The 40,681-nt window shown below is 60.7% G+C and carries 33 protein-coding genes and 1 tRNA gene; 16 read left to right on the forward strand and 18 right to left on the reverse strand.

Going from position 1 to position 40,681, the window contains the following annotated elements; all coding sequences use genetic code 11:
• The 3 genes from LKD23_RS08505 to LKD23_RS08515 form a co-directional block, all read right to left on the reverse strand.
• On the reverse strand, positions 1–845 hold an 845-nt coding region (locus LKD23_RS08505; protein WP_227621269.1), incomplete at its 3' end, for a plasmid recombination protein.
• A gap of 274 nt (positions 846–1,119) precedes the next feature.
• Positions 1,120–4,428: a DEAD/DEAH box helicase family protein gene (locus LKD23_RS08510; RefSeq protein WP_227621270.1), complete on the reverse strand. Its 3,309-nt coding sequence runs from the start codon at positions 4,426–4,428 to the stop codon at positions 1,120–1,122.
• Positions 4,429–4,481: 53 nt separating this feature from the next.
• Positions 4,482–6,371, reverse strand: coding sequence for an Eco57I restriction-modification methylase domain-containing protein (locus tag LKD23_RS08515; protein ID WP_227621271.1), 1,890 nt, complete (start codon positions 6,369–6,371; stop codon positions 4,482–4,484).
• Positions 6,372–6,549: 178 nt separating this feature from the next.
• Between LKD23_RS08515 and LKD23_RS08520 the strand changes: the two genes are divergently transcribed.
• The 3 genes from LKD23_RS08520 (at position 6,550) to LKD23_RS08530 (ending at position 7,674) form a co-directional block, all read left to right on the forward strand.
• Complete coding sequence (locus tag LKD23_RS08520; protein WP_227621272.1) at positions 6,550–6,852, forward strand: helix-turn-helix domain-containing protein; 303 nt, start codon at positions 6,550–6,552, stop codon at positions 6,850–6,852.
• A 112-nt stretch (positions 6,853–6,964) separates the two neighbouring features.
• Positions 6,965–7,156 carry a type II toxin-antitoxin system HicA family toxin gene (locus LKD23_RS08525; RefSeq protein ID WP_112114942.1) on the forward strand — a complete coding sequence of 64 codons (192 nt, stop codon included), beginning with the start codon at positions 6,965–6,967 and terminating at the stop codon, positions 7,154–7,156.
• A 140-nt stretch (positions 7,157–7,296) separates the two neighbouring features.
• The gene (locus LKD23_RS08530; protein ID WP_015538062.1) at positions 7,297–7,674 is read left to right on the forward strand and encodes a type II toxin-antitoxin system HicB family antitoxin; all 378 of its coding nucleotides are present in this window, start codon (positions 7,297–7,299) and stop codon (positions 7,672–7,674) included.
• Positions 7,675–7,787: 113 nt separating this feature from the next.
• Here LKD23_RS08530 and LKD23_RS08535 read toward each other — a convergent pair whose 3' ends face one another.
• The 6 genes from LKD23_RS08535 to LKD23_RS08560 all read right to left on the reverse strand — a co-directional run bounded on the left by LKD23_RS08535 (position 7,788) and on the right by LKD23_RS08560 (position 14,742).
• The gene (locus LKD23_RS08535) at positions 7,788–8,666 is read right to left on the reverse strand and encodes an HAD family hydrolase (RefSeq protein ID WP_227621273.1); all 879 of its coding nucleotides are present in this window, start codon (positions 8,664–8,666) and stop codon (positions 7,788–7,790) included.
• Between the two features lie 298 nt (positions 8,667–8,964).
• Positions 8,965–10,605, reverse strand: a complete 1,641-nt coding sequence (groL, locus tag LKD23_RS08540; protein WP_227621274.1) for a chaperonin GroEL — start codon at positions 10,603–10,605, stop codon at positions 8,965–8,967.
• Between the two features lie 54 nt (positions 10,606–10,659).
• Positions 10,660–10,944: a co-chaperone GroES gene (locus tag LKD23_RS08545; protein ID WP_015563875.1), complete on the reverse strand. Its 285-nt coding sequence runs from the start codon at positions 10,942–10,944 to the stop codon at positions 10,660–10,662.
• A 212-nt stretch (positions 10,945–11,156) separates the two neighbouring features.
• Positions 11,157–12,137 (reverse strand): diacylglycerol/lipid kinase family protein, encoded by a 981-nt coding sequence (locus tag LKD23_RS08550; RefSeq protein WP_227621275.1) that lies wholly within the window; start codon positions 12,135–12,137, stop codon positions 11,157–11,159.
• 68 nt (positions 12,138–12,205) lie between these two features.
• Entirely contained in the window at positions 12,206–14,509 is a 2,304-nt protein-coding gene (locus LKD23_RS08555) for an ATP-dependent Clp protease ATP-binding subunit (protein WP_227621276.1), read from the reverse strand.
• Between the two features lie 159 nt (positions 14,510–14,668).
• Positions 14,669–14,742: transfer RNA gene (locus tag LKD23_RS08560), tRNA-Gln, on the reverse strand.
• Between the two features lie 280 nt (positions 14,743–15,022).
• Between LKD23_RS08560 and LKD23_RS08565 the strand changes: the two genes are divergently transcribed.
• The 6 genes from LKD23_RS08565 to LKD23_RS08590 all read left to right on the forward strand — a co-directional run bounded on the left by LKD23_RS08565 (position 15,023) and on the right by LKD23_RS08590 (position 20,071).
• Positions 15,023–15,307 carry a DUF2508 domain-containing protein gene (locus LKD23_RS08565; RefSeq protein WP_227621277.1) on the forward strand — a complete coding sequence of 95 codons (285 nt, stop codon included), beginning with the start codon at positions 15,023–15,025 and terminating at the stop codon, positions 15,305–15,307.
• A gap of 114 nt (positions 15,308–15,421) precedes the next feature.
• Complete coding sequence (scfA, locus tag LKD23_RS08570) at positions 15,422–15,568, forward strand: six-cysteine ranthipeptide SCIFF (RefSeq protein WP_227621278.1); 147 nt, start codon at positions 15,422–15,424, stop codon at positions 15,566–15,568.
• Positions 15,569–15,637: 69 nt separating this feature from the next.
• On the forward strand, positions 15,638–17,089 hold the full coding sequence (scfB, locus tag LKD23_RS08575) for a thioether cross-link-forming SCIFF peptide maturase (protein ID WP_227621279.1): 1,452 nt from the start codon (positions 15,638–15,640) through the stop codon (positions 17,087–17,089).
• A 6-nt stretch (positions 17,090–17,095) separates the two neighbouring features.
• Positions 17,096–18,508, forward strand: coding sequence for an Orn/Lys/Arg family decarboxylase (locus tag LKD23_RS08580; RefSeq protein WP_227621280.1), 1,413 nt, complete (start codon positions 17,096–17,098; stop codon positions 18,506–18,508).
• 290 nt (positions 18,509–18,798) lie between these two features.
• Entirely contained in the window at positions 18,799–19,929 is a 1,131-nt protein-coding gene (locus LKD23_RS08585) for a sodium ion-translocating decarboxylase subunit beta (RefSeq protein WP_227621281.1), read from the forward strand.
• A 13-nt stretch (positions 19,930–19,942) separates the two neighbouring features.
• Entirely contained in the window at positions 19,943–20,071 is a 129-nt protein-coding gene (locus LKD23_RS08590; protein WP_227621282.1) for an oxaloacetate decarboxylase, read from the forward strand.
• 76 nt (positions 20,072–20,147) lie between these two features.
• Here the strand turns inward: LKD23_RS08590 and glpK are convergent, their stop codons facing one another.
• The 4 genes from glpK to LKD23_RS08610 form a co-directional block, all read right to left on the reverse strand.
• Positions 20,148–21,647, reverse strand: coding sequence for a glycerol kinase GlpK (gene glpK, locus LKD23_RS08595; RefSeq protein ID WP_227621283.1), 1,500 nt, complete (start codon positions 21,645–21,647; stop codon positions 20,148–20,150).
• A gap of 37 nt (positions 21,648–21,684) precedes the next feature.
• Complete coding sequence (locus tag LKD23_RS08600) at positions 21,685–22,476, reverse strand: MBL fold metallo-hydrolase (RefSeq protein ID WP_227621284.1); 792 nt, start codon at positions 22,474–22,476, stop codon at positions 21,685–21,687.
• 114 nt (positions 22,477–22,590) lie between these two features.
• The gene (gene murA, locus LKD23_RS08605; protein ID WP_227621285.1) at positions 22,591–23,874 is read right to left on the reverse strand and encodes a UDP-N-acetylglucosamine 1-carboxyvinyltransferase; all 1,284 of its coding nucleotides are present in this window, start codon (positions 23,872–23,874) and stop codon (positions 22,591–22,593) included.
• A gap of 251 nt (positions 23,875–24,125) precedes the next feature.
• Entirely contained in the window at positions 24,126–26,132 is a 2,007-nt protein-coding gene (locus LKD23_RS08610) for a fructose-1,6-bisphosphatase (RefSeq protein WP_227621286.1), read from the reverse strand.
• A 133-nt stretch (positions 26,133–26,265) separates the two neighbouring features.
• On the opposite strand from LKD23_RS08610, the gene LKD23_RS08615 reads away from it, so the two are divergent.
• The 7 genes from LKD23_RS08615 (at position 26,266) to LKD23_RS08645 (ending at position 34,909) form a co-directional block, all read left to right on the forward strand.
• Positions 26,266–27,186 carry a radical SAM protein gene (locus LKD23_RS08615; protein ID WP_227621287.1) on the forward strand — a complete coding sequence of 307 codons (921 nt, stop codon included), beginning with the start codon at positions 26,266–26,268 and terminating at the stop codon, positions 27,184–27,186.
• A gap of 210 nt (positions 27,187–27,396) precedes the next feature.
• Complete coding sequence (locus LKD23_RS08620; RefSeq protein ID WP_227621288.1) at positions 27,397–28,485, forward strand: sugar kinase; 1,089 nt, start codon at positions 27,397–27,399, stop codon at positions 28,483–28,485.
• 696 nt (positions 28,486–29,181) lie between these two features.
• Positions 29,182–30,651, forward strand: coding sequence for an aminotransferase class I/II-fold pyridoxal phosphate-dependent enzyme (locus LKD23_RS08625; protein ID WP_227621289.1), 1,470 nt, complete (start codon positions 29,182–29,184; stop codon positions 30,649–30,651).
• Positions 30,652–30,661: 10 nt separating this feature from the next.
• Positions 30,662–31,522 carry a polyamine aminopropyltransferase gene (speE, locus tag LKD23_RS08630; RefSeq protein ID WP_227621290.1) on the forward strand — a complete coding sequence of 287 codons (861 nt, stop codon included), beginning with the start codon at positions 30,662–30,664 and terminating at the stop codon, positions 31,520–31,522.
• Positions 31,519–32,397: an agmatinase gene (gene speB, locus LKD23_RS08635; RefSeq protein ID WP_227621291.1), complete on the forward strand. Its 879-nt coding sequence runs from the start codon at positions 31,519–31,521 to the stop codon at positions 32,395–32,397. The genes speE and speB overlap by 4 nt, the downstream gene beginning before the upstream one ends.
• Positions 32,398–32,435: 38 nt before the next feature.
• Positions 32,436–33,695 (forward strand): saccharopine dehydrogenase family protein, encoded by a 1,260-nt coding sequence (locus LKD23_RS08640; RefSeq protein ID WP_227621292.1) that lies wholly within the window; start codon positions 32,436–32,438, stop codon positions 33,693–33,695.
• Positions 33,695–34,909, forward strand: coding sequence for a carboxynorspermidine decarboxylase (locus tag LKD23_RS08645; protein WP_227621293.1), 1,215 nt, complete (start codon positions 33,695–33,697; stop codon positions 34,907–34,909). The genes LKD23_RS08640 and LKD23_RS08645 overlap by 1 nt, the downstream gene beginning before the upstream one ends.
• A gap of 40 nt (positions 34,910–34,949) precedes the next feature.
• On the opposite strand, the gene LKD23_RS08650 is transcribed toward LKD23_RS08645, so the two are convergent.
• The 5 genes from LKD23_RS08650 to LKD23_RS08670 form a co-directional block, all read right to left on the reverse strand.
• On the reverse strand, positions 34,950–36,338 hold the full coding sequence (locus tag LKD23_RS08650; protein WP_227621294.1) for an alanine/glycine:cation symporter family protein: 1,389 nt from the start codon (positions 36,336–36,338) through the stop codon (positions 34,950–34,952).
• 273 nt (positions 36,339–36,611) lie between these two features.
• A complete protein-coding gene (locus tag LKD23_RS08655; protein WP_227621295.1) occupies positions 36,612–37,406 on the reverse strand; it encodes an ABC transporter ATP-binding protein in 795 nt (264 codons plus the stop codon).
• Positions 37,399–38,346, reverse strand: coding sequence for an ABC transporter permease (locus LKD23_RS08660; RefSeq protein WP_227621296.1), 948 nt, complete (start codon positions 38,344–38,346; stop codon positions 37,399–37,401). Before LKD23_RS08660 ends, LKD23_RS08655 begins: the two co-directional genes overlap by 8 nt.
• 145 nt (positions 38,347–38,491) lie before the next feature.
• Positions 38,492–39,520, reverse strand: coding sequence for an ABC transporter substrate-binding protein (locus LKD23_RS08665; protein WP_227621297.1), 1,029 nt, complete (start codon positions 39,518–39,520; stop codon positions 38,492–38,494).
• A 169-nt stretch (positions 39,521–39,689) separates the two neighbouring features.
• Complete coding sequence (locus tag LKD23_RS08670; protein WP_227621298.1) at positions 39,690–40,415, reverse strand: YkgJ family cysteine cluster protein; 726 nt, start codon at positions 40,413–40,415, stop codon at positions 39,690–39,692.
• Positions 40,416–40,681: the final 266 nt, after the last annotated feature.

Below are 40,681 nucleotides of genomic sequence, written 5' to 3' on the forward strand. Positions count from 1 at the left end.
CCGTACTCCGCTTCTTCCTCTAATTCCAGCCCATGCCTTTTTGCAATCTCGAACAGCATTTTCCGACAGGCGGCATCAAAGGTAATCTTGCGGTTGTTGCGGCGGCTGAGGGGCTTGTCCGGGTCGGGCAGGTTGAAGCCTAACGCTTCCAACGCCTTTTCCTGCTGGGGAGCCACCTCACCATATTTGTTCTCGCAGTCGAACACATGACGCTCATGGATGTGGGGTGTGCTTTCGTCCAGATGCAATGCCCAGTCCAGCACATGAACATGTTCGCCAAACTTGGTCTTGAACGCCTCGATGAACTCCGTGACGATGTTCAGCAAGTCCTCCGCCGAAGCGTGTTCATCCAGCGTTCCAAGTTGGTAGATGGTCTCTTCCGGGCAGGTCTTGCGGCTGGACAGCAGGTCGGGAATGGATCGGTTGCGCTCTGTGTGCCGGATCTTGGCGTTGCGCTCGTTTTGGCTTTCGACAAAGGCAGTGTAGTGGGTTTCATAGAATTGCCGTTCCACCTCCGAGAAAGTCGCCGCCAGATCATCCGGGTCGGGTGGAGCGAGAGCCGAACGAAAGCCGTGGAAGCAGTCCCAGTAGATGTTGCCCTTGGCTCGTTCCGGGTCGATGTGCTCACTGTTGGCAAGGTTGAAACTGCGGTCATTGTGCTTGGGGTTGTAAGTGCCGTGTGCTCCGGCTCGTCCGTTGTGTCGTGTCAGTTTCAGATAGACATCACTCCATTTCAACATCTTGGCGGGGTGGGTGCGCAGCAGCTTTGCTGCTGAATCTGCCGCCTGCGGTGCGCCAGATAATACCCAGTAGGATATGACGCACAGCGTCATATCACTGGGCAAGGCGTTCCCCCTTGACTCCCTTCAAAGGGCTGCGGTCTCGCCTGTCGGCTCGGTCGGTGCTTCAAAATACCTGCGGCCTTTTGAGGTCGCCACTGGCGACCCGCACCTCTGCACTCTTGCTCCGGGCAAGCTGTCCTGGAATGGACAGCTCGTCCGGCTCCGATGTAACGAGAACTGACAAATTCGTCCGTTTTCGTAATCGTATAGCACAAAAAAGGCGGCCATCTGCACCCATGCAGACAGCCGCCTTTGGTTTTATGCCGTATTCTATTGGTCAATCTCTGAAGATCTTATCCAGTTCCCTTTCCATGGTGCCCGCCTTGGCAAATTCCAGCGTATCCGCCTGACGGATGTGGTGGGCGGTGATGCCGTGATCCTTTGCAAAGCCCAGAATGTAGCTGATGGCAATGCGGTAGATGATCTCGGTAGGGGCAAGCCCATAGACCTGCTTGGCAAAGATATGTTCCAGCCGGGCGTTATCGTCCGGGAAGGCTTGCCGCATCTTCTCGCTGCGGTAAAGACGCTTGACGATTTCCGTAATGTACAGGCCGGACTTCATGTAGGGATCCAGGAAGGTCTTGCCGGGGTCATCGAAGCAGCCGGGGTTTTCCTGTTCCAGCAAGTCCACCATCTTTTTCACCACCCACTTGGGGGTAAAGATCTGGTTGGTTTTCTGAGGCGGGATGTAATCGAAGATGTCCTCGGTGCGGCTCTCGTCAAAGTAATCCGCCAGTTTGACCTTCAGGTTCAGAAACTCCTTCACCGAATCGTCAAACACCACCGGGTCGAACAGGTGGCCTGCAAAGTGCTCCTCCTGTCCGGTGGCTTGGTTGATGTACGGCCCGCCGTCCCGCAAAAAGCGGAACTGTTCCAGCGTAATGCTGGTGACCTCCTGAAAGACCTTGTCCGGGATGATCTGGTCAAAATTTGCCAGTGTTACGGTCTCGTCGCCGTAGGCCATGAGGAAGGACGGGATGGTGCGGGAAAATCCCCGGAGATGGTCACGGACGGTGTCCTCGTAGCCCTTTTTCTCCTGCTCCTTCTGGTTGGTCTCCACAGTGCGCACGATGGTCTGCTGCATTTCCTGCGCTGTCTGCTGGATGGTGGTTTGCAGGGTCTCCATCAGGGCGGCGGTGCTCTGCTGCTGCTTTGCATCAAACTCCCGGTTCACCTGCTGGCGCTGCTGGGCGGTGGTGCAGCTTTGCAGCTGCTGGGTGCGCTGGGTCTCCAGCTGGCTCTGGTCGATGCGGTAGTTGTCCACCACCTTGTTCACCGCCACGTCCATCTTGGCTTTGGCGGTGCTCTCGAACCGCTTCTGGTCGGACAGCTTCAGGTCCCGGCCATACTCCTGCTTTGCCTGCTCCACCATGGGGGTGATGATCTCCTTGGTGATGCTCTTTTTCAGGGGTTCCAGATGCTCTTCTTTGGCAGGAGCCGGGGCATCGGTCATGTCTTGCAGGGCGGTGTCCAGCGCGGGGGTGCTTTCGTAGATCTTTGCCCCGAACACATCCGCCGCCTTGCCGATGACGTAGCCCTCGTCCAAATCCACCTCGCCCTTGTCGTTCAGGGAGAGGTCTGCGCCGGTGTCCGGGGTGATCTGGATGGGCTTTGCCTTGGCTTCGCTGATGGGCTGGAAGTTTTGCAGAATGTCCAGCACCTCCTGCGGGGCACTGAACACGTTGGAAATGTTCTGGAACAGGAAGTTGCTCTGGAAGCCCATCCGCACCACTTCCTTGGACTTGATCTTCCGGGGGATGCTGAGGACTTTTTCTGCATCCAGCGGGATCATCTCCCCTTCCTCATCCTCGCCGATGACCGGGAAGAAGTTGAGCAGATTCTGGATGTGCGCCTTGCGCTCCTCGGTGTTGCCCTTGCCGCTGGCGGTGTCCTGAGAAAGTTCGTTGGCGAACTGCTCGTAGATCAGCAGGGTGCGTGCAGGGTCAAAATCGAACACATAGGCGTTCTCTTTACGACGGAAGGTGCCGTTTTCGTGGAAAAGGCAGGGGTTCTGGGCACGGAACGCCGCCTGCATATACAGCGCCGGGCTTTTCAGGTTGGAGAGCATCAGCACCGCCGACCACTCCGGGATGGTGACACCGGTAGTCAGCTGCCCCACCGACAGGGTGATGGTCTTTTCGTGGTGAGCGATGGCGGCTTTTACCCGGTCAAAGCTCTTCTGGTTCTCGTCCGTGTCGTCCAGCTTGCCGTCACCGGCGGCTAGGATCACCTCATAGTCCCGGAATACCGGGTGCGCCTGCAGCTTTTTCGCCAGCGCTCTGGCACTGTCCACCCGGTTCAGCAGCCAGAAGGTGTGCTTCAGCTCGGCACGCAGTTCCGGGGTGGAAAACGGAAATTTGTTCTGGGTAGTCATGGCATCCAGAAAGCGGTCCACCTCGGCGTCGTGCTCAAAGCTGCCGCTGGGCTTTACCTTAAAGAACTCGTTCAAATCAAAGGCAAATTCCTGCGTTTCGCCGTCGATCTCCACCCCCTGCTGGATCTCGTCTCGGATGATCTCGGACATCTGGTAGGTGTAGAGGTTGAGCATGGGGAGGTTTGCGTAGGGGTTCTGCTGCCCCGGTGCGCCCTGCCAGTTCCGCTTGGCGGCCTGCTCGTCGGCGTAGGTCCAGTTGAAGATGGCATCCCCGGCAAACTTGTCGTTCGCCAGCGCCTTGAAGGGCGTGCCGGACAGGTGCAGCGTGAAGCGGCGGCGGATGCGGTCAAAGGCAAGGTCGGTCTTGTAGGTGTCCACGCCCTCGTGGGCTTCGTCGATGACCAGCACATCCCAGTTCAGCTCGGTCAGGTGGCGCAGCTTGTCGTACTCGCCGCCGAAATACTTGGAGCCTTTCATGTCCTGCAGGCTGACGAACTCAATGCGCTTATACAGTTTCTCGCCCTGTGCGGCGGCATCCAGATAGCCCTGCTCGTCCAGCACATGGGGCTGCCCGGCAAGGGCATCCACATGGCTGACAAACAGATAGCCGGACTCCCTGCCCAGAAAGCGCACATAGTCGCTGTACCAGCTGTTGGCGATGGCAGGGCGGTTGGTGACGATGAGCACCGTCTGCGCATCGACCTGCTTGCAGAAATCGTAGACGGAAAGGGTCTTGCCAAAGCGGGGCTTGGCGTTCCAGAGGTATTCCCCGCCGGGGTGGCTCTGGTAATAGGTCTTGGTGTCATGGACAGCCCTTGCCTGTTCTTCCCGCAGGGTGTAGGCGATGGCGGCATCCAGCTGCACCCGGCCCCGGTTCATGCGGAAATCCTGAAAATACCGCCGGGACTGCTGCCCATCCAGATGGAACCACTCGTTTTTGCGGTCGTTCTCCACGTTCAGCTTGCGGAGGTAGGCGTGGAAATCGTGGTCGGTGAACACCTCACCGCTGCCGTCATCATAGACGGCATTGCCCCGCCACTCCTCATGGAACAGCACATCGGCGGTGTGGGTCTGCTGTTTCAGACGTTTGTCCACCGACTGCTCGGTGTAGCCGATCTTCGTCCAGCCGTTGTGCCGGGCAATTTCCGGGGTGGTATAGGCGTAGATCATGGGCACCACCTGCCGGGCAGTGCGCAGGGTTATGCCAGCCATTATGCCATCTCCTTTATAATGCTTTGTATGAATGCCACTTCATCAGAAGTTAGTTAATACTTTGAAAAAAGTTCTTCATCTGTCCACGCTCTTGAAAAATCCTGAACAGGAGCAAAACCAAACATACCTTTGCTGATATGCTGTGTCATCGCCAAAATCGAAATCAAAAAACGCACAAATCGTGTTTTCAGGTATCTCATATAGTTATCTGCTTCAGCTTCTGTGTCAAATGCTCCTGCAACGAGATACGTTTCTGAACAAACTACTTTCGGCGGCTGCTTTTCCATTGTCGAGAGAATGCGGTATTGTCCGTTCTTATCGGGCTGTCCTGCGTGTTCTGCGGTCAAATATGAAATAATGATTTTATAGCGGTCTATATTTTCTATACCCGTAGAAATCAAACTTCTTTTATATGGGCCTATCCCACCATTAAATCTCAGTTGAATATCTCCTGCTTTGAGCGGTTTCACATTTGTAGCAAGACCAAACGGCTTTCGGCTGGAAACTATCGTATCAAGCGTCTGCTCTCCTTTCAGACGCACCTTCTTAACTATCTCGGCAGCGATTGGATAACGAATAAATGTCGAAAACTCATTCAAATCACGGTATTCGGATGTCTTAACCCCATCTCGGTAATTTATGTAGTAGCATTTTCCATCATGTGACTTAGCCCACACAAAATAGCATACACCACCAGCAACATCCACATTCGGAAAAACATCCAGCGAGTTAGGATAGTCAACGAGTACCGCCATTCGTTTGTCGTTTAACATCTGCTCTCGAAATTTATCCAACCCTTTACCACCAGAATACCATTTTGCTGGAATAATAAAAGACATTGCCGTTGGATTCAATGTCTTTGTTTCCTCAATGAATTTGTTATATACCGGTGTTGCGCTTGCGCCTGAACCTCCATCAACTTCCTGATACGGCGGGTTTCCGATGACATAATCAAACTTCATGCTGGTACTCCCTTCCTGAATGGTTTCAAAGTTCTGGGTCGTTCCATGGCTGCCCTTGCGCCAGTTTTTCACTTTACAGGATACCGTGGGCGGCTGCGGCTCTGCCGCCCCGAACATGGAAAAGAGGTCAAGCTGTTCTGTCTCCGGCTGGGGCTTGCCGCCGGGCACAGAGAGGTGCAGACCGTCCATCTGCCACAGGTTCCAGCTGATGATGGTGGCGATAGGCTGTAACTCTTCTTTTGTGGGTTTGCGCTGCCAGCGGGCTTGCAAGTGCTCTGCATAGGTCAGCAGCAGGTTGACCCGCGCCAACAAAAGATTATCACCCTGATACTCGTAGCCGTAGGTGGACTGCACCGCATGGGTGGCATATTTGCGCCACTCGTCCTCTGTGGCGGCGTTCTCGCTTACCACCCGCAGCTTGCGGTCCAGAATGCCAATGCGCCGAGCTACCGGGATCATCTCGCCGGTAGCGGCATCGTACCGGGACGCCAGAAAGGGGGCTTCGCCGCAGGTCACCTCCAAGCGGCGGCTCTGCACATACTGCACCCATGCCGGGGTCCTGCCCTTGCAAGCCGGGAACTGCACCGGCGTTTCCACCGTCTGCCAGCCTTGGGGCAGCTCCACCGTAAACTGCCCGGCGGTCTCTCCTGCCCCCAGCCCACGGAACCAGTCGGCGTCCAGTGCGTTGTTCATCTTGTTGCAGACCCATGCGGGGCTGAACACCTCGCCTTTTTTGCGGGTGCGCTGCTGCTGGGTGTCGGTCTGCTTCATCATCCGGGGCAGCACCACCTCGTAGTGGGTCAGCCCGAGCTGCTGGGTGGTGATCTGGGATCTATCCGTGACAGGTTCGTACATCACCGTTTGCAGCTCTTCCGGCGGGTCGGTGGCCCAGATGATGTTTTTGCCGGTGGATTTATCTTTTAGTAGCGTATCCAGCACCGCCTGCACTTCCGGTGCGTGAAAGTCGATCAGTTGTTCCAACGGGGATTCCCTCGCTTTGCCTTAGCGTTGCGGCGGAAGTGTCAGTATTCTTATCACTTTCGCACTATTATGATAATAATATTATCACTTTTAAGCAAAACTGACAACGGGATTATCGGTTTTTGTCAAAAGCGACAATATTATTTATACTGATAGCAAAGAAAGGCAGGGAATTAGGATGATTGGCGAACGGCTCGCGGAGTTACGCAAATTAAACGGTGAAACGCAAGAAGATTTAGCAAAAGCATTTCATGTTTCAGTGCCTACCGTCCGCACATGGGAACGCGACAAAGCATCTCCCAGCCATGAAGTATTGATTGCACTCTGCAAGCGTTATGGCACCTCCGCCGACTACCTGCTGGGTCTGACCGACATCGACCCCTCGGACGAGGTTCGCAAACAGCGCCAGCGCCTGACCGAAGAAGAACAGAACGAGATGCACCGCTACGAAGAATATTTGCTCTGGAAACGCAAAAAATAAGCCGCCCAGCGAGACCGTAAGGTCGCTGGGCGGCTGTTTTTGCCTCTTGACAAATACGTAAAATACGTATACAATAAAACTGTAATCCTGAAAGAAAGGAGGGGCACCCGCCATGCCGATGACTCCCAAGCAAATGATTCGCTTGCTGGAGCAGAACGGCTTTGTTTTAGTCAGTGCAAATGGGTCACACTACAAGTACCATAACCCAACTACCAACAAAACCACTGTCGTTCCATTTCACGCAAAGGATCTGAAGCCCGGTACCGAGAAAAACATTCTCAAATTAGCCGGACTCAAAAAGTAAGAATATGATGATTGTAGACTTCATATTCTGAAACTGCGAAGCACTGCATAGACTATTCTACAATTTCCAACCAATAATGTAGGCCTGTTAAATGAAGGTACATTGATTGTTTGTTGAATTATAAAAGGTGAGGTCACATTATGAATGCTATTTTCTATCCTGCAATTTTTCACCCGGAAGAAACCGGGTACTCTGTTGAGATTCCCGATATTGAGGGCTGCTTCACCCAAGGCGATACCATGGACGAAGCTGTCCGCATGGCACAGGATGCCATCGGCCTTATGCTGGAAGATTGCAAAGTCTGCCCGGAGCCTTCTGTCCCTTCTGCGCTTCACGTTGACCCGGAAGATTTTGTAGTGATGGTGCCTTTCGATATGGAAGAGTACGAAAAGCGGTACAGACCCGTAAAGAAAACCCTTTCCATTCCCGGCTGGCTCAACGATGCCGCCGAATCGGCACACATCAACTTTTCCGGCGTCCTTCAGGATGCGCTGAAAGAGAAACTCCATCTGGCGTAAGTATAGGCATAAGCATAACAACAGCCGCACAGCAGTTGACTATTCTGGTCATGCTGTGCGGCTGTTGCCATCTCTGTTCAGAATGAATAAGTTCGCTATATGCTTATACTTTTTTATTCTTTTCTCGCTTCAGCAAGATTCTCAAAATATTGCGATTCCAACACCTCGTAAGCCGCAGTCTTATCAATAATTGCCTTTACCAATTGGTCTAATTCGCCATTTTCCGAGTAATCTGCTGGTGCAAAATGCTTGATTCGATTATCCCGAATCATCTTCAAAACTTTTTTCTTGTCCTTTGTATCTGGATTATAAACGCCAATAGAATGTCCTCCGGAAGAATTCACTAGTTTCATACAGGGAATATCCGTATCACTGTCGCCAATATAAACAATATTGCGGAATGGAACTCGCATTTGATCCGGCGGGAAGTATTCATTTACTGCCGAGTCATTGATATCCAATGTTCCTTTCTCAATGCGGAAGAGGAACTGGGTCTTGCTGGTGTAATTGATTACCTGTGCAGGCCATACGGCAACACCACGTTCATTATAATAAAATGAGCTTGCATAAATTTTTTCAAACGCCCCGTTCTTAGCAATAGACGTTCCTTCAATCATTTCCTTTAACCCTGAGGAAATAATATAATGTTCTACTATAACACCATGTGCCTTTCCATAGGCACGAATACGCTCAAACCACTCCTCCACACCATTAAAAAGCTTTACCTTTGCTCCATATTCGGCGAGTTTCTTTTTTGTAAAAACAAAATTACCTTCTGCTTCCTCTTTCATCGTATACATATATGCCAGATTAGTATCCATGTCATTGTCCGCTGCCAAATCATTGGATTTTTCCCAAAATTCATTGATGTTATAGCCAACGGACTGAATATATCCCTGCGCCTGCATATCGTCAGGCGATAAAGTTTTGTCGAAATCGTAACAGATTGCTAAAACGGGGAATTTCTCCTTATGTCTACGTTCGTATTCCATAACATCGCCTCCAAACGATAATTTCTGTTAAAATTTTACATCATCTTTTATATATTGTCAATATTTTTAGTGCGAGTGTTGTAATCATTTCTTTTGTTTTCAGCCAAGCAGTAAAAATTTCTCTTTCAGCAAATTCACAAATCCCTAGACACAAAAAATCGGCACCCGCTTTTCAGCGAGTGCCGATTTTGTTACCCTATAGTGCGCTTTGATTTTTGGCGTAAGTGGCGTAAGTTTGGCGTAAATCCGCTTTTGCGCGCTCCAAAAATCAAGGATTCATGCGGTTTTTAGGCAGTTATTAGTACATGCCGCCCATGCCGCCCATATCGCCGCCGGCAGCAGGAGCAGCCGGGGGTTCGGGCAGGTCGGCCACGAGGCTCTCGGTGGTCAGCACCATCTCAGCGACGGAAGCTGCGTTCTCCAGAGCGGAGCGGGTGACCTTGGTGGGGTCAACGATGCCTGCGGCGATCATATCCTCCACGTAGACCTCATTCTGGGCGTCGAAGCCGTAGTTGGGCTTGTTGGCAGAGACGATCTTGTCGATGATGACGCTGCCCTCGAGGCCGGCGTTCTTGGCGATCTGGCGCAGAGGAGCCTCCAGAGCCTTCAGGACAATCTTTGCGCCGGTGCGCTCGTCGCCTTCCAGCGTGTCGCACAGCTCACGGACTGCAGGGATGGCGTTGATGGGGGCAGTGCCGCCGCCAGCGACGACGCCCTCCTGAACAGCCGCCTTGGTGGCGTTCAGAGCGTCCTCGATGCGGAGCTTCTTGTCCTTCATCTCGACCTCAGTGGCAGCGCCAACCTTGATGACGGCCACGCCGCCCGCCAGCTTTGCCAGACGCTCCTGCAGCTTCTCGCGGTCGAAGTCGCTGGTAGCAGCCTCGATCTGGTTGCGGATCTGTGCGATGCGGGATGCGATGGCGTCCTTGTCGCCTGCGCCGCCCACGATGGTGGTGTTCTCCTTGGTGACCTTGACCTGACGGGCGTGGCCCAGCATATCGACGGTAACGTCCTTCAGCTCGTAGCCGAGGTCAGCAGACACGACGGTGCCGCCGGTCAGGATGGCGATGTCCTGCAGCATCTCCTTGCGGCGGTCGCCGAAGCCGGGGGCCTTGACGGCGCAGACGTTCAGGGTGCCGCGCAGGCGGTTGACGATCAGGGTGGACAGAGCCTCGCCCTCGATGTCCTCTGCCACGATCAGCAGCTTCATGCCGTTCTGCATCACCTGCTCCAGCAGGGGGACGAGATCCTGAATGACGCTGATCTTCTTATCGGTGATGAGGATGGCGGCATTGTCCAGCACAGCCTCCATCTTGTCGGTATCCGTGACCATATAGGGGGTCAGGTAGCCGCGGTCGAACTGCATACCTTCGACGATCTCGTTGTAGGTCTCAGCCGTGGTCTTGTTCTCCTCGATGGTGATGACGCCGTCGGAGGTGACCTTCTCCATGGCCTCTGCGATGAGGCGGCCGATCTCGGGATCACCGGCAGAAATGGTGCCGACGCGGGCGATGTCGTTGGAGTCCTTGACCTTCTGGCTGTGGGCCTTGATGGTCTCGACAGCCTTGGTGACAGCCTTGCTCATGCCGCGGCGGATGTCCATCGGGTTTGCACCGGCGGTGACATTCTTCATGCCCTCGGTGACCATTGCCTGTGCCAGAACGGTAGCGGTGGTGGTGCCGTCGCCTGCGGCGTCGTTGGTCTTGGTAGCGACCTCACGCACCAGCTGTGCGCCCATGTTCTCGAACTCGTCCTTCAGCTCGATCTCCTTGGCGATGGTGACACCATCGTTGGTGATGACGGGGGCGCCGAACTTCTTGCTCAGCACCACGTTGCGGCCCTTGGGGCCGAGGGTGATCTTAACGGTATCTGCCAGAGTGTCGATGCCGGCACACAGTGCCTTGCGGGCTTCCTCGCCCTGCTTGATCTGCTTAGCCATATTCTTATCGCTCCTTTATAAAAGCTTGATGATCCAGTGATGAGGGAAAGACGCTTACTCCACGATGGCCAGGATGTCGGCCTGACGCACGATAGTGCACTCTTCGCCGTCCACCTTGACCTCGGTGCCAGAGTATTTGCTGGTGAGCACCTTATCGCCCACCTTGACGGTCATCTTGACTTCCTTGCCGTCCACGACACCGCCGGGGCCGACGGCCACGACCTGTGCCACCTGCGGCTTCTCCTTGGCGCTGCCGGTCAGGATGAGGCCGCCCTTGGTGGTCTCCTCGACCTCAACAGTCTTGATAACAACACGGTCTGCAAGAGGAATGATCTTCATCGTTCTTGCCCTCCTATTATAAAAAATAAAAGTGAAACTTTTTTATAGCCCGGGGCTTCTCCCCTCCGGGTGTTTAGCACTCCATTTCCCTGAGTGCTAAGTGTATTGTACTCATCTCAGACAGAAAAATCAAGGGTTTTTGCAAATTTCTTTGTTAATATTTTATGACAGCAAAAAAGCGCCCCCGGCAGGGCGCTTCGCAGTCTCTCCTTTTATACGCTGGCACGCTGAGCCATGAACCGCTCGTAGGCGGGCTTCGGCAGCAGGACGTGCCCCGCCAGCGGCCTGAGCCGGGCGGTGATGGCCTCGCAGGGGGCGCACTCGCCGTCCGCCGTCGCCACGATGGGGCCTCGCCCATCCGTAGGGCGCAGGGAGACGCACTTGGCCCGGCGGTAGAGGAAGTAGGGCTTCGCCTGCTCGGTCAGCGCACCGTCCCGGAAGTGCTTCCCGCCCTTGTACATCCCCAGCAGCCGGGCGATGGTCAGTCGGCCCACCCTGCGGATGATAAAGACGTCCAGCCAGCCGTCGTCGGGCCGGGCCTCCGGCGCGGCATAGAAGCCGCCGCCGTAGGTGCGGCCATTGCAGACCGCGCACATCAGGCAGTCCACCGTCAGCTCCTCGCCGTCGATGGTGAACGCCACCTTCCGGCCGATGTGGCCGCAGAGCTGCCGGACGATGGAGAGGGCGTAGGCCATCTCGCCGCCGCAGAAGGGGATGCGCCGGAACTGGGGGATGCCGTAGGCCACCTGTGCGTCCAGCCCGGCGGCGCAGATGGTGGCCGAGAGGCCGAGGTCGGTCTCCATCAGGTCGATGTCCACCGCCCCGCCCGCGAATTGCGCGTCAAGGTCGCTGAACTCCTCCCTCGTGCCGTAGGTGCGGAGGAAATCGTTGCCGCTGCCGAAGGGCAGACACCCCACGGCGGCAAGGGCGCACCCATTGGCACCCGTCAGCGCCTCATTGAAGGTGCCGTCGCCGCCCGCCGTCCAGATGCGCACCGGCTCGCCCTCGGCCTCGGCGGTGCGCGCCGCCTCCGCAGCCAGCGCACGGGCATGGCCCGCGTACTGGGTCACGACGACCTGCAGCTTCTCCGGCGGGATGCCTGCCCGTCCGGCGGCGGCATGGATGGCCGGGGTCAGCCCGGTGGTGCAGTCCCGCTTGCCAGCGGTGGGGTTGAGCAAAAACAGATAGCGCATTCGGCTTCCTCCTCTGGTGATTCCTGCCCTCTATCATAGCGGAAAACCAGAACAGATGCAAGAGCTTTTCACCCGACGCCCGCCGTCTGCGTCTCCTCCACCACGATGGTGCCGTCGGCGGTGCAGTCTGCCGTCCAGCGCTGGCCGAGGCTCACGCTGCCGGAGGCGATCTGGTCGGCGAAGGCCTGCTCCACGGCACGGTCCACCTGTCGGCGCAGCTCCCGCGCCCCGTAGGGCGAGCGGGCCTTTGCGGCCAGCGCCGGGCCGACCCGGGCCGTGTGGGTGAGCTGATAGCCGCTGCGGGCCGCACGCTCTTCCAGCTGGCCCAGCAGCTTTTCGGCGATGGAGCAGAGGCTCTGCTCCTCCAGCGGGCGGAAGACGATCAGCTCATCCAGCCGCCCCACCAGCTCGGGCCGGAACCACTTTTTCGCCTCGGCGACGGCGGCCTCCGACTGCTTTTCAAAGGCAGCCTCGCTGCCCGCCCCAAAGCCCAGCGGTGCGCTCTGCCCCGCGAGGAACCGTGCCCCGAGGTTGGACGTCAGCAGGACGATGGTGTTCCGGAAATCGGCCTTCCGGCCCATGGAGTCGGTGAGCTGGCCGTCCTCCAGCATCTGCAGCAGGATGTTCTGGATGTCGGGGTGGGCCTTTTCGATCTCGTCGAAAAGGACGACGCTGTAGGGGCGGCGGCGGACGGCCTCGGTGAGCTGACCGCCCTCGTCGTGGCCCAGATAGCCCGGAGGCGCACCCAGCAGACGGGCCACCGTGTGCTGCTCCTGATACTCTGACATATCGAACTTGAGCAGGGCTTTCCCGCTGCCGAACCAGCTCTCGGCCAGCGCCTTTGCCAGCGCCGTCTTGCCCACGCCGGTCGGCCCGAGGAAGAGCAGCGCCCCGATGGGCCTGCCCGGCTCGCCCAGCCCTGTGCGGCTGCGCCGGATGGCTCCGGCCACCGCAGCCACGGCCCGGCTTTGCCCCACCACCTCGGCGTTCAGCCGCTCCTCGAGGCGGGCCAGACGCTCCCGCTCCTTTTCGCCCACCCGCTCGGCGGGCACGCCGCTGGCCTGTGCCACCACCCGGGCGATCTCCTTCCGGCTCAGGACGGGGTCCTTCTCCCCCTCCCGCTCGGCCCGGATGCGCACCGCTGCGCAGGCCTCGTCCACAAGGTCGATGGCCTTGTCCGGCAGGCAGCGCCCCGGCAGGTACCGCACCGAAAGCTCCACCGCCTCCCGCAGGGCCTCATTGGGCAGGCGGACGCCGTGGTAGCGCTCGTAGCGGGGGGCCAGCCCTTCCAGAATCTCCACCGCCTGCTTCGGGGTCGGCTCTTCGATCTGCACCCGCCCAAAGCGGCGCTCGAGGGCGGCGTCCTTCTGGATGTGGGTGCGGAACTCCTGATTCGTCGTCGCGCCGATGAGCTGCAGCTCGCCCCGGGCCAGCACCGGCTTTAAGATGCTGGCCGCGTCGATGGCCCCCTCTGCCGCACCTGCGCCCACGATGGTGTGGAACTCATCCACAAAGAGGATGGCGCTGCCGTCCCGGACAAGCTCTTCCAGCAGGTTCTTGAACCGCTCCTCGAAGTCGCCCCGGTACTTGGTGCCCGCCACGAGGCTGGCCATATCCAGCGCCAACAGCCGACGGCCCTGCAGCATCCGGGGCACCTGCTTGTCGGCGATGCGCTGGGCCAGACCCTCGGCCAGCGCGGTCTTGCCCACGCCCGGCTCACCCACGAGGCAGGGGTTATTTTTCTGGCGGCGGCATAGTATCTCTACCATCCGGTCCAGCTCCTTTTCCCGGCAGAACACCGGGTCCAGCTCACCGTCCGCCGCCCGGCGGGTCAGGTCGCGGCAGTATTTGTCGCTGGCCCGGCTCCCCCGCGGCAGAGGCGGGGACGTCCGGGGCTGGATGGGCAGGATGAACTGCCCCGAAAGCTGGCGGCACTCCCGCACCGCCTCGGTGAGCTGGACGCCCATCGAAGCCAGCATGACCCCGGCGGCGCAGTCGGCGTCTTCCAGCATGGCGCAGAGCAGGTGTTCCGGCTCGGCCCGGCTCAGGTGGGCGTTCTGTGCCCCGATGACGGCGTAGTCCATCGCCCGGCGCAGGTCTGCCGCCATGTCGCCCCGAGCCAGCCGGAGGGCCGTGCCGCTCCGCCCGGCGGAGAGCTGTCGCCGCACCTCCAGCTCCGAGATGTTCTTCCCGGCCAGAAAGCGGGCCGCCGGGCCGCCGTCCGATTGCAGCATCGCCCACAGCAGATGGCCGGTGTCCGCCTTTTTGCAGCCCAGCCCTCCGGCCAGCTCCACCGCCTTGTCCAGCAGCTGCCCTGCCTCCCGGGAAAAGCCCTTGTACCGTCCTTTGCCGAATGCATCCCAAATGCTCATTTGCGTGGCTCCTATCTTCTGCGTGGCTCCTGTCTTCTGTATTGCCCTGTTGCATCAAAGAACAGTATAGCCCCGCCCGCCGGAAAAAAATCAGAAGTTTGTGTCACACCGGCCCCAAAGCAAAACAAAAAAGCCATCTGAGCGAATCAGATGGCTTCTTGGTTGGGGATGAGAGAATCGAACTCCCACAAGTAGAGTCAGAGTCTACCGCACTACCACTATGCAAATCCCCATTATTCGGTTTTGTTTCGCGGCGTTGAGCCGGTCAACGTGTGCTATTATACCCGCCTCCGGGCGCTTTGTCAAGCGGAAATCTGAAAAAATTTGCGGATTTTTGGAAACAGACGCACTTCCGAGATAATTTTTCGTCCTTTGCACCCGGAGGCGGCGGTCTCTTTTTGTGCCGACCAGAATCCAGCATTTTCCGCGTCCTCTGCACCATATAATAAAGTAAACTATGTTATTCTGCCATTTTTATTTTATGGTACACAAACTTCAAAAGGAGGACGCCTTATGCTGCAAGCCCACCCCAAGACCGCCCAGACGCTGCTTTCGCCCCGTATCCCCCGCGACAGCGAGCACGAGCGCTACGACCCCGAGCTGGAGGAAGAACTGAAAGAGTGCCTGTTCTGCCTGCGGCGGAACGCGATGATGTTCGACCTCGAGGTGGACTCCGACCTCATCGAACAGCGCATCTACGAGCGGCAGGCCCTTTTGTGCCGCTACCGCTACCTGCTGGCCCGCGCCCGGGAGCTGGGGCTGCACACCATCCTGAAAAAGTATCAGCCTCTGGGCTAAAAAACGCCGCGCGGAATCTTGACAGAATCCCAACATCGTGTTATCATACATAAAGATAACACTGTATACAGAGCGCTGTATGCAAAACTTTGGAGCTTAGAGAGGTTTTCAATTATGGAACGTATTAAGACTATCGCTACTCGTGACCTGACCAAGAGCGTCGTGACCGGCGGCTGCGGCGAGTGCCAGACTTCCTGCCAGTCTGCCTGCAAGACCTCCTGCGGCGTCGCAAACCAGCAGTGCGAGAACAGCAATAAGTAATCATTGCAGACCCTATGCCGCCTTTGCAGGGCGGCATTTTTTTATGGCAACAATAGATTGGAGAATGAAATGGTACACCAGTATCAACTGAACGGATATAACATCGTGCTGGACACCTGCAGCGGCTCGGTGCACGTCGTGGACGACGTGGCCTACGACGCCATTGCGATGTACAAAGAGCACTCTGCCGACGAGATCGTGGCCGCTCTGCTGGCCAAGTACGGCTCCCGCCCCGACGTCACCGAGGCCGACCTGCGCCAGTGCCTCGAGGATGTGGCCTCTCTGGAGTCCGCAGGCAAGCTGTGGGCACCCGACGTCTACGAGAACATGGCCTTCGACTTCAAGAACCGCCAGACGGTGGTGAAGGCCCTCTGCCTCCACGTCGCCCACACCTGCAACCTCAACTGCTCCTACTGCTTCGCCTCGCAGGGCCGCTATCAGGGCGACCGCGCCCTGATGAGCTTCGAGGTGGGCAAGCGGGCCATGGACTTCCTCATCGAGAACTCCGGCACCCGCCGCAACCTCGAGGTCGATTTCTTCGGCGGCGAGCCGCTGATGAACTTCGACATGGTGAAAAAGCTGGTGGCCTACTGCCGCGAGCAGGAGAAAATTCATAATAAGAACTTCCGCTTCACCATGACCACCAACGGCGTACTCATCGACGACGACGTCATCGACTTCTGCAACAAGGAGTGCCACAATGTCGTCCTGAGCCTCGACGGCCGCAAGGAGGTCCACGACCGCTTCCGCAAGGACTACGCCGGCCATGGCAGCTATGACGCCATCGTCCCGAAATTTCAGGAGTTCGTGAAGAAGCGCGGCGACAAGAACTACTATATGCGCGGCACCTACACCCACTACAACACCGACTTCACCAACGACATCTTCCACATGGCCGACCTCGGCTTCACCGAGCTGAGCATGGAGCCGGTGGTCTCGAAGCCCACCGACCCCAGCGCCCTCACCGCCGAGGACCTGCCCATCCTGAAGGAGCAGTACGAGATCCTGGCCAAAGAGATGATCAAGCGCGACCGCGAGGGCCGGGGCTTCACCTTCTACCACTACATGATCGACCTCACCGGCGGCCCCTGCATCTACAAGCGCATCTCCGGCTGCGGCTCCGGCACCGAGTACATGGCCGTTACCCCGTGGGGCGACCTCTACCCCTGCCACCAGTTCGTCGGCGACCCCAAGTACCTGATGGGCGACATTTGGAAGGGCGTCACCAACACCGCCGTGCGGGATGAGTTCAAGCACTGCAACGCCTACGCCCGCCCGGAGTGCAAGGACTGCTGGGCCAAGCTCTACTGCTCCGGCGGCTGCGCGGCCAACGCCTACCACGCCACCGGCAGCATCACCGGCGTCTACGAGTACGGCTGTGAGCTGTTCAAAAAGCGCATCGAGTGCGCCATCATGATCAAGGTCGCCGAAAATCAGGAGCTTGCCGCGCAGGGCATCGAGGTGCCCATCGAGCTGGGCACCACCTGCAACGCCTGCGCAGACGGCGAAGCCTGCGAATAAGCGCCTATGGACACTCCCATCGTTGATTTTGTCCGCCGCTACGCCCAGCAGCGCACCACCCGGATGCATATGCCGGGCCACAAGGGCCGCGGCCCGCTGGGCTGTGAGGCGCTGGACATCACCGAAATTGCGGGCGCGGACGAGCTGTACGAGGCCGAAGGCATCATCGCCCGGAGCGAGGCCAACGCCGCGCAGCTCTTCGGCACCGCCCGCACCTGTTACAGCACCGAGGGCAGCAGCCAGTGCATCCGGGCCATGCTCCACCTTGCGCTCCAGATGCAGCCTGCGGGGGCATCCCGCCCCGTCCTGCTGGCGGCGCGGAACGCCCACAAGGCCCTGCTCTACGCAGCCGCCCTGCTGGACTTCGACATCCAGTGGCTCTGGCCCGCGCCGGACGCCGCCGGGGCGCTCTGCACCTGCCCTGTGGAGCCGGAGGCCCTCGCCTGCGCATTGGACGGGCTGACCGCCGAGGGCCGTACCCCCTTCGGCGTCTACCTCACCAGCCCGGACTATCTGGGCTTCGTGCAGGACATCGCCGGGCTGGCGGCGGTATGCCACGCCCACGGCGTCCCCCTTCTGGTGGACAACGCCCACGGGGCCTACCTCCACTTTCTGAAGGAGGGCAGCCGCCACCCCATCCAGCTGGGTGCCGACCTCTGCTGTGACTCGGCCCACAAGACCCTGCCCGTCCTCACCGGCGGGGCCTATCTCCACCTCGGGCCGTCGGTGCAGGCCGACGAAGCTGCTGTACGCAATGCGCTGGCCCTCTTCGGCTCCACCAGCCCGTCCTACCTCATCTTACAGTCGCTGGACGCCGCCAATGCGCGGCTGGCAGACGACTTCCGGGAGAAGCTGGCCCTCTGCCGCTGGCGTCTGGGGATGCTCTGCCGGGAGCTGGATGCCTTCCGGCCCGGGCTGGCCCTCCCCCTCACCGGGGCGCACCGTGAGCCGCTCAAGCTGACGCTGGACGCCGCCGTGCTGGGCCTCTCGGGCCAGCAGCTGGCGCAGGCTCTGCGGGAGCAGGGCGTGGAGTGCGAGTATGCCGACCCCCGCTATCTGGTGCTGATGCCCTCCCCCGAGAGTTCCGCCGAGGACTTCGCCCGTCTCCAGAAAGCGCTCCACGCTCTCTGTGCCGAAGCATCTTCCGCTGCGCCCGCTTCGGACAGCGACGCCGCCGCCTTTGCGGCTCTGGCTGAGGCGCTTCAGGCGCAGCCCCGCCCCGCCGCCATCCGGGAGGCCGTCCTCGCCCCACAGGAGATGGTGCCCGCTGCCGAGGCTGTGGGCCGCATCTGCGCCGCACCGGCGGTCTCCTGTCCGCCCGCTGTCCCCATCGTGGTCAGCGGCGAGATCATCCCGGCGCAGGCTCTCCCCCTCTTTGCCCGCTATGGCATCGGGCGGGTGGCCGTCGTAAAAGATTGACTCCAAAAGGCCGGGCGGCTGTCTGCCCGGCCTTTTGTGTCCCCCAAGTGTTAAAAATCGGCTAAGAACCCCGCATTTTCCTTGACAATCCTCTCCGGTTCTGGTTTAATAGTCTGGATAAAAGGGAGTAAAGGGCATCCCGCCTTATGGGGGTGCTGCATGACAGCGTCAGCACGGCAGAAATGCCCGATGTCATGCGTTCGCTTGAGACTTTTGTCACAGTATCTGGTGCTGTGGCTGAAGTCTCTTTTTTTCGTCATTGCACCGCAAATTTCAAAGGAGGCAATGACATGGAATTCTGGAATGCATTCGCCAGTCTGTTCTCTAATTTCGGGAACCTGACATGGCAGATGGTGGTGATGTGGGGCATCGGCGCGCTCCTCATCTACCTTGCCATCGCAAAAAAAATGGAGCCGAGCCTGCTTCTTCCGATGGGCTTCGGCGCCATCCTCGTCAACCTGCCCTTGTCGGGCGCAATCACACAGGGCGACACCGTCGGCCCCATCTCGGCTCTGTTTGAGGCAGGAATGTCCAACGAGCTGTTTCCCCTGCTGCTCTTCATCGGCATCGGCGCGATGATCGACTTCGGCCCGCTGCTGGAAAAGCCGTGGCTGATGCTCTTCGGCGCGGCAGCACAGTTCGGTATCTTCTTCACCCTCTTCCTCGCAGGCTTCTTCTTCGATTTGAAGGACGCAGCCTCCATCGCCGTCATCGGTGCAGCAGACGGCCCCACGGCCATCTTTGTGGCAAACACCCTCAACTCCCAGTACCTCGGCGCCATCATGGTGGCGGCCTACAGCTACATGGCGCTGGTCCCCATCGTCCAGCCGCCGGTCATCAAGCTGCTGACCACCCAGAAGGAGCGCCGCATCCGGATGGCCTACCAGAAGGGCAGCGTCAGCCAGCTGACCAAGATCCTCTTCCCCATCGTCGTGACCATCATCGCAGGGCTCGTGGCCCCGGCCAGCGTGGCACTGGTGGGCTTCTTGATGTTCGGCAACCTGCTGCGGGAGTGCGGTGTGCTGAACGCCCTGAGCGAGACGGCCCAGAACATCCTCGCCAACCTCATCACCATCGTGCTGGGCCTGACCGTGGCCGGGCAGATGACGGCAGACAAGTTCGTCCGGCCCGACACCCTGCTCATCCTTGCGCTGGGCCTCGTGGCCTTCGTCTTTGACACCGCCGGCGGCGTCCTCTTCGCCAAGCTGATCAACCTCTTCCTCCCGGCAGACAAGAAGCTCAACCCCATGATCGGCGCAGCGGGCATCTCGGCCTTCCCCATGAGCGGCCGCGTCGTCAACCGCATGGGCCTCGAGGAGGACAACCAGAATTTCCTGCTGATGTACTCCATCAGCGTCAACGTCTCGGGCCAGATCGCCTCCGTCATCGCAGGCGGACTGATCCTGACCCTGATGAGCTAAAGGAGGGACTGAAATGCTTCATCTTACTTCTTGGATGACCACCCTGCCCATCATGGTCATCGGAATGCTGGGCATCGTGCTCGTCATCGGCGTCATCGTTCTGGCCGTGATGCTGCTGAACCGGCTGACCGGGCGGAAATGACCCCCCATCCCTGATGCGATAATACAAAAAGCCTCCGGCTGCACCCAGTGTGCAGAGCCGGAGGCTTTTTTCGTTCTTACTCTTCTTCGTCCTTCGCCCAGTGGTAAGCGCAGCGGACGGCCTTGTTCCAGCCCTTGATCCGCTTCGCCCGCTCCTCCTCGGAGATGGCCGGCTGGAACACGCGGTCCACCGACCAGTTGCGGGTGATGTCCTCGGTGGACTGCCAGTAGCCCACGGCAAGGCCCGCCAGATAAGCCGCGCCCAGCGCCGTCGTCTCCACGCAGCAGGGCCGCTTGACCTCGAGGTCGCTGAGGTCGGCCATCGTCTGCATGAGGTAGTCGTTGGCCGACGCGCCGCCGTCCACCCGGAGGGACTTCATGGCGATGCCGGAGTCCGCCGCCATGGCGTGGAGGACATCGTTGACCTGATAGCAGATGCTGTCCAGCGTGGCCCGGATGATGTGGTACTTGTTGCAGCCCCGGGTAAGGCCCACGATGGTGCCCCGGGCGTACTGGTCCCAGTGGGGCGCGCCGAGGCCGGTGAAGGCCGGCACGACGTAACAGCCGTTGGTGTCCCGGACCTTCCGGGCCATGTACTCCGAGTCCCGGGCCTCTTCCAGCAGGCGCAGCTCATCGCGGAGCCACTGGATGGCTGCACCGGCCACGAAGATCGAGCCTTCCAGCGCGTAATCCACCCTGCCGTCGAGGCCCCACGCGATGGTGGTCACGAGGCCGTTCCGGGAGGTGACGGGTGTCTCGCCGGTGTTCATGAGCAGAAATCCGCCGGTGCCGAAGGTGTTCTTGGCTTCGCCGGAGGCAAAGCAGGTCTGGCCGAAGAGGGCCGCCTGCTGGTCGCCCGCCGCACCGGCGATCTTGATCTCGCCGCCGAAGTGCATCGGGTCGGCGTACTCGTAAAAGCCGCTGGACGGCATCGGCTTGGGGAGCATCTGCTTGGGGATGTTCAGCTCCTGCAAGATTTCGTCGTCCCATTCCAGCGTGTGGATGTTGAACATCATGGTGCGGCTGGCGTTGGAGTAGTCGGTGATGTGCGCCTTTCCGCAGGTCAGCTTCCAGATGAGCCACGTTTCCACGGTGCCGAAGAGCAGCTGGCCCGCCTCGGCCTTTTCCCGTGCACCGGGGACGTTATCGAGGATCCACTTGAGCTTGGTCGCCGAGAAATAGGCGTCGAGGATGAGTCCGGTCTTGGCCCGGAACTTTTCCGTCAGCCCTCTGGCCTTCAGCTCGTCGCAGTATTCGCTGGTGCGGCGGCACTGCCAGACGATGGCGTGGCAGATCGGTTCGCCCGTCTCCTTATCCCAGACGATGGTCGTCTCCCGCTGGTTGGTGATGCCGATGGCGGCGATGTCCTCCGCCCGGGCACCGATCTTGTTCATGGCCGAGAGGGCCACGCCCAGCTGGGTGGCCCAGATCTCGTTGGCATCGTGCTCCACCCAGCCCGGCTTCGGGTAATACTGGGCAAACTCCTTCTGCGCGACGCTGCAGATCTCGCCTGCCTTATTGAACAGGATGCAGCGGTTGGAGGTGGTTCCGGCGTCCAGCGCCATGATGTACGACATAGGCTCTTTTCTCCTTTTCCTGCTCTTGGTTTCTGGTTCAGAACGCCAGCGCGGGGCTGACCTCGTTCCGCCGCTGGGTCTGGACGATGCACTCCCTGTCCGGCACGACGCCCGCCGCACCGAGGGTGGAAAAAACGGTCTGCAAGGCCAGCGCGGGGGTGTTGTTCTCCTGCGAGAGGTGGCAGAGCGCGAACTTCTTGCAGCCCCCCTGAATGAGTTCCAGCAGCTTGGCTGCGCACTCGTCGTTGGAGAGGTGCCCTCTCACCGACTCGATGCGGGCGCGCAGATAGTAGGGGTACGGCCCGCTGCGGAGCATATGCAGGTCGTAGTTGCTCTCCAGCGCCACGAGGTCGCAGTCCGAGAGGGCTTCATGTACGACGGGGGTCAGCACACCGAGGTCGGTGGCGATGGTCATGGTCTTTTCGTCGGGGGTATGGATGCGGTAGCCCACGCAGGGCACATCGTGGCTGGTGGGGAAGGCTTTGACCCCGAATCCCCCGATCTCTGCTTCCCGGCCCTGCGTCAGGGCCGTCATATCGCAGGATGGGGGGACGACATGGTTCTCCTCCAGAAACCCCAGCGTCTCCTCCGCACCGTACACCGGCAGCGGATGCTTTTTCAGGAAGGTGGAAAGCCCCTTCACATGGTCGCTGTGCTCGTGGGTGACAAGGATGCCGTCGCAGTCGGCGGGGTCCAGCTCCACCGCCTTGAGAGCCGCGCCGGTGGTCCGGACGCCCTTGCCCATATCCACGATGAGATACCGCTGCCCGCAGCGCACCACGCTGCTGTTGCCGGACGAACCGGAGTAAAGCGAGATAAATTCAGACATGATAAACCTCAACAAACAAAACCTCTCCGTCTGCTTTACGTCCGTTGATGCAGCGTCTCCCCCTTGTTCGGGGAGGCGGCATCGCGCAAACGATGACGGAGAGGTTTTTCTCAATTACATAGCCTGTTCCAGTGCAGCGGGCACCCGCTCCACCTTCTCGATGTCTGCGCCAAGGCCGCGCAGCTTCTCGACGATGTTCTCATAGCCGCGCTCGATGTGGCCGATTTCCTCGATCTCGCTGGTGCCGTCGGCCATCAGGGCCGCGACCACCATCGCTGCACCGGCACGCAGGTCGGAGGCGCGCAGCGGGGCGGGAGAAAGCTTCTCGACGCCCTCAAACACGGCCACCTGACCGTCCACCTGCACGTTCGCGCCCATCTTGCGCAGCTCGTCCACATAGCGGAAACGGTTGTCCCAGACGCTCTCGGTGACGGTGGAAGTCCCCTTCGCCACGCTGAGCAGGACGCCCATCAGGGGCTGCATATCGGTGGGGAAGCCCGGGTGGGGCATGGTGTTGATCTTGAGGGGCAGGATGTCGCCGGTGCGGCGGACCCGCACAGCATCGTCAAATTCCTCCACCTCGACCCCCGCACGGCGGAGCTTTGCGGTGATCGGCTCGAGGTGCTTGGGGGTGACGTTCTTCACCAGCACATCGCCGGCGGTGGCTGCGGCGGCCACCATATAGCTGCCGGCCTCGATCTGGTCGGGGATGATGCTGTAGGTGCAGCCGTGCATCCGCTCGACACCGCGCACCTTGATGACGTCGGTGCCTGCGCCGCGCACGTCTGCGCCGCACATATTCAGGAAGTTGGCCAGATCGACGACATGAGGCTCCTTGGCGCAGTTCTCGAGGATGGTCTGGCCCTTTGCCATCACGGCAGAGAGCATCCCGTTCATGGTCGCGCCGACGCTCACCTTATCAAAGAAGATGTGTGCGCCGTTCAGCTCCTCGGCGTGGACGGTGATCATGCCGTAGTCCACGCTGTCGTCTGCGCCCAGCGCGCTGAACACCTTGAGGTGCTGGTCGATGGGGCGGGGGCCGAGGTTGCAGCCGCCGGGCATGGCCACCTGTGCCTTGCCGAACCGGGACAGCAGCGCACCGAGGAAATAATAGCTGGCGCGCATCTGGCGGGACAGGTCATCCGGGACGTTGGTGCCGGTCAGGTGGGTGGTGTCGATCTCGTAGGTGTTCTTGTTCAGCATCCGCACCTTCGCGCCCAGCACGCTCAGGATCTTCAGGCTCACCGCCACATCGCTGATGTCCGGCAGATTCTCGATGACGCAGACGTCTGCCGCCAGGATCGTAGCGGGCAGGATGCCCACAGCCGCATTCTTCGCGCCGGAGATGATGACTTCGCCGTGCAGGGGCTTACCGCCCGTAATAACAAACTTTTCCAATTTTATGATCTCCTTGTCACAAGCCCGCTCCCCGCAGGCCCCAAAGATGAATTATTCAAGGTGCTTATTCCTTCTCGCTGTACAAAGCTCACAACCAATCGGTATACTTACAGCTATCTTATTATACACAACTTCCAGCAAAAAGCAAAGCCCCAATGCACGCTCCTCGATTATTTTCTGTTTTGCCCAGTTTCTTTTCGAATATCCTCCGATTTTGTCTCTTTTTAAGGAAAATTTTACAAAAGCGCCGCTCACCACACGCTGTCGTCGCAGTGGGTCTCCTTGATCCAGCCCAGCTGATAGGCCCGGACCAGCTGCTTGAGGTCGTGGACCTTCTCCCGCAGCACCTCGCCCTCGTCCGTCTCCTCCACGAGGATGCGGTGGTTCTCCGTCTCGAGGATGTTCTTCTGGGAAAGGATGTCGAGGTTCTCATTCACGGCCTTTTCGGCGCTCTCGAAAGGCTGGTGGGTACGCAGGGACATGGTGCGGCTGGAATAGACCAGCGTGTAGCCCGCAATGCCGGTCTTCTCGTGGTAGGCACGGCAGAAGCCGCCGTCGATGACCACGAGGCGTCCGCCGCCCTTGATGGGGCTTTCGCCCTTCTTCTCCTGCACGGGGACATGGCCGTTGACGATGTGGCTGGTGCCGGGCAGTCCGAACTCCGCGAGGATGCTGCGGCAGACGGCCTCCTCGTTGTACCATGTATAATAAGGGTCCTTCACCTCGGTGTGGGTCGAAGGGTCGGAGACGTACAGCCGCTCGAAGGTGGTCATGGCGCTGCGGCCGTACAGGGGCGAGAGCTTGCCGCACCACAGATACCACAGGAAATCCTGTCCGCTCTGGCGGGCGGCGCTGCCCTCGGGGGCGAAATAGCCCCGGCGGGCGCGCTCGTCGCAGTAGTCCATGAGGGCGCGGCCCGAGTAGGCATGGCCCTCGAACCGCTCCACGGCGAACGTCCCCTTCTTGGTCATGGGCACCGCGCCGTGGTAGAGCAGGTTGCCGTTCTCGATGTGGTAGACGCTGCCCTTGGCATAGAGGAACTCGACGTGCTGCTGCAATTTCTCACTCTGACGGAAGGACTGCACCAGCTTCTGGAGCACCACCTTCTCATCGCTGTTGAGGGCGGTGGGGTCGGCAGGGTCTACCGTGGGGAAGGAGGTGTCCCGCAGGGGGTACTCCCTGCCTCCCACCACGACGGTGCCCTTCTCCCAGTCGATGCGGCGCAAATAGTCGCGGTCCGCCATCTTGAAGTCGGGGTTGCGGTCGATGACCTGACACTCCAGCTTGAGCATCAGGATGGTGATGGCCTTGTGCATGACGGCGCAGCGGTGGAGCATCCCGGGGGTGTAGGGGCCGCGGGCGGCGTCGGTGTGGGGCATCCAGATGGTCAGGTCATCCTCGCCGTAGAACTGCTCCGCCATCCGCTGCAGATGGCGGAGGTTGATGCCGTAGCAGTCCTCCACCATGCCGTGATTGTGGTAGGAGAGGGTCGTTTTCAGGACGGTGCAGATGCAGATGGGGCTGCCCGCCGCAGCGCCCATCCAGACCACATCGTGGTTGCCCCACTGGATGTCCACATCGTGGTGGCGCATCAGCAGGTCGAGGATGACGTCCGGCCGGGGGCCGCGGTCGAACAGGTCGCCCACGATGTGGAGCTTGTCCACCGCCAGCCGCTTGATCAGCTCGCAGAGGCGGACGATGAACTTATCGGCGCGGCCATTTTCGATGATGCTGCCGACGATCTGGCCGTAGTAGAGGTCCTTGTCGTGGTCCTCGAAGTGGGCGTGGAGCAGCTCATCCAGAATGTAGCCGCAGCTGGAGGGCAGGCAGGCCCGGACGTGCTCCCGGGTGTGTTTGGAGGAGACGAGACGGCAGATGTTGATGAGGCGGAGCAGGGTCTCGCTGTACCACTGTTCCAGCGCCTCCTCGTCGGCGCAGCGCTGCTTGAGCTGGGGCAGCTTCTCGTTCGGGTAATAAATGAGGGTCGCCAGCTCGGCGCGGGTATCCTCCGGCACCGCATCCCCCAGCACGATGTCCACCTTCTCCCGGATGACGCCGGAGGCGGAGTTCAGGATATGTACGAACGCCTCGTTCTCGCCGTGCAGGTCACTCATGAAGTGTTCGGTGCCCTTGGGCAGCTTGAGCAGCGCCTGCGTGCTGATGATCTCGCTGGCAGCCGCTGCCTGCGAGGGATAGTCCCGGGCCAGAAGGCTCAGATATTTCAGGTTGTCCCGGATCTCTTCGTTTTCTGTGCGCATGGTTTCCTCCAGATCATGTAGTATTCTTGCATGACATGCAATATTCATTCTTAGTATACCACTTTCGGGGGCAAAAATGATATAATAGCCCCGGATAATTTATTATGATTCTTTCTCATAGGAGTTGGACGATATGCCTAAAATTCTTTCCGTGACGCCTCCGGCCTCCTGCACCCTCTGCCCCCGCCGCTGCCGCGCCGACCGCGCAGCCGGGCAGGTGGGCTTCTGCGGGGCGGGCCGTACCCTGAAAGCCGCCCGCGCGGCCCTGCATTTCTGGGAGGAGCCGTGCATCAGCGGCACCCGGGGCAGCGGCACGGTGTTTTTCTCGGGCTGCACCCTCAAGTGCTGCTTCTGCCAGAATTACCCCATCAGCGCCGAGGGGCTGGGCAGGGAGATCACGCCCGAGCATCTGGCCGAGATCTTTCTCGATCTGCAGCGGCAGGGCGCACACAACATCAACCTCGTCACCCCCGGCCAGTGGCGGCCATGGATCATCGCCGCGCTGGACCTCGCCCGGGCCGGGGGGCTGCATCTGCCCATCGTCTGCAACACCGGCGGCTACGAGACGGTGGAGAGCGTGGAGGCGTGGCGCGGTTCCATCGACATCTGGCTGGCCGACCTGAAATACGTATCCTCTTCCCTCTCCGCCGAGCTTTCCGCTGCGCCGGACTACTTCGCACAGGCCAAGCCCGCCATCGAGGCCATGATGGCGCAGGCGGGCCGCCCGGTGTTCGACGGCGAGGGCATCTTGCAGAAAGGCGTCATCCTCCGCCATCTGGCCCTGCCCGGCCACATCGACGACAGCTTCGCCGTCCTCGACCAGATGGCCGCGTGGAATCAGGCCGACCCCGGCTGCTTCATCCCCAGCGTCATGAGCCAGTACACCCCCTTCTACAAGGCCGCAGACCACGGCATCGGGCGGCGCATCACCACCTACGAGTACCGCCGGGTGGTCAACCGGGCCATGGACTTGGGGCTGACGGACGGCTATATGCAGCAGAAGAGCAGCGCCCGGGAGGAGTATACCCCGAGTTTTGACCTGACGGGCATTTGATTTCGTCATGATACACAAAAATCCCGCCAAATTTTCTCTCGCGGTGTCTTTCTTTTCCTTGCAAAACGCTCCCAAAAGCACTATAATGGATACAACGATGTGCGTCATTCAGGGTCTGGCTGCCCTGCTGAGCGCCAAACGTCCCCCGCCTCGAAATGGTATAGGCGAGGCCGGGGGCCAATGCCCGAGAAGAGCAACAGGAGGATCGTTATGGAACATTTCAACCCCATTCTGGGCCATGAGACCACCGGACAAAAGTTTATCACCTGCGGCGAGATCATGCTGCGTCTGACCCCGCCGAACTACGAAAAGCTCCGCATGGCGTCGAATTTTGAAGCCAGCTACGGCGGCAGTGAGGCCAACATCGCCCTTGCGCTGGCAAACCTCGGCGTGGACAGCACCTTCTTCAGCGTCGTGCCGAACAACAGCCTCGGCAAGAGCGCCGTGCGCTGGCTGCGCTCCAACGACGTCCACTGCACCCCCATGATCCTCACCGAGCCGAATGAGACTCCCTCCAACCGTCTGGGTACTTACTACCTCGAGACCGGCTACGGCATCCGCCCCTCCAAGGTCATCTACGACCGCAAGCACAGCGCCATCACCGAGTACGATTTCTCTCAGGTCGATCTGGACGCCCTGCTGGAGGGCTTCGACTGGCTGCACCTGAGCGGTATCACCCCGGCTCTGGCCCCCAACTGCCGCGGCCTCATCATCGACATGCTCAAGGTCGCCAAGAAGAAGGGCCTGACCGTCAGCTTCGACGGCAACTTCCGCTCCACCCTCTGGACGTGGGACGAGGCCCGCGATTTCTGTACCGAGTGCCTGCCCTATGTGGACGTGCTGCTGGGCATTGAGCCGTACCACCTCTGGAAGGACGAGAACGACCACTCCAAGGGCGACTGGAAGGACGGCGTGCCCCTGCAGCCCAGCTATGAGCAGCAGGACGAGATCTTCCAGCACTTCATCGAGCGCTACCCCAACCTCACCTGCATCGCCCGCCACGTCCGCTACGCCCACAGCGGCAGCGAGAACAGCCTGAAGGCCTTTATGTGGTACGATGGCCACACCTTCGAGAGCAAGCTGTTCACCTTCAACATCCTCGACCGGGTGGGCGGCGGCGACGCCTTTGCCAGCGGCCTCATCTACGCCATGCTCCACGACTACAAGGCCATGGACATGATCAACTTTGCGGTGGCCAGCAGCGCCATCAAGCACACCATCCACGGCGATGCCAACATCACCGACGATGTCAGCACCATCCGCAACCTCATGAACATGAACTACGACATCAAGCGCTGACGCCCCGGCGCAGGATGGCTGCAAAACGGCTCTGGTACGCCCAAAAAGCGTATCAGGGCCGTTTTTTGCTGCATCAGCACTCCCTACCGGGATGTGATAAGTATGACTTATCCGAAATATTTCCCGGCTCTTCCTGCCAGAACATTGACAAATCTTTTTCTCCATGATAAAATACAGACGATTTTGAGAGACGAAGCGTGTCGAAGTCTTTTGAAAGCAATTAACCTTGGACCGCCCATGGGGGCTAGGTGCACCGGAAGAGCCGACTTTTCCGCTGCGCCCTAAGGCCATACGGACAGCCGGGTCCACTGCCGACCGGCGGCGTGAGCCGCCATTATTGATTGAGTTACTGCGCTCCCGCACATCACTGCGTCGGAGCGCCTGCCGCAGAGTCTATCCTGTGGCTAAGCTCTATATTTTATAAGTTGGTTCCTTTACAACCATGAAATTGCGCAAAAAGCGTGCGCAGACTTGTGAAACGGTCAATAAGAGTAGTAAAAGTGTAATTGCTATATAGACTCTCGTCATCCCGTCCTTTTGAATCCTGCTGTGATACTGCTCCGGTGTTCTGCCCGGGGAATTTATCCGCGCATTCAAACGGTTTTTCAAAGCGCAAGTCTGCACTCCGCGTGCAGGGCTTGCGCTTTTTTGTTTGTCCGCATGGGGGTAACAGGAATCAGGGACGGAGGAAAAAACATGAGTGAGAACCGTACAAGGTTCCGGCTGGACCAGCGCCGCGCACCCATCTACGAGGCGCTGGAACAGTTCCGGCAGATGCGGGTGGTGCCCTTCGACGTGCCCGGCCACAAGCGCGGGCGGGGCAACCCCGAGCTGACGGCCTTTCTGGGCCAGCAGTGCGTGGGCGTGGACGTCAACAGCATGAAACCGCTGGACAATCTCTGCCACCCGGTATCGGTCATCCGGGAGGCGGAGGAGCTGGCCGCCGACGCTTTCGGCGCGGCCCACGCCTTCCTGATGGTGGGCGGCACCACCAGCTCGGTGCAGAGCATGGTGCTGACAGTCTGCAAGCGGGGCGATGAAATCATCCTGCCCCGCAACGTCCACCGCAGCGTGCTGAACGCTCTGGTGCTCTGCGGCGCGGTGCCGGTCTACGTCAACCCCGAGGTGGACAAGCGCCTCGGCATCTCGCTGGGCATGAAGCGGGAGCAGGTGGAAAAGGCCATCAAAGAGCATCCGAATGCCGTGGCTGTGCTGGTGAACAACCCCACCTACTACGGCATCTGCTCCGACCTGCGCGCCATCGTCAAGATGGCCCACGACGCCGGGATGCTCTGCCTCGCCGACGAGGCCCACGGCACCCACTTCTACTTCGGCGGCGGCAGCCTGCCTGTCTCTGCCATGGCGGCGGGCGCGGACATGGCCTCCGTCTCGATGCACAAGAGCGGCGGCAGCCTGACCCAGTCGAGCCTGCTGCTCATCGGCCCCAACGTCCACCCCGGCTATGTGCGCCAGATCATCAACCTGACCCAGACCACCTCCGGCAGCTATCTGCTGATGTCCAGCCTTGACATCTCCCGCCGCAACCTCGCGCTGCGGGGCCGTCAGGTGTTCCATCAGGTGGCCGACATGGCCGAGTACGCCCGGGAGGAGATCAACGCCGTGGGCGGCTACTACGCCTTCGGCAAGGAGCTTTGCAACGGCAACTCGGTCTTCGACTTCGACACCACCAAGCTCAGCGTCCACACGCTGGACATCGGCCTCGCCGGCATCGAGGTCTACGACATCCTGCGGGATGAGTACGACATCCAGATCGAGTTCGGCGACATCGGCAACATCCTCGCCTACCTCTCCATCGGCGACCGCCCGCAGGAGATCGAGCGTCTGGTGAGTGCGCTGGCCGAGATCAAGCGCCGCTACCACACCGACGGCGCGGGCCTGCTGAGTCAGGAGTACATCGACCCCGTGGTCGCCGCCAGCCCGCAGGAGGCCTTCTACGCCCCCAAAAAGAGCCTGCCCCTCCGGGAGACCGAGGGGATGGTGTGCAGCGAGTTCGTCATGTGCTACCCCCCGGGCATCCCCATCCTTGCCCCCGGCGAGCGCATCACCAAGGAGATACTGAACTATATCGAGTACGCCAAGGCCAAAGGCTGCAGCATGACCGGCCCGGAAGACCCGGACATCCTGCACCTGAATGTTCTGGCATAAGGAGAAGCAGATGGAGTTTTGGTTTTCGGAATTTCACACCCCGGACGTCAAGCACAGCATCCGGGTCAACAAACAGCTCTACTCCAAGCAGAGCGACTACCAGCGCATCGATATTTTTGAGACGCCCGAGTTTGGCCGGGTGCTGACGCTGGACGGCAACGTCATGCTCACCGAGCGGGACGAGTTCATCTACGACGAGATGATCGTCCACGTCCCGATGGCCGTCCACCGGGAGGCCAAGGACATCCTCGTCATCGGCGCAGGCGACGGCGGCGTGGTGCGGGAGCTGACCCGCTACGACCGGGTCGAGCGCATCGACCTCGTGGAGATGGACCCGCAGGTCGTGGAGGCCTGCCGCGCCTATCTGCCCGGCAACGCCTGCCGGATGGATGACCGCCGGGTGCACATCTACTTCGAGAACGCCCTGAAGTACATCCGCCGCTGCGAGGCTGACTACGACCTCATCATCGTGGACTCCTCCGACCCCTTCGGCCCCTCTGAGGGCCTGTTCACCCGGGAGTTCTACGGCAGCTGCTTCAATGCCCTGCGAGAGGACGGCATCATGGTCAACCAGCAGGGCAGCCCCTTTTACACCGAGGACGCCAGCGCCATGCAGCGCAGCCACAAGCGCATCGCGTCCACCTTCCCGGTCAGCCGGGTCTATCAGGCCCATATCCCGACCTTCGCCGCCGGTTACTGGCTCTTCGGCTTTGCCAGCAAGAAGTACCACCCCATCGACGACCTCGACGCCGACGCATGGAAGGCGCTGAACCTGCGCACCCGCTACTACACCACCCGGCTCCACGTCGGAGCCTTCTATCTGCCGGCATTCCTCGAGGAGATGCTGCGCGAAGTGGAGGAACCCAAATGATCTCACCCAATGTTGAAACCTTCATCGGCTGCGACAGCAGCTACCGCGCCGCCGACATCGTGCTCTACGGCGCCCCCTTCGACTCCACCACCAGCTACCGCCCCGGCGCACGGTTCGGCCCGTCGGCCATCCGGCACGAGAGCTTCGGCCTCGAGACCTACAGCCCCTACCAGAACGCCGACCTCACCGACTTCGACGTCTTCGACAGCGGCGACCTCGAGCTTTGCTTCGGCTCCAGCGAGGCAGCCCTCGCCGACATCGAGGCCCGGGCGGCGGAGATCCTGAAGGACGGCAAGCTGCCCCTCCTGCTGGGCGGCGAGCATCTGGTGACGCTGGGCGCTGTGCGGGCCGTGGCGCAGAAATACCCCGGCCTCCACATCATCCACTTCGACGCCCACGCCGACCTGCGGGACGACTACCTCGGCGCGAAGCTGAGCCACGCCTGCGTCCTCCGCCGCTGCCATGAGCTGGTGGGCGACGGACACATCCACCAGTTCTGCATCCGCAGCGGCGAGCGGGCCGAGTTCGAGTTCGCCGCCCAGCACACCGAGATGCACAAGTTCGACTTCACCGGCCTTGCCGAGCTGACCGAGCAGCTCTGCGCCACCAAAGAGCCGGTCTACCTCACCATCGACCTCGACTGTCTCGACCCCTCCTGCTTCCCCGGCACCGGCACCCCCGAGGCCGGCGGCGTGAGCTTCCTGCAGCTGCTGGACGCCATCCGCACCGTGGCCAAGGCCAACATCGTAGGCGCGGACCTCAACGAGCTGGCCCCCATGCTGGACATCTCCGGCGTCTCCACGGCCACGGCCTGCAAGGTGCTGCGGGAGCTGCTCATCGCACTGGACAAGGGCTGGCCCGGCTTCCAGACCTGACGAAGGAATGAATATTTTGACATAAAGGAGAAACCATCATGAGCAAAGTTCTGATCATCGGCTGCGGCGGCGTGGCCTCCGTCGCCATCCACAAATGCTGCCAGGTGCCCGAGGTGTTCACCGACATCTGCATCGCCAGCCGCACCAAGTCCAAGTGCGACAAGCTGGCCGCCGAGCTTGCCCCCAAGACCATGACCCGCATCACCACCGCGCAGGTGGACGCCGACCATGTGGACGAGGTCATCGCCCTCATCAAGAGCTACCAGCCCGACCTCGTGATGAACATCGCCCTGCCCTATCAGGACCTGACCATCATGGACGCCTGCCTCGCCTGCGGCGTCAACTACATGGACACCGCCAACTACGAGCCGGAGAACACCGACGACCCGGCATGGCGCGCCGTCTACGAGAAGCGCTGCAAGGAGGCAGGCTTCTCCGCCTACTTCGACTACAGCTGGCAGTGGGCCTACGCCAAGAAGTTTGAGGAGGCCGGCCTCACCGCCCTGCTGGGCAGCGGCTTCGACCCGGGCGTGACGCAGGCTTACTGCGCCTACGCCAAGAAGCACGAGTTCGACACCATCGACACCATCGACATCCTCGACTGCAACGGCGGCGACCACGGCTATGCCTTCGCCACCAACTTCAACCCCGAGATCAACCTGCGTGAGGTGTCTGCCCCCGGCAGCTACTGGGAGGACGGCCACTGGGTGGAAATTCCGGCTATGAGCATCAAGCGGGAGTACGACTTCGACAAGGTGGGCCAGAAGGATATGTACCTGCTCCACCACGAGGAGATCGAGTCCCTCGCCAAGAACATCCCGGAGGCAAAGCGCATCCGCTTCTTCATGACCTTCGGCCAGAGCTATCTCGACCATATGCGCTGCCTCGAGGACGTGGGGATGCTCTCCACCACGCCCATCCAGTTCAACGGTCAGGAGATCGTGCCCATCCAGTTCCTCAAGGCCCTCCTGCCCGACCCTGCCAGCCTCGGCCCCCGCACCAAGGGCAAGACCAACATCGGCTGCATCTTCACCGGCAAGAAGGACGGCAAGGAGAAGACCTACTACATCTACAACGTCTGCGACCATCAGGAGTGCTACAAAGAGGTCGGCTCGCAGGCCATCAGCTACACCACCGGCGTGCCCGCCATGTGCGGCGCCCTGATGCTGCTGACCGGCAAGTGGACCACCAAGGGCGTCCACACGGTCGAGGAGTTCGATCCGGACCCCTATCTGGACGCTCTGGACAAGTACGGCCTGCCCCGCTCTGAGAGCCACAGCCCGGCTCTGGTGGACTGATGCGGGTGCTCGATACACGCCCGCCCTTCGCCGGGCTGGCAAACCTCTCCGAAGCGGCCCTCGCTTCCCTGCCCACCCCCTGCTATCTGCTGGACGAGGCCCAGCTGCGCCGCAACGGCGAGATCCTGCTGGGCGTCCAGCAGCGGACGGGCTGCAAGATATTGCTGGCCCAGAAGGCCTTCTCCAATTTCGACCTCTACCCCCTCCTCGCGCCCTATCTGGCGGGCACGGAGGCCAGCGGCCTCTACGAGAGCCGTCTGGGCAGGGAGGAGCTGCCCCAGAAGGAGAACCACGTCTTCTGCGCCGCCTACCGGGTGGACGAGTTCGCAGAGCTGCTCCACTACGCCGACCACGTCGTCTTCAACTCCCCCGCCCAGCTGGCAAAGTTCGGCCCGGCGGCAAAGGCTGCGGGCAAGAGCGTGGGCCTGCGCATCAACCCCGAGTGCTCGACGCAGGAGGGCCACGCCATCTATGACCCCTGCGCCCCGGGCAGCCGCCTCGGCACCACCCGCGCCCAGTGGGATGCCGCGCTGGAAAAGCAGCCGGGCCTCTCTTCCCTGCTGGACGGTCTCCACTTCCACACCCTCTGTGAGCAGGACGCCGACGCGCTGGCCCTGACGCTGGACGCGGTCGAGGCGAAGTTCGGCAGCCTGCTGCCGGGCCTGAAGTGGCTCAACTTCGGCGGCGGACACCACATCACCCGCCCGGGCTATGCCCTTCCGACGCTGGAAGCCTGCATCACCCGGATGCAGGAGAAGTACGGTGTACAGGTCTATCTCGAGCCGGGCGAGGCGTGGGCGCTGAACGCGGGCTATCTCGTCACCACGGTGCTGGACACCCTGCACAACGGCAGCACCAGCCTCGCCATCCTCGATATGTCCGCCGCCTGCCACACCCCGGACGTCATCGAGATGCCCTACCGCCCGCCTCTGCTGGGCGCAGGGGAGCCGGGCGAAAAGAGCGTCACCGTCCGCCTCGGCGGGCCGACCTGCCTCGCAGGCGATGTCGTGGGAGACTACAGCTTCGACGCCCCCCTGACCGAGGGCGACAGGCTCCTTTTCGGCGATATGGCCATCTACACCACCTGCAAGAACAATACCTTCAACGGGATGCCTCTGCCACCCATCTGGACGCTGACCGAGGACGGCACCTGCCGGGAGCTGGTGCGGTTCGGCTACAACGACTTCAAGATGCGGCTGGGACACCGCGCATAAAACGAAAGCCATCGGCTGTCTGGGCCGATGGCTTTTTGGTTTACTTGAGCTTCTTTTTTGCTTCGTACTCCCGCAGGGCGGTCAGGGCCTCGCCGGACAGGGGGTAGAGGGCCAGCATATTGAAGATGGTCATGAGGCCGATGCCCACATCGCCGAGGTCCCACACCACGGTGTAGGCCTCCATGCCGCCCACCACCAGCATCACCAGCGCCAGCACCTTGTAGGCCGTCTGCCAGAGCCAGCGGTCGCCGAAGAGGTAGGCCACATTGCAGCGGGCGTAGTAGAGGATGCCGAGGAAGGTGGAGAAGCTGAACAGCGCCAGTGTCACCGCGATGAACACCACGCCGAAGCCGCCCAGATGATACTCCATGGCCGCCTGCAAAAGATCCATGCCCTGCCGCCCGCCGGTGACGCTCCCGGGGGCCAGCAGCATGACGAAGGCCGTGCAGCTGCAGATGACGATGGTGTCGATGAGGACGCCCAGCGCCTGCACGAGGCCCATCTTCACCGGGTCGTCACACTCTGCGGCTGCGGCGGCACAGGGGGCCGAGCCGGAGCCGGCCTCGTTGGAGAAGAGGCCCCGCTTGATGCCGTTCATCACCACTGCACCGAAGCCGCCGCCCACAGCCTGCCGCAGGCCGAAGGCCTCCGAGAAGATGCGGGCAAAAACGCCGGGCAGCTGGGGCAGGTGGGTGAGGATGATCCAGAGGGTCATGACGAAGTAGCAGCCCGCCATGATGGGGACGATGACGTCAAGGCTCCTGACGGTGGCCTCCTTCCGCAGGACGATGACCGCCGCCAGCGCCGTCAGCACCAGCGTCGTCGTCAGGGGCGGGATGGCGAAGGCGTTCTGAAACGCCTCGCTCACCGAGTTGCTGACGACCTGACTGATGCCGCACCAGCAGATGAGGCCCGACACCGCGAACAGGCAGGCCGTCACCGAGCGGCGGAGCTTTTTCCCCCGCCTGCGCTCGGCGAGGGTGTGGATGTAGTAGGCCGGGCCGCCCCGCCAGCCGCCGTAGAGGGGGTCGGGCTGCTTATATTTCTGGGCCAGTGCAGACTCCACGAAGGAGGTGGACGCCCCCAGCAGGGCCGTCACCCACATCCAGAACACCGCGCCTGCGCCGCCCACAGACACCGCCGCCACGACGCCCACCAGATTGCCCATGCCCACCCGGGTGGCTGTGGACACCACCAGCGTCTGGAAGGACGAGAGGCCCTTGCCCTTGTCGTTCTTTTCGCAGACCGCCGCCAGCATATCCCGGAACAAACGCACCGGCAGCAGGCGGGTGCGGAGGGTGAAGAACACCCCCGCCGTCAGCAGCAGGATGACCATAAAGGAGAGCGTGAGGGTCACGCTCCCCAGATGCAGGGTGAGCAGGTCGCCCCACAGCAGGCGGTAGACGCCCTCGATGAGTTGAATCAGCACAGCATTTCCTCCCAGTGCTTCCTATTGTGAAATTGTCGCCTCCCTATTATAGTATATTTTGTTCGATTTGTAAATCACTGTCATGAAGTTCAGGAGAAAAAAGCAACGACGACGACCGCCGCCAGCGGCGGAAACAGGGAGGAGTTGTTGGGGCCGCGGCCAGCAGGATGCGAGGCCCGTACCAAGGGCCGAAGCAGACGCTGGGAGCCGCAACCCGGGTTCCTTATAAAATCAAAAAGCTCCCCCTTGCGGAGGAGCTTGGTGTGGAGCTTATCAGGACAGGATCATCCGGTCGTTGGCGAACTCGCCTCCGCTGGCGATCTGGAACTTTGCCAGCAGATCGGAGACCTGCAGATTCTTCTTCTCGTCGCCCGAGACGTCGTAGATGATGTGGCCCTCGTGCATCATGATGAGGCGGTTGCCGTACTTGATGGCATCCTTCATGTTGTGGGTGATCATCATGGTGGTCAGGTGGTTCTCCTCGACGATCTTGGCCGAGAGGGTCAGCACCTTCAGGGCCGTCTTGGGGTCGAGGGCGGCGGTGTGCTCGTCCAGCAGCAGGAGCTTGGGCTTGTTCATCGTCGCCATCAGGAGGGTCAGCGCCTGACGCTGGCCGCCGGACAGCAGGCCCACGCGGGCGGTCAGCCGGTTCTCAAGGCCCAGATCGAGGCTCTTCAGCAGCTCGCGGTACTGCTCCCGCTCGGCCTTGGTGATGCCGATGCGGAGGGTGCGGGGCTTGCCGCGGCGGGCCGCAAGGGCGAGGTTCTCCTCGATCTGCATGGTGGCGGCAGTGCCGGTCATGGGGTCCTGAAAGACGCGGCCGATGTAGGCGGCGCGCTGATGCTCGCTCAGGCGGGTGACGTCCACGCCGTCGATGACGATCTTGCCGCAGTCCACGGGCCAGACACCGGCCACGGCGTTCAGCATGGTGGACTTGCCCGCGCCGTTGCCGCCGATGACGGTGACGAAGTCGCCCTCGTTCAGCTTCAGGTTCAGGCCGTTCAGGGCCGTCTTCTGATTGACCGTGCCCGCATTGAAGGTCTTGGAAACATTCTGGATCTCAAGCATTTTTTGCGCCCTCCTTGTTTGCCTTCTTGGCCGCAGGCTTCGAGAAATACTTGCCCTTCCAGTACGGCACAGCGAGGAAGATGGCCACGACGGATGCGCTCAGGAGCTTCAGCAGGTTTGCGTCGAAGCCGAGGGTCAGCACCAGCTGGATGACGATGTAGTAGATGATGGCGCCCAGCGAGACGGACATCATCTTGAGGGCAAAGTTGTGGAAGATGCGGCCAAACACCGCCTCGCCGATGATGACGGCGGCCAGACCGATGACGATGGCGCCGCGGCCCATGCCGACATCGGCAAAGCCCTGATACTGGCTCAGGAGAGCGCCGGACAGGGCCACCAGCGCATTGGAGACGGCCAGACCCAGCACGATGTTGAAGTTGGTGTTGATGCCCTGTGCACGGGACATGGCGGGGTTGGAGCCGGTGGCGCGGATGGCGCAGCCCAGCTCGGTGCCGAAGAACCAGTACAGCACGCCGATGACCACAGCCGTCACGAGGATGACCATGATGATGGGGTTGTGGAGGGCAAACTCCTTGACCCAGCGCAGGGAGATGAGCAGGCCGTACTTGTCCACGTTGATGGACTGGTTGGCCTTGCCCATGATCTTCAGGTTGATGGAGTAGAGGGCCAGCTGGGTCAGGATGCCGGAAAGGATGGCCGGGATGCCCATGAAGGTGTGGAGCAGGCCGGTGACGAGGCCGGTGGCAAGGCCCGCCAGCACAGCCACGAGGAGCGACACCCAGACGTTCTGCCCCGACAGCAGGCACATGACGCAGACTGCGCCGCCGGTGCCGAAGGAGCCGTCCACAGTCAGGTCGGCCACATCAAGGATGCGGTAGGTGAGGTAAACGCCGATGGCCATGATGCCCCAGATCAGGCCCTGTGCGCACGCACCCGGCAGAGCGCCGGGCAGGTTCGCCAGTCTTGCAAGCAGTTCCAAAATGATTCCTCCTGTAAATTACACTTTTTTATTTTCCCGCTTGATACGGGAAAGCGGAGAAAGGCGGGAAAACGCCCTTCTCCGCTATATTTATGGTTCAACCTCTCCGGCACGCCGTAGGCGTGACGGAGAGGTTATTCCCCTATCAGCCCTCGATCGCCTCGTATCCCTCGGGGGCGGTCAGGCCCAGATCGTCGCAGACGGCCTTGTTGTACTTCTTGGTCACGTCGGTGTACTCGATGGGCATGGTGGAGATGTCGGCCTCGTCCTTCAGGATCTTGACGGCCATCTCGCCGGTGGTGTAGCCCAGATCGTAGTAGCTGATGGACAGGGTCGCCACGCCGCAGCCGGCGCAGATGCCCTCCTCACCGGCGAAGACGGGCTTCTTGGCGGGGCGGCAGATGCCGTCCACGATGCCGGTGTTGGCGGCGACGGTGTTGTCGGTGGGGACATACAGGGCGTCGTTCTCGTCAGCGGCCTTCTGGCAGACGGAGGACAGGTCGTTGGAATCGGAGAAGGCGTACTGGGTCGCGGTGACGCCCTTGGCCTCCAGATACTTCTGGACCTCATCCACCTGATACTGGCTGTTGGCCTCTGCGGAGCAGTACAGCAGGCCCACCTTCTTGGCCTCGGGCATCCACTCCACGATCATATCGGCCTGCTGGTCCAGCGGGGCGAGGTCGGAGGTGCCGGAGATGTTGCCGCCCACCGTGCCGGAGAAGTCGCTCAGGCCCAGCGCCACGCCATACTCGGTGACGGAGGTGCCCAGCACGGGGATCTCGTTGGTGGCAGACTGTGCCGCCTGCAGGGCGGGGGTGGCGTTTGCCATGATGAGGTCCACGCCTGCGGAGACGAAGCCGTTGGCGATGGTGGCGCAGGTAGCGGAATCACCCTGTGCGTTCTGGAAGTCGAACTTCACATTGTCGCCGAACTCTGCGGTCAGAGCGTCCTCAAAGCCCTGCGTTGCAGCGTCCAGCGCGGCGTGCTGCACCAGCTGGCAGATGCCGACGGTGTAGCTGTCGCCGGAAGCGGCAGCAGAGCCTGCTGCGGCAGAGCTTGCCACAGAGGAAGCCGCTGCGGAGGAGGCAGAAGAGCCGCCGCAGGCGGTCAGGGCAGCAGCAGCGCCGCAGACAGCGGCGGCAGCCAGAAACGAACGACGAGTGATTTTACGCATAATGATTACTCCCTCATTTTTCGCTCACGCGGCCACAGGATGCCGCGCAAACACGCATTTCAATGTCCAGCAGAGCGATCTCTGCTTTACACTCGTGAAGTATAGCACGATTTCCCTCCGTTGGCAACGCTCTTTCGGCCCTAATTATCGATTAGAGTGCATCTATCCATCACTTTTTTCGATAGGCATTTCTTCTCTGCTGATACTCCGTCAGTTTTTGCAGTGCTTCGTCCAGCCAGACGAGGTTTGCTTCCAGCTGCGGCAGGTAGGCCCGCCCGTAGTCGAACCGGAAATAGAGGGCCTGCCAGAGCTTCGCCTGCATCCGGCGGCGCAGCGGCGGCTCGAGGGCAGCGTCCAGCGGCTCCACCACGTCCTCCAGCTCCATGCAGGTCTGTGCCCAGCGGACGTCGGTCTTTTCCCGGGCGGGCACATCGTAGCGGGCCAGATAGTCCTCCACCCGCGCCGCAAAGACCGTTCCCCCGCAGCCGGTGGGCTGCAAAAAGTAGCGCACCTCCCCTTCCCGGCTGATCTCCTGCGCCAGCGGGTAGAGGGCGCAGACCAGCGGCTCGGCGTCGTGGATGGCGCAGTGGTCTTCGGTGAGGAAGGGGCAGTTGTTCCGCTCCTCCTTCACGGGGGCCAGCCGCAGCACCGGCAGATGGCTCACCGGCCCGATGGACGCCCGGCAGAAGGCCCGGGCCACGGTCTGGGGCGGCAGGCGGAGGCGGGCCGCGATGCGCCAGAGGTCGAAGCCCGACAGCACGATGTCCTCCCGCCCCCGGCAGCAGTCGCCGCAGCCTGCGCAGGCGAAGGAAAACGCCTCGTCCCGCCCCAGCAGCGGGGCCGTGCGGGCAAAATCGACCCGTCCGCAGAGGTCGAGCTGTGAATCCTTGAGCATATGATCTCTCCTGTATACTGTGGTGAATTATATGGCCAAGTGGCCATTTAATAATATAGATACGTTATATTTCCCCAGTTGGTCAGTTTGGCCAAGTGACATGGATTGGCCAAGTGACCCACTTGGTCAGCTTCGCTCATTTGGCCCCCTTGGCCAAGTGGATATTTCGACATAGCAGCGATGGAAAAGTGTCACTTGGTCAGATAACCTGCGTGGCTCGGAGGGGGGAAGGAAAACCTCTCCGTCAGCGCTGAAGCGCTGACACC

Origin of the sequence: Faecalibacterium butyricigenerans (assembly GCF_020687345.1) — a bacterium.
In the GTDB taxonomy this organism is placed as follows: Bacteria; Bacillota; Clostridia; order Oscillospirales; family Ruminococcaceae; genus Faecalibacterium; species Faecalibacterium butyricigenerans.

Coding starts and splice junctions, on each gene's coding strand:
- LKD23_RS08510 (WP_227621270.1), bottom strand. CDS start 4,428: ATGGCTGGCATAACCCTGCGCACTGCCCGGCAGGTGGTGCCCATGATC.
- LKD23_RS08520 (WP_227621272.1), top strand. CDS start 6,550: ATGATTGGCGAACGGCTCGCGGAGTTACGCAAATTAAACGGTGAAACG.
- LKD23_RS08525 (WP_112114942.1), top strand. CDS start 6,965: ATGCCGATGACTCCCAAGCAAATGATTCGCTTGCTGGAGCAGAACGGC.
- LKD23_RS08530 (WP_015538062.1), top strand. CDS start 7,297: ATGAATGCTATTTTCTATCCTGCAATTTTTCACCCGGAAGAAACCGGG.
- LKD23_RS08535 (WP_227621273.1), bottom strand. CDS start 8,666: ATGGAATACGAACGTAGACATAAGGAGAAATTCCCCGTTTTAGCAATC.
- groL (WP_227621274.1), bottom strand. CDS start 10,605: ATGGCTAAGCAGATCAAGCAGGGCGAGGAAGCCCGCAAGGCACTGTGT.
- LKD23_RS08545 (WP_015563875.1), bottom strand. CDS start 10,944: ATGAAGATCATTCCTCTTGCAGACCGTGTTGTTATCAAGACTGTTGAG.
- LKD23_RS08550 (WP_227621275.1), bottom strand. CDS start 12,137: ATGCGCTATCTGTTTTTGCTCAACCCCACCGCTGGCAAGCGGGACTGC.
- LKD23_RS08555 (WP_227621276.1), bottom strand. CDS start 14,509: ATGAGCATTTGGGATGCATTCGGCAAAGGACGGTACAAGGGCTTTTCC.
- LKD23_RS08565 (WP_227621277.1), top strand. CDS start 15,023: ATGCTGCAAGCCCACCCCAAGACCGCCCAGACGCTGCTTTCGCCCCGT.
- scfA (WP_227621278.1), top strand. CDS start 15,422: ATGGAACGTATTAAGACTATCGCTACTCGTGACCTGACCAAGAGCGTC.
- scfB (WP_227621279.1), top strand. CDS start 15,638: ATGGTACACCAGTATCAACTGAACGGATATAACATCGTGCTGGACACC.
- LKD23_RS08580 (WP_227621280.1), top strand. CDS start 17,096: ATGGACACTCCCATCGTTGATTTTGTCCGCCGCTACGCCCAGCAGCGC.
- LKD23_RS08585 (WP_227621281.1), top strand. CDS start 18,799: ATGGAATTCTGGAATGCATTCGCCAGTCTGTTCTCTAATTTCGGGAAC.
- LKD23_RS08590 (WP_227621282.1), top strand. CDS start 19,943: ATGCTTCATCTTACTTCTTGGATGACCACCCTGCCCATCATGGTCATC.
- glpK (WP_227621283.1), bottom strand. CDS start 21,647: ATGTCGTACATCATGGCGCTGGACGCCGGAACCACCTCCAACCGCTGC.
- LKD23_RS08600 (WP_227621284.1), bottom strand. CDS start 22,476: ATGTCTGAATTTATCTCGCTTTACTCCGGTTCGTCCGGCAACAGCAGC.
- LKD23_RS08610 (WP_227621286.1), bottom strand. CDS start 26,132: ATGCGCACAGAAAACGAAGAGATCCGGGACAACCTGAAATATCTGAGC.
- LKD23_RS08615 (WP_227621287.1), top strand. CDS start 26,266: ATGCCTAAAATTCTTTCCGTGACGCCTCCGGCCTCCTGCACCCTCTGC.
- LKD23_RS08620 (WP_227621288.1), top strand. CDS start 27,397: ATGGAACATTTCAACCCCATTCTGGGCCATGAGACCACCGGACAAAAG.
- LKD23_RS08625 (WP_227621289.1), top strand. CDS start 29,182: ATGAGTGAGAACCGTACAAGGTTCCGGCTGGACCAGCGCCGCGCACCC.
- speE (WP_227621290.1), top strand. CDS start 30,662: ATGGAGTTTTGGTTTTCGGAATTTCACACCCCGGACGTCAAGCACAGC.
- speB (WP_227621291.1), top strand. CDS start 31,519: ATGATCTCACCCAATGTTGAAACCTTCATCGGCTGCGACAGCAGCTAC.
- LKD23_RS08640 (WP_227621292.1), top strand. CDS start 32,436: ATGAGCAAAGTTCTGATCATCGGCTGCGGCGGCGTGGCCTCCGTCGCC.
- LKD23_RS08645 (WP_227621293.1), top strand. CDS start 33,695: ATGCGGGTGCTCGATACACGCCCGCCCTTCGCCGGGCTGGCAAACCTC.
- LKD23_RS08655 (WP_227621295.1), bottom strand. CDS start 37,406: ATGCTTGAGATCCAGAATGTTTCCAAGACCTTCAATGCGGGCACGGTC.
- LKD23_RS08665 (WP_227621297.1), bottom strand. CDS start 39,520: ATGCGTAAAATCACTCGTCGTTCGTTTCTGGCTGCCGCCGCTGTCTGC.
- LKD23_RS08670 (WP_227621298.1), bottom strand. CDS start 40,415: ATGCTCAAGGATTCACAGCTCGACCTCTGCGGACGGGTCGATTTTGCC.